The following is a 56192-nucleotide window of genomic DNA, read 5'->3' as shown; positions in this document are numbered from 1 at the left end:
AAATCTTTCTCGGTCTCGCCCGGGAAGCCGACGATGAAGTCCGAACTGATGCAGATGCCCGGCACGGCAGCCCGCAGCTTGCGCAGTTTGGATTTGTACTCCAGCGCCGTGTGGTTACGTTTCATCGCGGCGAGGATGCGGTCCGAGCCCGATTGCACCGGCAAATGCAGGTGTTTGACCAGTTCCGGCACGTCCGCGTGGGCCTGGATCAGGCTGTCGGAGAATTCCAGCGGGTGCGAAGTGGTGTAGCGGATGCGGTCGATGCCATCGACGGCGGCAACCACGCGGATCAGCTCGGCCAGGTCGGCCAGGCGCCCGTCATGAGTGGTCCCGCGATAGCCGTTGACGTTTTGCCCCAGCAGCGTCACTTCGCGCACGCCGTTTTCGGCCAGGTGAATGATCTCGGCAAGTACGTCGTCGAACGGCCGGCTGACTTCTTCGCCACGGGTGTAGGGCACTACACAGAAGGTGCAGTACTTGCTGCAGCCTTCCATCACCGACACGTACGCACTCGGACCGTCGATACGTGGCTCGGGCAAATGGTCGAATTTTTCGATTTCCGGGAACGAGACGTCCACTTGCGGCAGCTTGGTGATGCGCGCGGCGTCGATCATTTCCGGCAACCGATGCAGGGTCTGCGGGCCGAAAACCACGTCCACATAGGGGGCGCGATCGCGGATGGCGGCGCCTTCCTGACTGGCCACGCAACCGCCGACGGCGATCACCATGTCCGGGTTGGCCAGTTTCAGCTCACGCCAGCGACCGAGCTGGGAATACACGCGATCTTGTGCGCGCTCGCGGATCGAGCAGGTGTTGAGCAGGATCACGTCGGCGTCTTCAGCGCGGGCGGTGACTTCCAGGGCCTGATGTTCGCCCAGCAGATCGACCATGCGCGAGCTGTCGTACTCGTTCATCTGGCAACCGTGGGTTTCGATGTAAAGCTTCTTGGCCATGGAATAGAGTCATCACGTGATTCAAAGAACCGCGCATTATAGGGAACATGTCCCCAGGTTCCTACCGCTGCGCGTCCAATGGCTATGCTATAGTTCGCGCCCTCATTTTTATCCCCCGATGTGTTGCCCGCCGCCCATGACCAAACGTGAAGCCCCAATCTACAAGGTGATTTTCCTCAACCAGGGCCAGGTGTTCGAAATGTACGCCAAGCAGATCTATCAAAGTGATCTGTGGGGCTTTCTGGAAGTGGAAGAGTTCGTCTTTGGCGAGCGCACGCAAGTGGTCGTCGACCCGAGCGAAGAAAAGCTCAAGGCTCAGTTCGAAGGCGTGGTGCGCAGTTTTGTGCCGATGCATTCGATCGTGCGCATCGACGAAGTCGAGCGCATGGGCACACCGAAAATCAGCGAAGCGCGCGGTGCGGTCGGCAACGTGATGCCGTTTCCGATGCCGATGCCTGAGAAGTAAGCCATTGCCTGATGGCTGATGGCTGATGGCTGATGGCTGAAGGCGCTTGTTGTGGCGAGGGAGCTTGCTCCCGTTGGGCTGCATAGCGGCCCTGAAACCTGTCACCGCTTTTTTCAGATAAACCGCATTGCTGAATTTACGACTGCTTCGCAGCCGAGCGGGAGCAAGCTCCCTCGCCACAACAAGCCACCTCGCAGTCAGCAGTGCTCAGGGCAGTGGCGAAAACGGCGAGCGCCCGTCAGCGCTCTGCAATTCCATCAAATATTTACGGAATATTTGCCCGAGCACCTGGGTGGCGACTTCGAGTTCTTCGCGGGGCATCTTTTCAGTGACTTCGTCGGCAGTATCCAATGCTTCTTCGGCGCCATTGACGGCCGCCATTTTCAGCAGGATGTACGCCTGGATGTTATTGGCCGGTACGCCTTCGCCATGGAAGAACATGCTGCCGAGTTTGAATTGCGCCTGGGCATGGCCTTGCAGCGAGGCTTTTTCGAAATAGCTCAGGGCTTGATCGAGGTCGCGTGGCGTGTTTTTGCCATCGTAGTAGAACTCACCCAACTCGTATTGCGCTTGGGCATCCCCATCTTCCGACGCTTTCTGGCAGGCGGCGAGGGCCTGTGCCAGGTCTTGCGGCTGAGTATTGAGGGTGCAGCGACCCATCGCTGGGATTAACAACGAGTTGCCGCCTGCTTGTGCGAGCGCGAGCAGGGGCTGAAGGAGCAACAGGCAGCCCAGTGAAAGGGCGCGGCCGGTGCGGTTCATGGGAATCGACTTACCTCTGAAGGGCGCGCGGACCCATCGAGGGATCCAATAAGCGCGCATTATGAAATAAGCAGGACCAACCTTACAAAGTCTTTACTCGTTTTTCTGCTACGCGGGAATTATTTCACCCGCTTTGCGGCAGATTATTAGCAGATGAGCAGGACAAAGTGCAGGAATGTCGGTGAAAGCTGACGCTGGTAATGACCAGCGTCAGTGATTCAGCCTTACTTCAGTGCAGCAAACGCGCGTTCGGCGGCATCCAGGGTCAGTTTCAATTCGGCTTCGCCATGGGCGATCGAGGTGAAACCGGCTTCGAATGCGCTCGGTGCCAGGTACACGCCACCTTCCAGCATCAGGTGGAAGAAGCGCCCGAACAGAGCGGCGTCGCTGGACATCACGTCTTCGAAGGTGACGATATCGTCAGCGCCGCTGAAATACAGACCGAACATGCCGCCGGCCTGGGTCGTCACGAACGGAATGCCGGCCGCATCGGCACGCTGTTGCAGGCCGTCGAGCAGACGGGTGGTGTAGTCGGTCAGCTCGGCGTGGAAGCCCGGGCGGCTGATCAGACGCAGGGTGGTGAGGCCCGCGGCCATCGCCAGCGGGTTACCCGACAACGTACCGGCCTGGTAGACCGGGCCCAGCGGGGCGATACGCTGCATGATTTCGCGCTTGCCACCGAAGCAGCCGACCGGCATGCCGCCACCGATGATCTTGCCGAAGGTGGTCAGGTCCGGCGTTACGCCGTAGTGAGCCTGAGCACCGCCGAGGGCAACACGGAAACCGGTCATCACTTCGTCGAAAATCAATACCACACCGTGCTTGTCGCACAGGGTCCGCAGGCCTTCGAGAAAGCCCGGTGCAGGTGGTACGCAGTTCATGTTGCCGGCCACGGGCTCGACAATGATGCAGGCTACTTCCTGGCCCACTTCGGCGAGCATGGCTTCAACGGCATCGATGTCGTTGAACGGCAGGGTCAGGGTGTGTTTGGCAAACGCCGCCGGCACACCGGCAGAGCTCGGCACGCCTTGGGTCAGGGCGCCGGAACCGGCCTTGACCAGCAAGCTGTCGGAGTGACCGTGATAGCAGCCTTCAAACTTGATGATGCTGTCGCGACCGGTGAAACCACGGGCCAGGCGAATGGCACTCATGGTCGCTTCGGTGCCGGAGCTGACCATGCGCACCATTTCCATCGACGGCACGAGGGAGCAAACCAGATCGGCCATCTGGGTTTCCATCTCGGTCGGGGCGCCGTAGGACAGGCCGTGTTCCAGTTGTTTGCGCACCGCGTCCAGCACGTCCGGATGGCTGTGGCCGAGGATCATCGGGCCCCATGAACCGACGTAATCCACATAGCGCTTGTCGTCTTCGTCGGTGACGTAGGCGCCTTCGGCGTGCTTGAAGAACAGCGGCGTGCCGCCGACGCTCTTGAACGCGCGAACCGGCGAGTTCACGCCACCGGGAATGTGTTTCTGGGCATTGGCAAACAGGGTTTCGGAACGAGACATGATCGGGCTCTCAAATCAGATTTAAAGCTTAAATAGAAAACAATTCGTTGAAGGCGCGGGCGCGGCGGGTCACTTCAGCCGTGCTCTCGGCGCCGAACAGGCCATGCACCACCGCCAGCAGATCGACGCCATGGGCCACCAGTGGGGCGGCGTTATCCAGGGTGATGCCGCCGATCGCGCAGATCGGCAGGTGCAGCTGCTTGCGGGCCTGGTCGAGCAGGTCGAGGCTGCAGGTCGGTGCACCGGGCTTGGTGTTCGAATTGAAGAAGCGGCCGAAGGCGACATAGCTGGCGCCTTCCTTGGCAGCTTGTTCGGCCAGTTCAAGTTGCGCGTGGCAGGTCGAGCCGATGATGGCCCTGGAACCGAGTAATGCCCGGGCCGGGGTCAGCGGGCCATCGGTCTGGCCCAGGTGCACGCCCACGTTCAGGCGCGCCGCCAACTCGGCGTCGTCGTTGATGATCAACTGCGTCTTGTAGCGTTCGCACAGCCCGCGCAAGGCTTCGGCCTCACGCAGACGGCGGGCCTCGTCGCTGCTCTTGTCGCGGTATTGCAGCAAGGTGACGCCGCCTTCCAGCGCCGCCTCCACGTACTTGAGCAACTTACCGTCCAGCAGATGGCTGTCGGTAATGGCGTACAGGCCACGTAGTTTCATCGGACAAGCCTCACCGCATACAAATAGAAGTTACGAACAGAAATCCAGTGGCAAGCGACGCGGCACGAACTGGCCTTTGCCCAACTGCTCGGCGTCACGCAGGGTGCGCCACGTGTAGTTAAGCGCGGTCTGTACGGCACTGGCGAGGTTTTCGCCTTGCGCCAGACGACCGGCCAGTGCGCTGGCCAGGGTGCAACCGGAACCGTGATAGCTGCCGGGCAGACGCTGGCAGGTAAAGGTTTCGCGCAGGCCATCGCGGCTGTACAGGCGATTGTGGATTTCGGTTTCATCGCCATGACCGCCGGTGATCAGCAGGTGTTTGACGAACGGCAGGAGTTTTTCAGCGCACTCGTCCGCGGTGCCTTCGGGCAGCTCGGCGAGGATGCGGGCTTCAGGAAGGTTAGGCGTCGCAATGATCGACAGGGGCAGCAGGCGTTCGCGCATGGCGTAGCCGACTTCGTCCTTGCCCAGGCGCCCGCCGCCACCGGCGCGCAGCACCGGGTCGCAGACCACCGGCAGATGCGGGTGCGCTGAAAGCAGTTCGACGACAGTGTCGACCATCTCCAGCGAACCGAGCATGCCCAGTTTGACGGCGGCGACTTCGGAGTCGTTGAGTACGGCATTGGCCTGGGCCAGTACCCACTCACGGTCGAGGACGCGGAAGTCAGTGACATTGACGGTGTCTTGCACGGTCAGGGCGGTGACGGCCGGAGCCGCATGGCAACCCTGAGCGAGCAGGGCTTCGATATCTGCCTGCAAGCCGGCGCCACCACTTGGGTCGTGGCCGGAGAGACAGAGGACAACGGGGCGAGAGCTGTAGATATTCATGGTGCGCGAGCTTACCACCAAACATTCTTTTTCGGGTGCAGCGACATCCCATTGTGGCGAGGGAGCTTGCTCCCGTTGGGCAGGGAAGTGGCCCCTGTTCTTTTTAAAGCCATACCGCGTAACCGGCCTTTACGACTGCTTCGCCGCCGAGCGAGAGCAAGCTCCCTCGCCACAGAGGTCGTCGTGTCACTGCTGGCACTGCTGTAAAGCCCGTTCTAGAGCCTTTTCTTTAAATATTTCAATGGTGTTTAAAGGCCACCAACGGCTATGCTAGAGTGGATCCAAACCAATAACAGGTGATACCGGTTTTACGTCTGCTCAAAAGGAATGGGGGGGCTTCCTGACAGGACCGGACAGGCCACGCTGGGGCTTAAATGCGCTATTTGCTGATGTTGCTTTTTTGTTTGCCCCTTTTGGCAAACGCCGTCGAGTTCGACGAGTTCACCCAGAGCCTTCCCTTGGGCCGAACCCTGCAAGTGTTTGAAGACGCGGCAGGTCAGGCGTCCATCGCGGATATTCGCGCGCAAGCGGCGGCGGGCAACTTCAAACCGCACAATAAAGACACGCTCAATGCCGGGTATTCACGTTCGGTGTTCTGGCTGAAAATCGACCTGCATTACCGTCCGTCCAACCCGACGGCACAGCGCACCTGGCTGCTGGAACTGGCCTATCCGCCCCTCGATCACCTTGATCTCTATTTGCCTGATGCCGACGGCAACTACCAATTGGCCCGGCAGACCGGCGACGCCTTGCCGTTCGCCAGCCGCGAAATTCGCCAGAACAACTATCTGTTCGATCTGACGTTCAAGCCTGAACAGGCGCAAACCCTTTACCTGCGCTTGCAGAGTGAAGGTTCGATCCAGGCGCCGGTGACGTTGTGGTCGAGCACGACCTACCTCGAAGAGCAACCTGTTCGGCTGTACGTGCTGGGGCTGATTTACGGCGTGTTGCTGGGGATGCTGGTCTACAACCTGTTCATCTACCTCAGCGTTCGCGACACCAGTTACCTTTATTACATTTTCTACATCGCTTCGTTCGGCTTGTATCAGCTGTCGGTGAACGGGGCTGCGGTGCAATATTTCTGGCCAGACAATCCTTGGTGGGCCAACGCCGCGACACCATTTTTCATTGGCTGCGCAGGGCTGTTCGGCAGTCAGTTTGCCCGCAGCTTTTTGCAGATGGCCACGCACAGCCGCTGGTTCGACCGTTCGCTGTTGGCGTTGGTGGCTTTCAGTGCATTGGTGGTCGGGCTGTCATTGATGACCAGTTACGCCTTGGCCTTGCGTCTGGCGACGGCGCTGGCGCTGACCTTCACCGTGGTGATTTTTGCCGCCGGGATATTTGCCTGGCTGCGCGGCTTGCGGGTGGCGCGGTACTTCATCATTGCCTGGTCGGCGTTTCTGCTGGGCGGCATCGTTAACACGCTGATGGTGCTGGGTTACCTGCCGAATGTGTTCCTGACCATGTATTCCAGCCAGATCGGTTCGGCGATCGAAGTGGCGTTGCTGTCGCTGGCGCTGGCTGACCGAATCAACGCCATGCGCGAGCAACAGGCGCAAACCCTGTTCGATGCCAGTCAAAAACTCGAAGTGCTGAACCAGCAACTGGCGCACAGTAACAAGCTCAAGGACGAATTCCTCGCCACCCTGACCCATGAATTGCGTACGCCGATGAACGGCGTGATCGGTTCGCTGGAACTGATGCAAACCGTCGAGATGGACCCGGAGCTGGAGCAGTATCAGCAAACGGCCGCAGGCTCGGCGCGGGACATGATGCGCATGGTCAACGGCATCCTCACCCTGACCGAATTGCAGGCCGGCAAGCTCAAGGCCTCGGCGAGTACCTTCAGTTTGCGCGCAATGGTCGAAGCGTTGCGTGTGCAGTTCGAAGGCAATGCGTCGGCCAAGTCTCTGGACTTCAAGGTCGACGTTGCGACGGGTTTGCCGGATCGTATGCAGGGGGACAGCGTCAAGATTGCGCAATGCCTGGAATGCCTGTTGGACAACGCCATCAAGTTCACCCGTGTCGGTGGCCTGGCGTTGCGGGTGACCGGCAAGGCGGCCGAGTTCGATCGTCTGGCGCTGAGCTTTGCCGTGATTGATACGGGCATCGGCTTCACCGATCTGGGAGAGGCGACGATGTACCAACGGTTCTTCCAGCTCGACGGCTCGATGACCCGTGAATACGGTGGCCTGGGGGTTGGCCTGGCGATCTGCCGACAACTGGTGGAATTGCTCGGCGGGCGCCTGACTCACCGCTCCGAGCCCGGTCACGGCAGCCGTTTCCAGCTCGATATTGTAGTTGAACTGCCGATGGCGCAACGGCCGGCGATGCCTTTGATGCCTCGGGATTTGCCACCGTTGCGCCTGCCCCAGGATTGCACCGTGCTGCTGGTGGACGACAACAGCATCACTCAACTGGTGATGCGCGGCATGTTGCTCAAGCTTGGTTTTCGTGTGCGAACGGCTGACAGCGACGCCATGGCGCTCGAACATTTGCAGCAGGAACGTTTCGATGCGGTGTTGATCGATTACCTGCAGCGCTCGCAGGAAGAGGTGTCACTCTGCTGCCAGATTCGCGACATGTCGGGTTATGCCGAAGTGCCGCTGTTCATGATCGCCCTCGGCATGGACCGGGAACGTTGCCCGACCGGTGCTTTGATCGATTACCTGAGCAAACCGGTGAAATTCGAAGACTTGCAGGCAGCGCTCTATCGCCGGGTCCTCTGTATTCAACAGGGTGAAAGTGCCGACAGTTAGGCGGATATGACACTTTTTTCGGTCATGGGGCGGTGCTTAACTGAAGTCCCTTGGCCGACCAAAGGAGCCCTGTCATGAACCTGCATCAGTTCGCCGAAACCCACGAAGTCACCAATCAGCCGCCGTCACTGGATGGTGCCAACCTGTACCGCATCGACTTGCCGTTGCAGGAGTGGTCGCGGCGGTTCGGTGCCGGCTGGGCCGAATCGCGGATCGACGCCTACGGCGCACTGGCCGGCGGGCCGTTGATGGAAGCGGGGTTCCTGGCCAACCAGAACAAGCCGGTGTTCAGCAGCCATGACCGGTTTGGTCACCGCATCGATTTGGTGGAATTTCATCCGGCCTATCACGAACTGATGCGCACGGCGATCGAGCACGGCTTGACCTCACTGCCCTGGGCGCAGCCGCAGGACGGCGCCCATGTCGCCCGCGCCGCCATGACGTATCTGCACAGCCAGGCCGAAGCTGGCAGTGGCTGCCCGCTGACCATGACCTTCGCCAGTGTCCCGGCGCTGCGTCTGCAACCGAATCTGGCGAAACAATGGCTGCCGAAAATCCTCGCCACTGAATATGACCCGCGCAACGTTGGTATGGCCCACAAGGCTGGCGTCACCATCGGCATGGCGATGACCGAGAAGCAGGGCGGCACCGATGTGCGTGCCAACACCACCAAGGCGTATCCGGTTGGCGCCAGCGGTCCCGGTCAGGCTTACGAGCTGCTAGGGCACAAATGGTTCTGTTCGGCGCCGATGTGCGATGCCTTCCTGACCCTGGCGCAGACAGACAAAGGCCTGACCTGCTTCCTGCTGCCGCGCCATCGCCCGGACGACACGCGCAATCAGTTCTACATTCAGCGCCTCAAAAACAAACTCGGCAATTGCTCCAACGCTTCCAGCGAAGTGGAGTTCCGGGGGGCGCTGGCATGGATGGTCGGTGAAGAAGGGCGCGGCGTTCCGACGATCATCGAGATGGTCGCCATGACCCGCTTCGATTGCATGGTCGGTTCCAGTTCACTGATGCGCCAGGCGCTGACCCAGGCCAGCCACCACTGCGCTCATCGTTCGGTGGGCGGCAAGTTGCTCAGCGAACAACCCTTGATGCAAAACGTGCTGGCGGATTTGGCGCTGGAAAGTGAAGCGGCTCTGGCGTTGAGCCTGCGCATGGGCAAGGCGCTGGATCATCTGGATGACAGCCATGAAGCCAAATTTGCGCGACTGGTCACGGCAGTGGGCAAGTATTGGATCTGCAAACGCGCACCGGCGATGATCAACGAGGCTGCCGAATGCATGGGGGGCGCCGGTTACGTCGAAGACAGCATCCTGCCGCGTCTTTATCGCGAGGCGCCGGTGAACTCGACGTGGGAAGGCTCCGGCAACGTGCAGTGCCTTGATGTGCTGCGTGCTCTGTCCAAAGAACCGGGCGTTCTCGATGTGCTGTTCAGCGAATTGGGCGATGGCCATGGCGATAAACGGCTGGCGGCGCACATTCATCAATTGCAGGCGGCGTTCAAAGACACCGGTGACATTCAGTACCGGGCGCGACAACTGACCGAAGACATTGCGTTGGGGTTGCAGGCCAAGCTGTTGCTGGAGGCGGGGAATGCGGTGGTCAGTGATGCGTTTATTGCCAGTCGCCTTGGTTCGAACGGTCGGGTTTACGGCGCCTTGCCACGCGGCCTGGATGTGGAGGCGATTGTCGCCCGCTCGACCCCGCAAGGATTCTGAACACTTTAAAAACCTGTGGGAGCCAGCCTGCTGGCGATAACGGTGCCACAGCCAACAGACAGGGTGAATGTAATTGCGCTATCGCCAGCAGGCTGGCTCCCACAGGGGTTTTGCATTCACCGCAATTCTTCTGCATTGCCAATACGCCACTGTTCCCGTGAAGCGACGATGCAGGCAAGATGAAGGTCTGCAAGTCAGAACACAGGATGCTGATCGTGACCGAAGCTTTTATTGTCGTTCAAACCGCCGAGCAAGCCGTGGACCGGCTTGCTCACTTGCACAATCGTGCAACCGTCGCGCTGAGCCAGGCGCTCAAGCGTTACCTCAAGGATCGTGTCGAGCCCGATGCCGAGCAGCGCTCGATGTTCCGCTATCCCGAATTACGCCTGACCTACCTCTGCCAGGGGGAAGTCCCGCAGACCACCCGCGCTTACGCCAAGGTGCAGTTGCCGGGCACTTACAGCGTCACCGTCACCCATCCCGCCGCATTCCGTAAATACCTGTTGGAACAACTCGTGCCGTTGATGCACGACTTCACCGTGACGGTCGAAGTCGGCGTCAGCCAGCAGAACATTCCTTACCCGTACGTGGTTGAGCAGGGCGATGAGCTGGCTGGCTCCGGTGTGACTGCTGCGGTGCTGGCGCGGGTGTTCCCGAGCACGGACCTGTCGGCTGCGACCGACGGTATTGCCGACGGCTTGTACGATTGGGAAAACACCGATCCGCTGCCGCTGGCCTTGTTCGATGCCGCACGGGTGGATTTCTCACTGCGCCGACTGGTGCATTACACCGGCAGCGACTGGCGTCATGTGCAGCCGTGGATTTTGCTGACCAACTATCACCGCTACGTCGACCAGTTCATCGTCCATGGCCTGGAACAATTGCGCAGCGACCCGCGTTTTGTGCGCATGGTCCTGCCGGGCAACGTGATCATCGAAAAGAGCATGGATCACGGCGAAGCGTCGGCGATTGCCGCGGGCGTGGTCTGGCACCGCTACCAGATGCCGGCCTATCACCTGATCGCGAGCGACGGTCATGGCGTCACCCTGGTCAACATCGGCGTTGGCCCGTCCAACGCCAAGAACATCACCGATCACCTGGCCGTGCTGCGTCCGCACTGCTGGCTGATGATCGGCCACTGCGGTGGCTTGCGTCAGTCGCAGACCATTGGCGACTACGTGCTGGCGCACGCTTACATGCGTCGTGACGGGATTCTCGACCGGGTCGTGCCGCCAAACATTCCGATTCCGGCCCTGGCCGAAGTGCAGATGGCGCTTCAGCAGGCGGCAGCCAATGTCACCGGGGAGAAGGGTGATGAACTGAAGAAACGCCTGCGCACCGGCACCGTGCTGACTTACGACGACCGCAACTGGGAGCTGCGCTGGGCCCAGGAACGTCCGCTGATCAACTTGTCCCGCGCCGTGGCCGTGGACATGGAAAGCGGGACCATTGCTGCTCAGGGATATCGTCTGCGGGTGCCGTACGGCACGTTGTTGTGCGTGTCGGACAAGCCGTTGCACAGCGAGATCAAGCTGCCGGGCTCGGCCAACGCGTTCTATGAGCGTGCGGTCAGCCAGCACCTGAAGATCGGCATCGCCGCCGTGGATTTGCTGCGCACCGAGCTCAACTCGTTGCACTCGCGCAAACTGCGCAGCTTCGACGAGCCGCCGTTCCGCTGATTCGCGATGGTCATTTAGCGGTCGGGGCACTAGCATTGTCAGCCCTGATCGCTAGATGTTCTCTTCGCCATGTCCCGTCCTCAACGCCCCGTTTCCCGCCGCCCTGGCGCGAAGCCTTCTGCTGCAGCCCCGCGCCGTGTCGCCAAGGCTCCGCCAGCCGAGCCGAAACTGATCCTGTTCAACAAACCGTTCGATGTGCTGACGCAATTCAGCGACGGCGAAGGGCGGGCGACGCTCAAGGACTTTATCGACATTCCCGGGATCTACCCGGCAGGGCGTCTGGACCGCGACAGCGAAGGCTTGTTGTTGCTGACCAACGACGGCCAGCTTCAGGCGCGCATCGCTGATCCGAAACACAAGCTCGCCAAGACCTATTGGGTTCAGGTCGAAGGCGAGCCGAGCACTGAGCAATTGCAGCGCTTGCGTGACGGGGTCGAATTGAATGACGGCATGACGTTACCTGCCGAAGCGCGACAACTGGATGAGCCTGAATTGTGGCCCCGCAACCCGCCGGTACGGTTCCGCAAAAGCGTGCCGACCAGTTGGCTGGAACTGGTGATTCGCGAAGGGCGTAACCGGCAGGTGCGGCGCATGACGGCGGCGGTCGGGTTGCCGACGTTGCGCCTGGTGCGGGTCAGGATCGGCGACTGGACGATCGAAGGGCTCGATCAGGGCCAGTGGAAGGAAGTACCGGCGCGCTTATAACGTGCCGGATTCGATCAGGCCGATCACCACGCTCTTGATGATGAACGCTGCCACGCCCAGGCCCAGCACGAAGAACAGAATGAACGAGCCAAAGCGCCCGGCCTTGGACTTCTTCGCCAGATCCCAGACGATGAAACCCATGAAAATGATCAGGATGCTGACCAGTCCGGTCATCATCCACTCTTCGAATACTGCAGGATCCATCGAACATCTCCAGCGCGCACGCGGCTAAAAAGGGCGCGGGGAGTATACGCCCGGCAGGCAGCGTGCAGTATTGACCTGCGTCGGTGTGTCGCAGTCATTCGTCGCCTGTGCCGGCCCCATCGCCGGCAAGCCAGCTCCTACAAGGTCTAGCGCCGGTCACAACATTGTGACCGACTCAAAACCTGTAGGAGCTGGCTTGCCAGCGATAGCGTCCTCAACTGCGCAGATGAGTCAACGGCAGTTCGGTGCTGTTCAATACCTGATTGAGCACAAAACTCGAGCGCACACTGGTCACGCCTTCAATCCGGGTCAGGTGTCCCAGCAGCAGCTTCTGATAGTGATCCATGTCCGGCACCACGACCTTGAGCTGATAGTCGGCGTCCATCCCGGTCACCAGGCTGCATTCGAGCACTTGCGGCAAGGTGCGAATGGCCGCTTCGAAGTTCTCGAAACGCTCCGGCGTGTGACGGTCCATGCCGATCAGCACGTAGGCGGTCAGGCTCAGACCGAGCATTTTGCGGTCGAGCAGGGCGACCTGGCGGGAAATGTAGCCGTCGTCCTCCAGTTGCTTGACCCGTCGCGAGCACGGCGAAGGCGACAGGCCGATGCGCTCGGCCAGCTCCTGGTTGGAGATGCGCGCGTCGCGCTGCAATTCCGCCAAAATACTCAGGTCATAACGGTCGAGCTTGCTCATCAATCAGTCCTTTGTCGTAACTATTGCGGTGGATTATCTATCCAGGGTTAAAAATTGCGCAAGTGATGTTTAATTCAGCAATCTTCGCAATCCTCTGCCGGCGCTCCAGGCCTATTCTTATCACCAGAATCACTGCTCGGACAAACAGTCCACTGCAACTCGCCGAATCAGGCCAGATGCGGCCGCCACCCCCCACCGGGGATGTGCTGGCCCCCGAGCTACACACTGTCCAGAAGACGGCGTGAGGTGAGCCAACGTCAAAAGCGTTGAGCCAGGACGAAGTTCTCAAGGGGAGGCCGACGGGTCTCCCCTTTTTCTTTGCGCAAATAAGCCACCCCGTCCACCGCTGGCCGGTAAGGCTTGGCTTGCCAGCGATTTTTTGATTTTCACTTCCTCGGTCAGTACGACATTCATCAAGTTTTTCACTCATGGAATTGCATCTAGAAATCGTCGCCCTCTTTTCCCTCGAATCGGCTTATTAGTCGAAAGTTCAGAGCCTGATTTTGCGGGATGATCTGGTCATGGGGGGGGCTGCGGGATGTGTTTGAGTTGTCGGTGCGTCGGGGAGATGTCGAAACGCCCCAGTAAATGAGTGCATGGGTTTGGCGCGGACGCCGTCGGTGGTGTGGACAAGCCGTTGGGGCGGGAGCCGGTGGGATTGGCTGCTGAGTCCAGCAATCAAAAAATGGAGCTGCTTGATGCCCCGCTAATCTCGCTCACCTCGGTAGAAAACGGGTACCCCCTCCCCGGCCATGACGGGGGAGGGTGGATGCGGTCACCCTTTACGTTTGGACGGCTTGAGGGATCACAATGGCAGTTTTTCACCCGAGGCAAATCGATCAGCGCGCACCTCACCAGACTGCTCTGTGTAGATGTAAGCGTATGCGCGAGGGAGAGAAGTGAAGACTCGAGCGACACCATTCTCCCAGAAGATCGCAGCGCCATTGTCACAAGCAACGGCCCTTTCTCCGGAGGAGCCAACAAGATTCAGCAGAGGTTCATGTCTCTGCTCTTTATCGAGGTGAGGGCAGAAAACGCCCGGCAGAAAACCCAGCCCTTCAAGCCGCTTCAGGCTCCAGCTTGAACCTTCTACGGCTGAGAACCGATCCGAGTCGCTAAGCCCTGCTTCATACCAGCAGATCGCTCCAGCACTCAGGCCAGACAGGACGGTGCCATTTTGTCCTGCTTGGCGAAGGGCCAGATCGATTCCGTAGTCTCGCCAGATTTTGAGCATCTTTTGCGTATTTCCGCCGCCCACATACACAAGGTCAGCAGTTAGAATTTTTTGTATCGCATCTTGTTGAGAGAAGTTTGATTTTGTAGTCAGGAGAAAATCAACTTTGCACCCAAGCTGCTTGCCATAGATATGCTGAAAAGTTTTACAGTATCCCTCTGCGTCGCCACTTGCGGTTGGGATAAAGAGGGCTTTCGGCTCGCGTTTGTCTGTCTGGCTGCAGATAAAAGAATCCAGTTCTAAAGTTTCGAGCTGTGAAATTTCACCGCCCCCAATTGTTATAATTTTCACGCTCGCCCCTAGTTCAAAGGAGAGACCGGCGATTGCCGGTCTCGAGTGGAGTAAACTTAGTTGCAAGCAAGCGGGTGCGGCTTCATGAACAGCTTGCAAGTAGTCACAGCAACCATATGCCCTGCTTGTTGCTGGGCTAAGGGAGCTGTTTTGGAGGTAGGGTTGGTAACCAAGACTTGCGACAGATCCTTTACAAGATCTTTGTCAAACGAAGCCTGATTTTCTGTCATGGCAGCAGCGTGGGCTGAAAGAAGGAGGGTTGCAGCGAAAGTTACCGATTTAACATGCATCTTCTATCTCCTGATAGCGCGTATTTCGTGTCAATGACACGTCATCAGCGAGGCAACCTTGCCTCATTGCGAATGATATCGAGATTCGTTCCCGCATACAGCGGTTTGTCACTAACGTGCGACGTGATGGCGTATCCGGCCAACGGCCAGTCGCCGGAGCAGGTCAATCGGGACGGTTACGAGTGCTACCAATGCGCGGTGCAGCAGAGCGGATTTGCCCGCAGACGGCGACCTATCGGCCAGACTCTTGCGTGGTGCAAGGCTACCAGCAGGCCCAAGGCAAGTGCCTGAGCAGTCGCGGTTATCAGGTGAACTAGCCAGCCCTGGCGGCGTTCACCACTTCCTTCGGATCGGCGTGCACCAGCACTTCGGCTCGCGGGTAGGCGTTGTGAATGGCTGCCGCGGCCTGGTCGCTGATACCGTGGGCGACTGACAACGTCAGCTCTCCCGGCAACTCCAGATGCAATTGCACAAACCACTGGTTGCCGGAGATTCGGGTGCGCAGATCATGCGCACCCAAGACGCCCGGCACGCTGCAAGCCAGTTCCAGCATGTGCTGGCTGACATCCGGCGGCAGTTCTTCATCCATCAATACCGCAAAACTCTCCCGGGCGATCTGCACCGCGCTCCATAGAATGTAGGCGGCGATTCCCAGGCCGAACCAGGGGTCTACCTGATGCAGGCCAAACCCGGCCAGCACCAACGCGATCAGAATGCTGCCGTTGAGCAGCAGGTCCGAGCGGTAGTGCAGGGAGTCGGCGCGCACCGCGTTGGAGCCGGTGGCCTTGACCACCCGATGTTGAAACATCAACAACACCACGGTCAGCACGAGCGAGAACACAATCACCGCGATGCTGATCCACGGCGCGCCCACGGGTTCGGGGTGTTTCAACCGCTCGTAGGCCTGTAACGCGATCAGCACCGCACTGCCACCAATGAACAGCGCCTGGGCCATGCCCGCCAACGACTCGGCCTTGCCGTGCCCGTAGCGATGATCATTGTCGGCGGGGCGCAAGGCGTAATGCACCGCCAGCAGGTTGAGCAAGGACGTGACGCCGTCGAGCGTCGAGTCGGTGAGGCCGGCGAGCATGCTCACCGAACCGCTCAGCCACCAGGCGATGGCTTTGGCGACGATCAGGGTGCACGCCACCGCCACCGAGGCGCGGGTGGCCAGCCGCAGCAGGCGGGCGTGTTCGGCGCTGGAGGTCATAGGGGGAGCATTTCCTTAAAGTGATCCTTCACACGTACGGGTTACGCGGACGGTTGCAGGCCGAGCATCGCCAGCTGCTGGGCGCTGCCCTTGCTCTGGATCAGACGCGGATCGTCCAGCGGGAAGCTGCGGCCCAGTTCACGTTCCAGAAAAGTCTGCAATTTGTGGTTATCGACTTTGCCGTCGGCGCCGATGGCTTCCTTGAGTTTTTCCGGGGCAACTTGTGCGGTCTCTCCCGGCGCGTAGTAAATCGCCCCGGTGGCGAAGTCCACGGCAAATGCGATCAAACCGGGAATGATATAGAACAGCAGACCCACGGCATCGAGCGCGGCAATGGCCGGGTCGATCTTGCCGTCGATCTGGCCACGTCGGTCCGGGTAGAAGATCGAACCGCAAGCGGTCACTTGAGTCAGCAAGGTTGCGACCAGAACACCGCCGATCAGGCGAAAGGGAGCACGCATATGAAATCTCCTGGGTAATCTCAAAACGAAACGTCGTCTGTAAGAGTTAAGACCCTGACGAACGCCTTGCAGTTCGCCGTTATACTCGCGCCTCTGTTTGGGAGCCAGCATGATTTCTTTGCCGATTGATGAAGTTTTACCCGCCCTGCGTGAAGCCCTCGCTTCACGCCACGAAGCCGTGCTCGAAGCACCGCCCGGCGCTGGTAAAACCACCCGCGTGCCGTTGGCCTTGCTGGACGAGCCTTGGCTGGCCGGGCAGACCATCCTGATGCTCGAACCGCGTCGCCTGGCTGCGCGCGCCGCGGCCGAACGGCTGGCCAGCGAGTTGGGCGAGAAGGTCGGCGAAACCGTGGGTTATCGCATTCGACTCGACAGCAAGGTCGGCCCGAACACGCGCATCGAAGTGGTCACCGAAGGCATCCTTACCCGGCGCCTGCAGGATGACCCGGCGCTGGATGGCGTGGGCTTGCTGATCTTCGACGAGTTCCACGAGCGCAGCCTCGACGCTGATCTGGCGCTGGCCCTGAGCCTCAATGGCCGGGAATTGTTCCGTGATGACCAGCCGCTGAAAATCCTCTTGATGTCCGCCACGCTCGAAGGCGAGCGCCTCGCCGGGTTGCTCGACGACGCGCCTATCCTGCGCAGTGAAGGGCGCATGTACCCGGTGGCGATGCGTTGGGGGCGGCCGTTCCAGTCCGGTGAATTCATCGAGCCGCGTCTGGTGCAGACCATCCTCGAAGCCTTGAACGACGAAACCGGCAGCGTGCTGGTGTTCCTGCCGGGGCAGGCGGAAATCCGGCGCGTGCATCAACAACTGGCCGATGCGTTGGGCGAAAACACTCAGGTTTTACTCTGCCCGTTGCACGGTGAACTGGACCTGGCTGCGCAGCGTGCGGCGATCGATCCGGCACCCGCGGGCAAACGCAAAGTGGTGCTGGCCACCAACATCGCCGAAACCAGTTTGACCATCAACGGCGTGCGCGTGGTGATCGATGCCGGGCTGGCGCGGGTGCCGCGTTTTGATCCGGGCAGCGGCATGACCCGCCTCGACACGCAGCGCATTTCCAAGGCCAGTGCCATCCAGCGTGCAGGCCGGGCCGGGCGACTGGAGCCGGGTGTGTGTTATCGCTTGTGGTCGCAGGATCAGCACGAGCAACTGGCCGCTTACGGCAGTGCAGAGATTCTTTCGGCGGACCTCGCGGGGCTGGCCTTGCAACTGGGACGTTGGGGCGTGACACCGGGGCAATTGGTGTGGCTCGACGTGCCGCCTGCGGCCGCTTATGCACAGGCTCAGGATTTGCTGCAGCGCCTCGGTGCGTTGGAGGGGGAAACGCTGACCCGTCACGGTCAGTCCATGGCCGAGCTGCCGGCGCATCCGCGCATCGCCCATTTGCTGTTGCGTGGTCAGGCGCTGGGGTTGGCGGACATGGCTTGCGATGTCGCGGCGCTGCTCGGCGAACGCGATATTTTGCGTGGCGCCGGGGCGGATCTGCACAGTCGATTGACCCTGTTGTCTGGCGAAGAACGTGCCGCTCGCGGCGCGCAGGGTGGGGTACAACGAGCCCGGCAACTGGCGCGGCAATATCGCGGTTATCTGCGTGGTAAAGCTTCGGAGCCGGTCAGCGATCCGGATCATCCGCGCTGGCTCGGCGCATTGCTGGCGCTGGCCTATCCAGACCGCGTGGCCCAACAGCGCCGGGCCGGTGGCGCGGAGTATCGCCTGGCCAACGGTCGCGCCGCGTTGTTCGCTGAAGCCGACAGTTTGATGAAGCAACCGTGGCTGGTGATTGCCGATCTGGGCAGTCGTCAGGGGCAGCGTGAAGAACGGATTTATCTGGCGACGGATTTCGATCCGGCGCTGTTCGATTCAGTGCTGGCCGAACAGGTTCGCTGCGTCGATCAACTGGATTGGGACGAACGCGAGGGCGTGCTGCGCGCCGAACGTCAGCGCAAGGTTGGCGAACTGATCCTCAGCCGCGAACCGCTGACCGGCCTCGACGAAAGCGCCCGCAGCCAGGCGCTGGTCAATCTGGTGCGACGCAAAGGTCTGGAGCTGTTGCCGTGGACGCCGGAGCTGCGTCAGTGGCAGGCGCGGGTCGCGATGTTGCGGCAACTGGATCTGGCCGCCAAGGGCGAAAGCGAATGGCCGGATGTCAGTGATGCCGCGTTGCTGAAGAGTCTCGAAAACTGGTTGATGCCGTATCTGGGCAAAGTCTCGCGGCTCAGTCATTTTGCCAATCTCGACCTGTCGAGCATCGTGCGCAACCTGCTGCCGTGGCCGCTGCCGCAACGCCTCGACGAATTGGCGCCGCACCATTTAAACGTGCCGTCGGGCTCGTCGATCCGACTGGACTACAGCGAGCAGCCGCCGATTCTGGCGGTGCGTTTTCAGGAGTTGTTCGGCCTGGCCGAAACCCCGCGCATTGCCGGTGGCCGGCAAGTGGTGAAACTGCACCTGTTGTCCCCGGCACGGCGACCGGTGCAGGTGACGCAGGACCTGGCGAACTTCTGGCGCAGCACCTACTCCGAGGTGAAGAAGGATTTGAAGGGGCGTTATCCGAAGCATTATTGGCCGGATGATCCACTGGTGGCCGAGGCGACTGCGCGGATCAAACCGCGTAAATAATTCAAACGCCGATAGCACGCTGCGCGCATACCTTGTAGGAGCCGGCTTGCCGGCGAAGAGGCCCTTGAGACTTGCTTCGGCCTGGATGACGCCATCGCTGGCAAGCCAGCTCCTACAGGGGAGGGTGTGAGCTTTCGGATTTGGCGGTGAGTTGTTCGCGGCAGTAATCTGCAAACAACTGCGCCGGCTTGGTCAGTTGCCCGCGCTTGAGCCATGCCGCCACCAGCCCTGAACCGGTGACCTCTTCTGCAATGTTCACGCACACCACTTTCTTCCCGTCGTAGGTGCACTCCGAGTGTGGCTTGGTGACCAGGATCGAGAAGCCGAATCCCTGGCCGACCATGCCGCGCACCATCTCAATGGAAGGCGAGCTAAAGGCGATGCGTGGGGTCAGGCCCAGCTCATCGAACAGGCTGACGAAGTAGGTCCGGCTCGGTTGCACGTCCAGCAGAATCATCGGTTCCAGGCACAAATCCCGCAGCGACACCTGCGCCTGCTGGGCAAAGCGGTGATCGGCCGGTAGCAGCGCGTAAGGCCGTTGTGCCGGCATCAATGGTTCGGTCTCGATGGTGCCGTCGAGATCGTGCTCATACAGGATCGCCAGATCGAACGCGCCGGACGTCAGGCCTTGCACCAGCTCTTGCTGCTCGCCATCGCGGATGCGGATTTCCACCCCCGGGTACAACGCCGAAAACCCGGCAATCAATTGCGGCAGGTACAGCGGTGCGACCGTTTCGAAGCAGCCGATATCGATTTGTCCGGACACCACATCGTTGTCGGCCAAAGCGTTCTGTTCGAACTCCTTGGCCATGCGCAGCAGTTCCTGGGCCTTGCGGTAGAAGCGTGCACCACTGGGGGTCAATGACACGCCCTGTGCATGGTGACGAATCAGCAGTTGCACGCCGAAGCTGTCTTCCAGCCCTTTGATGGCCGTGGAGATCGATGGCTGGGCGATGTACAGCTTGCGCGAGGCCTCGGCGACGCTGCCGCACTCGACGGTGGTGATGAAGTACTTCAATTGACGCAGATTGTAGGCAGCCACAGCAAACCTCGGGGAAGGGCGGATCAGTCATCCTGGCAATTTGCGCGCCACCCCGATCCGCTCGGGTGACGATTTGTTGTGTTTGAACAATAACCACATGCTGCGCCAGTGGGGAGATTGGCTAAGCAGTTTTTTGTTGGCCTGCGAACACATATTTACTGGTTTTCCACCGCTTGGGCCTGAGCGACTATCCAATACACAAGAATGTCCACCGGAGCATCTGAACGTGTTCGAGCTTGAGTATTGGCAACGCAAGGCCGCTACGCTGCGGTTTCCCGACCTGGCGGTGATCGACGGTCAGCACCTCCCGGCGCAGTCGGGGCAGACGTTTGCCGCGATCAATCCTGCCACCGGGCAATGCCTGGCCAACGTTGCCGCGTGCGGCGAAGAAGATGTGCATGTGGCAGTGCGCAATGCGCGGCAAGTCTTCGAGGCAGGCACCTGGGCTGCACGGTCACCGAGCGAGCGCAAGCAAGTGCTGTTGCGCCTGGCCGACTTGATCCTGGAAAACCGTGAAGAACTGGCGCTGCTCGATTCGCTGAACATGGGCAAACCGGTCACGGACGCCTACAACATCGACGTGCCGGGTGCCGCCGGGGTGTTCCGCTGGTACGCCGAAAGCCTCGACAAACTCTACGATCAGGTCGCGCCGAGTGCGCAGAACGTGCTGGCAACCATCACCCGCGAAGCCCTTGGCGTAGTGGCTGCCGTGGTGCCGTGGAATTTTCCACTGGACATGGCCGCCTGGAAACTTGCCCCGGCCCTGGCCGCTGGCAACTCCGTCATTCTCAAACCTGCCGAGCAGTCGCCGTTTTCCGCTCTGCGCCTGGCTGAGCTGGCGCTAGAGGCGGGGATTCCAGCAGGAGTGTTCAACGTGCTGCCGGGTCTCGGCGAACAAACCGGCAAGGCCCTCGGTCTGCACCCGGACGTCGACTGCCTGGTGTTCACCGGCTCCACTGAAGTCGGCAAATATTTCATGCAGTACTCGGCGCAATCGAACCTCAAGCAGGTGTGGCTGGAGTGCGGCGGCAAGAGCGCGAACCTGGTGTTCGCCGATTGCCAGGACCTCGATCTGGCCGCCGAAAAAGCCGCGTTCGGCATCTTCTTCAATCAGGGCGAAGTGTGCTCGGCGAATTCGCGGTTGCTGGTGCAGCGTTCGATTCATGACGAGTTTGTCGAGCGCCTCAAGGCCCAGGCCGAACGCTGGCTGCCGGGCGACCCGCTGGACCCGTCGAGCGCCGCCGGGGCCATCGTCGACAATCGTCAGACCGCGCGCATCATGAAGTTCATCCAGCAGGCCGAACAGCAAGGCGCGACCAAAGTCTGTGGCGGTCGGCAGTCAATTTTCAACGGCTCCGACAACTTCATTCAGCCGACGATTTTCACCGGCGTGACGCCGGACATGCCGTTGTTTCGCGATGAAGTGTTTGGCCCGGTATTGGCGATCACGCCATTCGACGACGAGGCCCACGCGTTGCAACTGGCCAACGACAGCGTCTACGGTCTGGCGGCTTCGCTGTGGACCGACGACCTCAATCGCGCCCACCGGGTGGCGCGACAATTGCGAGCAGGCACGGTGTCGGTCAACAGCGTCGATGCGCTGGACGTGACCGTACCTTTTGGCGGCGGCAAGCAGTCCGGTTTCGGTCGCGACCTGTCGCTGCACTCATTCGATAAATACACCCAGTTGAAGACCACCTGGTTTCAATTGCGCTGATAACAAAACGGAGAACCGGCGATGACCACACCACGTGAAACCCGCGACTACCAGGCCGCCGACGCTGCGCACCACATCCATGCGTTCGTCGATCAGAAAGCCCTCAACGACGAGGGGCCACGGGTGATGGTCCGTGGCGAACGCCTGCACCTGTGGGACAACGACGGTCGGCGTTACCTCGACGGCATGTCCGGGCTGTGGTGCACCAACCTCGGTTACGGGCGCAAGGACCTGGCCCTCGCGGCGAGCCAGCAACTGGAGCAGTTGCCGTACTACAACATGTTTTTCCACACCACCCACCCGCAGGTCATAGAGCTGTCCGAGTTGCTGTTCAGCCTGCTGCCGGCTCACTACAGTCACGCGATCTACACCAACTCCGGCTCCGAAGCCAACGAGGTGTTGATCCGTACGGTGCGTCGTTATTGGCAGGTGCTCGGCAAGCCCGAGAAGAAAGTCATGATCGGCCGCTGGAACGGTTACCACGGTTCGACCCTGGCCGCGACGGCGCTGGGCGGCATGAAGTTCATGCACGAAATGGGCGGCATGATTCCGGATATCGAGCACATCGACGAGCCGTACTTCTTCGCCCACGAAGGCAACCTGACGCCGGCCGAATTTGGCCTTCGCGCAGCACAGCAACTGGAAGCGAAGATTCTTGAACTGGGCGCAGACAAGGTCGCTGGCTTCATCGCCGAGCCGTTTCAGGGCGCTGGCGGGATGATCTTCCCGCCGGAAAGCTACTGGCCGGAAATCCAACGCATCTGCCGCAAGTACGACGTGCTGCTGTGTGCCGATGAAGTGATCGGCGGTTTCGGTCGTACCGGCGAATGGTTCGCCCATGAGTATTTCGGTTTCGAGCCGGACACCCTGTCCATCGCCAAGGGTTTGACCTCGGGCTACATCCCGATGGGTGGCTTGATCCTGTCGAAAAAAATGGCCTCGGTACTGGTGGAGCAGGGCGGTGTGTTTGCCCATGGCCTGACCTATTCCGGACACCCAGTGGCGGCGGCGGTGGCGATTGCCAACCTCAAGGCCTTGCGTGATGAAGGCGTGGTGACGCGGGTCAAGGACGACATCGGCCCCTACCTGCAACAGTGCCTGCGCGAAGTGTTCGGCAAGCACCCGTTGGTGGGTGATATTCAGGGCACGGGCCTGGTCGCGGCACTGCAACTGGCCGAAGACAAAGACAGCCGCAAACGCTTTGCCAACGAGAACGACATTGCGTGGCGCTGCCGCACGATTGGTTTCGAGGAGGGGGTGATCATTCGTTCGACGTTGGGGCGGATGATCATGGCGCCGGCGTTGATTGCCAGCCGTGAAGAGATTGACGAACTGATCAGCAAGACCCTGAAAGCGATGGATCGCACGGCGCAGGAATACGGCCGGCTCTGATATCGCCTGAAGGTCCTTCGGACCTTGATCGCCGGCAAGCCAGCTCCTACAGGTTTTGCGTCGCCCCTGTTTTTTGGGTGCGACAAAGAACCGTAGGAGCTGGCTTGCCGGCGATCGCTATTGCACATTCAACACATTCTCCAGGTTCTGCACCCACCTCGGGCATCCCCGCCCGCAGCGCTCTCTTCCGGTGCGCGCTAAGCAGTTTTTTCATCGTCCACATCCACATATTTCCTCATTTTCCTAAGCCCTCCCATGGGCCACCATCGTTCTCGCCAGCCCGCCGAATGCTGCCCGCCGAAGGGTCCCTTAGAGACCCCAGGTCGCAGCCGATTCAGGGCTCGCCGTACTGCCCATGACAAAACTAAATCAACAGCTTTGGGAGTGCTCCATGACCAAGTCCTTGCTCACGCGCATCACTTATCCACTGGCGGTCACCGCCATCGCCGCGACGGTCGCCACCAGCGTCCAGGCCGGCACCTTGTCTATCGGTCATACCACCTGGGTCGGCTACGGCACCTTGTACCTGGCCCGGGACCTGGGCTACTTCAAGGAAAACGGTTTGACCGTCGAATTGCCGGTGGTCGAGGAAGCGGCGATGTACATGGCCGCACAAGCGTCCGGCGAGTTGTCGGGCTCGGCGTCGACCATCGACGAGGTGCTCAAGTACCGTCCGCAATTCTGCTTCAAGGCCGTGGCCGCGCTGGATGACAGCCATGGTGGCGACGGCGTGCTGGTGGGCAAGGACGTCAAGAGCCTGCAGGAACTCAAGGGCAAGTCCGTTGCGGTGAACGAAGGTTCGACCTCGCAATTCTGGCTGTCCTATCTGCTGAAGAAACACGGCATGAGCATGAGCGACATCACCGTGCAGAACATGACAGCCGACGATGCCGCCACCGCATTCATCGCCGGTCGTGTACCCGCCGCTGTGACCTGGGAACCGCACCTGTCGATGGTGCGCGACAAGCAGCAAGGCAAGGTGCTGATCGACAGCAGCAGCACGCCGGGCGTGATCATCGATGTAGTGGCGCTGAACTGCTCGGTCATCGAAAAACAGCCGGAAGACGTCAAGGCCCTGGTGGCCGGTTTGTACAAAGCCGTGCAGTACACCAAGGACCATCCGCAGGAAGCCTACAAAATCATGGCCAAAGGTGTCGGCGGTTACCTGTCCGATCCGAAAGAGCTGGAAGCCGCCGCCCAAGGCGTACGTTTCTACGATCAGGCGATGAGCGAAAAACTGCTGGGCTCGCCGGGCAAGCCGGGTGACAGCGCACCGCTGATCAAATTGGCCAACGAGACCGCCAGCGAACTGCAAGGCAAACCGTACAACGTCAGCAATGACGACCTGATCGACAACCGTTTCGTCACCCCGCTCTAGGAGGCTGCATGTTCAAGCGCAATTCATGGCTGAGCCGCTGCATCACGCCCAAGACCGGTTTGCCGGTCTCGGTGATCTGGAGCGCGAGCGGCCTGGCCTGGGTGTTGTTGGTCGGCCTGTGGGCCGGGTTGTCCTACGGCGGCGTGGTGCCGGGCATGTTCCTGCCGACACCGGGCGCGGTGGTCGAAGCCGCCGTGCGGTTAGGCCGCGACGGCACCCTTGGCCAGCATGTGTGGGCCAGTGTCGAAGTGGTGATGGTCGGCTTCATTGTGTCGTCTCTGGTGGCGGTGCCGTTGGGCTTGCTGATGGGCAGCTTTCGCATCGTCCAGGCCTTCCTTGAACCGCTGGTGAATTTCATTCGCTACCTGCCGGTGACCTCGTTCGTGCCGCTGTTCATCCTGTGGATCGGTATCGGTCTGGAGCAGCGGGTGTCGGTGATTATTTTCGGTGTGTTCTTCCAGCAACTGGTGATGATCGCGGACGTGTCCAAAGGTATCTCCAAGGACTTGATCAACGCTTCCTACACCCTCGGTTCGAACCGTCGTGACGCGGTGCTGCACGTGATTGCCCCGGCTTCCCTGCCAGGTGTGCTCGACACCCTGCGTGTGACCATGGGCTGGGCCTGGACTTACCTGGTGGTGGCTGAACTGGTCGCCGCTTCCAGTGGCCTGGGTTACCTGAGCCTCAAGGCCATGCGTGGTTTTCAGGTGGATGTGATTTTCCTCGCCATCGCGATCATCGGCCTGCTGGGTCTGTTCACCGATCAACTGTTCCGTTTCCTTCGCCTGAGGATCACCGCATGGGCTCAGTAACCGCCGCCACTCATCGTTTTGTCGCCCCTCAGGCTTTCCCGGTGAACGCGCCCCGGCTGCAAGTGGACAAGGTCAGCCTGCGTTACAACAAACCCGATGGCGGCACTTTTACCGCGTTGGAGGAAGTGTCGTTCGAGGTGCCGGACCAGCAATTCGCCGTGCTCGTCGGGCCCTCTGGCTGCGGCAAGTCGAGCCTGCTGTACCTCACCGCTGGCCTGGCCGAACCGACATCAGGCGAGATCTACGTTGGCGGTCAGCAGGTCGAAGGCCCCGGCGCGGATCGCGGCATGGTGTTCCAGAGCTACACGCTGTTCCCATGGTTGACCGTGCGGCAGAACGTCGAGTTCGGCCTAAAACGTCGCGGCATGCCGGCGGCGCAACGCAAGGACATCGTCGATTACTACGTCAACGAGGTGGGTTTGAGCGGCTTTGCCGACAACTACGCCAAGCAGCTTTCCGGCGGCATGATGCAGCGCGTGGCGATAGCCCGGGCGTTGGCGAACGACCCGCAGATCCTGCTGATGGACGAACCCTTCGGCGCCCTCGACAGCCAGACCCGCCTGCAAATGCAGCAGCTGTTGTTGCGGGTCTGGGGCAACAGCAAGAAGACGGTTTTGTTCGTGACCCACGACATCGACGAGGCAATTCTGCTGGGTGACCGGGTCTACGTCATGGGCGCCAGACCTGGGCGGATCAAGCAGATTCTGGACGTGCCGATCGAGCGTCCGCGCAATCTGGACATGGTCATGGAGCGCTCATTCATCGAGATGAAGCGCGAGATTTTCGGCCTGCTGCATGATGATCTGGAGGAGGTGCATTAAGCCGCCAACGCACATCCCCTGTAGGAGCTGGCTTGCCAGCGATGGCGATTGATCATTCAACAATGATGTCGATTGACACTACGTCATCGCTGGCAAGCCAGCTCATACAGGTTATGCGTTAAGGCGCAGCCGGTAGAAGGAACCGTGCAATCACCGGCAGGTGATCGGAGATGCGCAACGTATCGTCCTGCCGGACCTGTGCTTCGACCCGTTTGATTCGCGGACTGTAGAACAGGTAGTCGGCGGTCCGGTCCGGGCCGTTCAGTCTCGGATCATTCGGGTAGTGGGTCAGCCAGCGTTCGCGGTCGACGCCACCGGCCTCGTTGTTGTTCGGGATCATCGGGTATTTGTCCCACAGCACATGCAAGGCGCTGTCGGCGGAGTAGGGCGTGCGTTGCGTGTCGGGCAGGCGTCGGTATTGGCCCAGCGGCAACAGATTGAAGTCACCGCCAATCAGCCACGGTGTGCCACGGCTTTCGAGCTTGTCGAGCACCTTGGCCACGGCGCTCACCTGGGTTTGCAGCGTATCGTCGGCCTGGGCCGAGCGCTCCAGATGGGTGTTCAGAACCGCTATCTGCCCGCCGTCACTCAACGGCAAGTAAGCCACCAGCAAGGCGTCTTTCGGTTGGAACTGGCGGCTGACCGGGTTGGTCGAGGCGACCGGCAATTGCAGCCGTTCAGCATGTTCGATCTGGAAGCGGCTCAGGGTTGCCAACTGCCGGCCAACGCTGCCGAAGATGTGCGTATTGGGGACGAAATCGGCCTTCCAGTCGAAGGCGCTGGTGCTGCACGGATACAAGTCGGCGACCCGTTCCTGTAACAGTTTCAGCTGGTTCTGGTAACCGCTGGCCTTGGCGCCGTTGTCGAGTTCCTGCAACAGCACTATGTCCGGTTGCTCGTCTCGAATCACCCGCGCCACTTCGTCGAGGCTGAAGGCCATGTCTTCCGGCGTAGGGCTGTCGTCGGTGCCAGCGGCCAAGTCATTCCAGAACACATACCGCTTGCCGGCCAGGTACTGAACGTTCCAGGTCATCACCTTCAGCGCCTGGCCGGGCGCCAACGTCGGTGCCTGGGCGCTGCAATTGACCGCCAGCACTTCCTTGGCCTCGGGGCGCCAGGTCAGGCTGTAGATCGACAGTGCGATCAGACCGATCAACATCGTCAGGCCCAGCAGGGTGTAGCGCAGTAGACGGGTCATGGCTCGGCTTATTAGCGTTACAAAATTGTTCCCGAGCATACCCGAGAGTGATGACTGCGCCCAAGGTCAGAGCGGTGCGTCATTGTTCTCGGGCAGTGGGCTGATCAGCATGAACAGTCGGAACAGCACCACGCTGGTGAACAGCTGCAGGAAACTGTGGGCGCTGTCGATCAGTATGGAAACCACCGGGTTTTGAGGTTCCGGGTACGCCGCCAGCGTCAGGCCTTTGAGCAGCCACAGCGGCCCCATCACACACAGGATGCACAGCAGGATGCGCATGAAGTGACCTTTAGTCATGCGCAGGCTTTCTTTCATCGCCACCAGTGGCGCCAGGCCCCGCAGGACCAGCAGGTATTCGCCGAACGCCAAGGTCACCATCAGGTAGATGCCCGGCAGGAAATACAGCGACAGGCCCAGCAGAATCAACACGGTGTTGAGGGCCGTCAGCAGGGCAAAGCGTGGCCACAGATAGGCGGACCGCGACAGCAGCTCGCGGTTGCTCGGCGATTCGCCCCGGCTGCGGGCATCGAGAAACAGGATCAGTGCGGCGGTGTACAACGGGTACACCAGCAGGCCGACGATCACGCTGATGCCGGGGAAACTGTCCGGCTCGGTGGAATGATCAACCACCTGTTGCAGCAACGCTTCAAGGATCACCAGCGGCAGGCACAGCTGCACGATCTGACCCAGATTGCGCTTGAAGAAATACAGGGAGTCACGCAGTACATCTAACGGATTCATCAGTCGGTATCGCTGGTTGTAATCAGGTGCACACTGTAACCGATGATGTGCAGGCGTAAGCAAACGTAAACGTTCGGTAAAGGACATTGAAACATCTTGTTTCAGCCTCCATTAAGGTCGAGCAGCTTATCCTCAATGGATGAAGGCAACGATTTTCCCGGCAATCTACGAGGTCGCCATGAACAGCGAAGAACAAACCCTGATCGATGGACTGTTTTCCCGGCTGCAACAGGCCGAAACGGACGCAGCCCCGCGCGACGCCCAGGCCGAGGCGCGGATCAAGGAACACCTGACGCGCCAGCCGGCGGCAGGTTATTTCATGACCCAGGCGATTCTGGTGCAAGAGGCGGCGATCAAGAGTCTCGATGAACAGAACAAGCAACTGACCCAGCAGGTCCAGCAATTGCAGGCTGAGCTGCAACAGGCCAGGACACAGTCGGCCCCGGCTTCAGCACCGAGCAGCGGTGGCTTTTTGTCGAGCATCTTCGGCGGCGCTTCCCGCGATCCACAGCCCGCGCCAACCCAGAGTGCGCCACCTTCGAACGCGGGCTGGCGTGAACCGGGGCGTTCGTCGTTCGGCTCACAGCAGAACTTCGGAGCAGCGCAGCAGAATTACGCCCCTCAGGCGCCAGCAGCGGCCGGGAGCAGTTTTCTCGGCGGGGCACTGAAAACGGCTGCGGGCGTGGCGGGTGGTGTGATGCTGGCACAAGGCATCAGCAGCCTGTTCCAGCACAATCAGCAACCGCAGGAAGTCGTCGAAGTCATCAAGGAAGAGCCGGCCCAGGTCAACGACCAGAGCAACAACACCTGGGGCGATGACCAGCGCATGGCGGGCAACGATCAGGGCGGCTTCGACGACGCCGATTACAGCGATGAATCATTCTTCAGCGGCGACGACGATTCCTTCGTCTGACACACCTGTGGCGAGGGAGCAAGCTCCCTCGCCACATAGCCGATTATTCGCGGAATATTCCTCGACGCTGGCATACTGGGCGCCTTTCGGGCCTGGAGCCTGATTTCAGCCTTGAGGAAAGCCGGTGAAAAAAATCGCAGTGTTCGCCGATGTCCAAAACCTCTACTACACCGTGCGTCAGGCCTATGGTTGTCATTTCAACTACGCTGCGCTGTGGGCTGACATCAGCAAACAGGGTGAAATCGTTGAAGCCTATGCCTACGCCATCGATCGTGGCGACAGCAAGCAGCAGCAGTTCCAGCAGATCCTGCGCAACCTCGGTTTCACCGTGAAGCTCAAACCCTATATCCAACGCAGCGACGGCTCGGCCAAGGGCGACTGGGACGTGGGTATCACCCTCGACATCATGGACGCCGCCGACCATGTCGACGAAATCGTCCTGGCCTCCGGCGACGGTGATTTCGACATGCTGCTCGAACGCATCATCAACAAGCACGGCGTGCAAGCGGTGGCCTACGGGGTGCCGGGTCTGACCGCCAACTCGCTGATCCGCGCCGCCAGCCGCTACGTGCCGATTGAAGGCGCTTTGCTGCTCAAGAATTGATTTTTACGGAGTTGAAACAGGTTTGGAACGCATCGCAGTCATCGACTTTGAAACCACCGGGATCTCCCCAAGCAGCAGCTGCCGGGCCACGGAAATTGCCGTGGTGATCCTTGAACAGGGGCGCATCGTCGAGCGTTACCAGAGCCTGATGAACGCCGGCGTGCGCGTCCCGGCGTTCATCGAGCAACTCACCGGCATCAGCAACGCCATGCTGCGCACCGCGCCATCGGCGGAGCAGGTGATGAACGAGGTCAACGAGTTCGTCGGCACCACGCCGTTGCTGGCGCACAACGCCGCGTTCGACCAGAAGTTCTGGGACTTCGAGCTGGGGCGGATCAAGCGCACGCGGTTGCAGAACTTCGCTTGCTCGTTGCTGTTGGCCCGACGCCTGATGCCTGCGGCGCCGAACCACAAGCTCGGCACCCTCACCACGTTTGCCAACCTGCCCAATACCGGCAAGGCCCACCGGGCGATGGCCGATGCCGAGATGGCGGCCAACCTGACCACGCACCTCGCCGAAGAGTTGTTGCAGAAGCATGGCTTGCGCGAGCTGTCCCATGATTTGCTGTGCAAGTTGCAGAAAGTACCGGCCGCGAAAGTAACCGAGCATCTCCAGCGCTATCGCTGACCCCGAGTACACCGCACATCCCCTGTAGGAGTCGGCTTGCTGGCGAAAGCGGTGGATCAGCCAGCATCGGGTTTGAATTTGAATCCGTCATCGCTGGCAAGCCAGCGCCTACATGTAACTATTTGCCATTGCCTTCGATATGCCCCAACGGCACGCGCTTCTCTATCGCACTCGACAACACAATCGACGTCTTGCTGAACCCGAACGTGGCAATCCGGTTGATCAGCTCTTCCAGCTCCGGCATCGAGCCCACCGCCGCTTGCATGATCACGCATGGGTCACCTGTCACCCGGTGGCATTCGGTCAATTGCGGGATTTTGATCAGGTCGTCGTAGGCCTTCTGGTTGCCGTGCTGGTTCAGGCGCAGTTCGATCACGCACTGGATCGGCAGGCCTAGCTTGGCCATGTCGACTTTCGCCTGGTACCCGGTGATCACGCCGCTGGCTTCGAGTTTGGCCACGCGCTCGGCCACGGCCGGGGCGCTCAGGTTGACCTTGCGCGCCAAGTCCGCGTAGGACGCGCGACCGTTTTCCAGCAGGGCGCTGAGCAGCATGCGGTCGTATTTGTCCATGGTGGCGACTCCTGAAAATGACTGACTTTCGAAAGCACGGTTTATCGCAATAATCTCCGTGATTTTAAAAGTGTACCGGCGCGATAAACACGTTTTGTAACTTATTTTCCACCGTTGGCCTTTCTAGAATAGCCATTCACTTGTCTTGCCTGCGAGCTGCTCCCCATGCCTGGCCTCCGTCGCTTTCCCTTACCGTTGATCGCTGCCTTTTTCGCGTTGTACGTGATTTGGGGTTCGACGTATCTGGTGATTCGCATCGGCGTGGAGTACTGGCCGCCGTTGCTGCTGGCGGGCGTTCGTTTCGTGATTGCCGGGACGCTGATGTACGCCTATCTGCGTTGGCGCGGGGCACCGGCGCCGACCTGGGCGCAATGGAAAGCCGCGGGCATCATCGGGATCTTGTTGCTGGCGTGTGGCAATGGCGCGGTCACTGTGGCGGAACACACCGGCGTTGCTTCCGGCGTTGCAGCGCTGGCGGTGGCGACGGTGCCGCTGTTTACCTTGCTCTGCGGATATTTCTGGGGTGCACGTAATACCCGTCTCGAATGGGCCGGGATTGTGCTCGGGATCATCGGCATCGCGATGCTCAACCTGGGGTCCAACCTGCAATCGAGTCCATTGGGGGCGGCGTTGCTGATTTTTGCAGCGGCGACCTGGGCCTTTGGCTCTGTTTGGAGCAAACACCTGCCGTTGCCTCAGGGCGCGATGGCCAGCGCGGTGGAAATGCTGGTGGGCGGCGTCGTGTTGTTGATTGCCAGCGCAGTGAGCGGGGAACACCTGGAAAAAATGCCGCCGATTGAAGGCTGGGCCGCGTTGGCGTACCTGACCGTGTTCGGTTCGATCATCGCTTTCAACGCTTACATGTACTTGTTGAAGCACGTGCGCCCGGCGGCAGCGACCAGCTATGCCTACGTCAACCCGGCGGTGGCGGTGTTGCTGGGCATCGTGTTTGTCGGTGAAACCATCGGCATCGAAGAAGCGCTGGCCATGCTGGTGATCATCAGTGCGGTGGTGTTGATCGGCCTGCCGCAGTGGCGTCGTGCACCGCAACGGCCAGTGGTGACGGCTGTGCCGACAGAATCCCGCGTGAATTAGGGTAAACTGCGCGGCATTGCACACCCGCGCTGATTTTTCCTACGGTACTCCCATGACTTTCGCCACCCTTGGCCTGATCGAACCCTTGCTGCGCTCCCTCGAGACGCTCGGCTACCAGACTCCGACGCCGGTTCAGGCGCAAGCCATTCCGGCGGTGCTGGCCGGTCGCGACCTGATGGCCGCCGCCCAGACCGGCACCGGCAAGACGGCCGGTTTCGCCTTGCCGCTGCTGCAACTGCTGGCCATGGAAGGGCCGAAAGTCACGGCCAACTCGGTGCGTGCGCTGATCCTGGTGCCAACCCGCGAACTGGCGGAACAGGTTCACGAAGCCGTGCGCCAGTACGCCGAAAACCTGCCATTGCGCACTTACGCGGTGTACGGCGGCGTCAGCATCAACCCGCAAATGATGAAGCTGCGCAGCGGCGTTGATCTGCTGGTGGCAACCCCGGGGCGTTTGCTCGACCTGTTCCGCCAGAACGCGCTGAAGTTCAACCAGTTGCAAACCCTGGTGCTGGACGAAGCCGATCGCATGCTCGACCTGGGCTTTTCCGAGGAGCTGGCGAACATTTACCGTGCGCTGCCGAAGAAACGTCAGACGTTGTTGTTCTCCGCGACCTTCTCCGACGACATCCGCCTGCTGGCCGGGCAGATGCTCAACGACCCGCTGACCGTTGAAGTGAGCCCGCGCAACGTCGCGGCCAACACCGTCAAGCAATGGATTGTGACGGTGGACAAGAAGCGCAAGCCGGAACTGTTCGTGCACCTGATGCGCAAGGGCAAGTGGAAGCAAGTGCTGGTGTTCGCCAAGACCCGCAACGGCGTGGACGCGCTGGTGGAAAAACTCCAGGGCCTGGGCATCAACGCCGACGGCATCCACGGTGACAAACCGCAAGCGACCCGTCAGCGTGCACTGGACCGTTTCAAGGCGAGTGAAGTGCAGATACTGGTCGCTACCGACGTGGCCGCCCGTGGCCTGGATATCGAAGACTTGCCGCTGGTGGTCAACTTCGACTTGCCGATCGTGGCGGAGGACTACATCCATCGCATCGGTCGTACCGGCCGCGCGGGTGCGACTGGCGAGGCGATTTCGCTGGTGTGTGCTGATGAAGTGAATTTGCTGTCGGCCATCGAAATGCTGACGCGCCAGACCTTGACGCGTCAGGGCGAGCCTGATTTTGAACCCGAGCACCGCGTGCCGGACACCGATGCCAGCGGTCAGGTGGTCAAGAAGCCGAAGAAACCGAAGAAGCCAAAGGCTTCGGGTGGCGGCGGTGGTAAACGCAATCTGGGTAAATGGGTCGATAGCGGGGAAGCGGCGCCAGTGGAACCTTCGATCAAGCCTGTGCGCAAAGTGCCGGTGTTCAACACTGGGCCGCGTAAGCGTAAGCCTTAATTTCGCACTACGTCCGTTAGGTCGTCATCGCCAGCAGGCTGGCTCCCACAGGTTTTTGTGAACGACACAAATCCCCTGTGGGAGCCAGCCTGCTGGCGATGGGCGCTGCGCGGTCTTCAGCCCTTGCGCTGCAACCACTGCACCATTCCCAATCCGGCCGCTCGCCCACTGGCGAAACACGCGGTCAGCAAATAGCCGCCCGTCGGCGCTTCCCAATCGAGCATTTCCCCGGCGCAGAACACGCCAGGCATTTGCTTGAGCATCAATCGCTCATCCATTGCTTCGAACAACACTCCGCCCGCGCTGCTGATGGCCTCATCGAGTGGACGGGTTTTCACCAGCGTCAGGGGCAATGCCTTGATCGCGTTGGCCAGCAGGGCCGGGTCAGTGAATGTTTCGGCAGGGGTCAGTTCCCGCAGTAGCGCCGCTTTCACGCCATCGATGCCCAACTGACTGTGCAAGTGCTTGGCCATGGAGCGTGAGCCCCGGGGTTTGCTCAATGCCGCCGTCACTTTATCCACAGGCCGGCCCGGTAACAGGTCCAGATGAATCGTTGCCGAACCGTGCTGGTTGATTGCCTCGCGAATCGGTGCCGACAGGGCGTAGATCAAACTGCCTTCGATGCCGGTGGCGGTGATCACGCATTCACCCAGCCGTGGCACGTCGTCATTGAGACCGATAGCGATGTTTTTCAGCGGGGCGCCAGCGAATTTGCTGACCATCAAATCGCTCCAGGCCTGCACCTCGAAGCCGCAATTACTTGGCTGCAAGGGCGCGAGTCCTACACCGCGTTGCTCCAATGGCAACATCCACGCACCGTCCGAGCCCAGGCGCGACCAGCTGCCGCCGCCGAGGGCGAGGAGGGTGGCGTCGGCTTGCACGGTTTTTTCGCCTTCCGGGCTGTCGATGCGCAAGTCACCTTGGTCATTCCAGCCCAGCCAACGGTGACGGGTGTGGATAACGACGCCGCTGTCCCGCAGGCGCTTGAGCCAGGCGCGCAGCAAGGGCGCGGCTTTCATGTCGGTCGGAAACACCCGGCCGGAACTGCCGACGAAGGTTTCGATGCCCAGATCATGAATCCATTGGCATAACGCATCGGCACTGAAACCTCTCAGCAACGGCGCGATCTGCGGGGCGCGTTCGGCGTAGCGTGAGAGAAATGCCGGATAGGCTTCGGAATGGGTGATGTTCATGCCGCCGACACCGGCCAGCAGGAATTTTCGACCGACTGAAGGCATGCCGTCGTACAGGTCGACCTTGATCCCGGCCTGGCTCAACACTTCAGCCGCCATCAAACCGGCGGGGCCACCGCCGATGATGGCGACCGTAGAAGGGGAGGTATTTGAAGGCTGGGTCATGGAATGCGCTGCGGTCTGGCTGGATAAGCCGCGCATTCTACCAGCCCGATACCCTGTAGGAGCGAGCGTGCTCGCGATAGCGGTCTGTCAGAAGGTTATGCCTTGAATGTGCCTACGCCATCGCGAGCACGCTCTCTCCTACAGGGGGAGCGGTGTTTTCTAATGCTGGTTAAAAAACAACCACTGTTCTGTAGCCTTTAAGTAACAAGGCCTGTAGGCCCTTTCACTCAGGTTATCCACAGGCAGTTCCACAGGCATTGTGGGTAAAGCATCCACACGTCAGTGACAACCTGATGACGCCCAGACCCGTTGCGCGCTGTGATGGAGGATGCCGTGCCGGCGAGCCAGGGCCTGACGGTCCTTGCTGTAGCCGCCACCAATCACCCCGACCACCGGGATGTCGCGGCCCAGGCAATGACGCATGACGCTTTCATCCCGGGCGGCGACGCCTTCGTCTGTCAGCTTCAGATAACCCAGGGCGTCGTCTTTGTGTACATCGACGCCTGCGTCGTACAGCACCAGGTCCGGTTGGTAGAGCGGCAACAGATAATTGAGCGCGTCATCCACCACTTTCAGGTAATCCGCATCGCCCATGCCCTTGGGCAGTGGAATGTCCCAGTCACTTTCGGCCTTGCGTGCGGGAAAGTTCTTCTCGCAGTGCAGGGAAACGGTCACCGCTTCGGGGGTGTTGTGCAGAATTCGTGCAGTCCCGTCGCCTTGGTGCACATCGCAATCGAAGATCAGCACCCGGTTCACACGACCGCTTTGCAGCAGGTAATGGCTGATCACCGCCAGGTCATTGAAGATGCAGAACCCGGCCGGGTAGTCGTAGTGAGCATGGTGGGTGCCGCCCGCCAGGTGACAGGCCAGGCCATGTTCCAGCGCCTGTTCGGCCGCCAGTATCGAACCGCCGACCGCCCGCACCGTTCGCCGCGCCAGCGCTTCGCTCCACGGCAGGCCGAGGCGGCGCTGATCTTCGCGGGACAAATCGCCACTCATGTAGCGTTCGATATACGAAGGGTCATGGGCGAGGGCGAGAATCTCTGCCGGGCACAGCGGCGGGCGCAGCAAATCGGCGTCGCGGGTCAGACCACTGTCTATCAGGTGATCGCGCAGCAGGCGAAATTTGTCCATGGGAAAGCGGTGATCCGCCGGGAATTCAGGACTGTAGTCTTCGTGATAAATCAGCGGCAGCGGCATGATGATTTCGTGCGGGAATGAGAGACGGATCCTACCAGCGTTGTAGACTTGCAGCATGCAAACGGAGGGGCGGGGAACGATGGAGCCAATACTGGAACTCGAAAGCGCTCGGCTGCTGTTACGCCAGTGGCGAGACGAGGATTTGCCGGAATTTGCGGCGATGTGTGCCGATCCGCAGGTGATGCGTTACTTTCCGGAGCCTCTGAGCCGACTGGAAAGTGCATCATTGATCGGGCGAATCCGTGGTCATTTTGCCGAGCATGGTTTCGGTCTCTGGGCCCTGGAACGCAAGGACACGGGCCAGTTCATCGGTTTTACCGGGCTGGGCGTGGTCGGTTTCGACGCACCGTTTACCCCAGCGACCGAAATCGGCTGGCGCCTGGCCCGCGAACATTGGGGGCTGGGTTATGCCAGTGAAGCGGCATGGACCGCTCTGCGCTGCGGGTTTGATCGCTTGTGCGTGAATGAAGTCGTGTCGTTCACCGCTGACAACAACCTGCCCTCGCAGAAAGTCATGCAGGCGATCGGCATGCATCATGATCCGGCCGATGACTTCAACCACCCGAAACTCTCCGCGGATCATCCCTTGCGTCACCACGTGCTGTACCGCATCAGCCGTGAACAATGGCTGCAAACCTTGCATGGCTAAGCCGGCACGGACGTTTACAATGGCCACCATGGCCCGGTCCGGAAACTGTATCGACCGCCGCAGCCAAGACTGCGCGGCAATGTGTTGTGTGAGGAGAGTCTGAATGAGCCAAGTGTTGGAAGATCTGGTCGACCTGTTGACCCTGGAACCGATCGAAGAAAACCTGTTCCGTGGTCGCAGCCAGGACCTGGGTTTTCGCCAGTTGTTCGGCGGCCAGGTGCTCGGCCAGTCGCTGTCGGCGGCCAGTCAGACCGTTGAAGAGGCGCGCCACGTGCATTCGATGCATGGCTACTTCCTGCGCCCGGGCGACGCCGGTTTGCCGGTGGTGTATCAGGTTGACCGCGTGCGCGATGGCGGCAGTTTCAGCACGCGCCGGGTGACGGCGATCCAGAAAGGCCACCCGATCTTTACGTGCAGCGCGTCGTTCCAGTACGACGAAGAAGGCTTCCAGCACCAGACTGAAATGCCGAAAGTGGTCGGCCCGGAAAACTTGCCATCGGAGCTGGAAATCACTCAGCAGCGCGCCCATCTGATCACCGAGACGATGCGTGAAAAGCTGCTGTGCCCCAAGCCGATCGAGTTCCGCCCGGTGACCGAAAAAGATCCCTACAACCCGCTGCCGTCCGACCCGGTCAAGTACGTCTGGTTTCGCGCCGACGGCGCCTTGGCCGACTCCGCGGCACTGCACAAATATCTACTGGCCTATGCCTCGGACTTCGGCCTGCTGGTGACTTCCATGCAACCTCACGGCAAAACGGTCTGGCACAAGGATATGCAGGTCGCCAGCCTCGACCACGCGCTGTGGTTCCACCAGGATTTGCGCGCGGACGACTGGTTGCTCTACGCGATGGACAGCCCTTGGGCCGGCAACTCGCGGGGTTTCAACCGTGGCAGCGTGTTTAACCGTGCCGGGCAACTGGTGGCGTCGGTGACCCAGGAAGGGCTGATCCGTCATCGCAAGGATTGGGCATGAGCCTGGCCGACGTGCGTCATTGGGTGTTCGACATGGACGGCACCCTGACCGTGGCGGTGCATGACTTCGCGGCGATTCGTGTGGCGTTGGCGATTCCGGCCGAGGACGACATCCTGACCCATCTCGCCGCGTTGCCGGCGGATGAAGCGGCGGCCAAACACGCCTGGCTGCTGGAGCACGAACGAGACCTGGCGCTGGGTTCGAAACCTGCGCCGGGTGCCGTGGAACTGGTGCGTGAACTGGCGGGTCGCGGTTATCGCCTGGGCATCCTCACGCGCAACGCCCGCGAGCTGGCGCACGTCACGCTGGAAGCTATCGGTCTGGCCGACTGCTTTGCGGTGGACGATGTACTGGGTCGCGATGAAGCGCCACCGAAGCCACATCCCGGCGGTTTGCTGAAACTGGCCGACGCGTGGAACGTGCCGACGAGCGAGATGGTGATGGTCGGTGACTACCGGTTTGACCTGGATTGCGGCCGCGCAGCGGGTACGCGGACGGTGCTGGTGAATCTGCCGGACAATCCGTGGCCGGAACTGACCGATTGGCATGCGGCGGATTGTGTCGAGTTGCGGCAGATGCTTTGCGCTTGATTTCTCTGCATCAAAAGATCGCAGCCTTCGGCAGCGCCTACTGAAGGCTGCGATTTTTTACTCAAACAACGCCTTCTGCCCCTGTGGCGATGTAAACATCCCGTCGCCGTCATGCCCGACCCCGGGCACTTCTATCAGTTGCTGATGCAGTCCTTTGGGTTGCAACCGCTTCAGATAATCAAAATAGAACCGCCCCCGCGCCAACCGATACGGCCCTTGAGCCTTGGCTTCACAGCTTTTATCCAGCGCCGGATGATTCGGGTCGGTGTCCTGCTGGCCCAACAGGTAAACGATGTCACGCTTGAGGTACTTTTCCTGCAACTGCGCGGGCGATTGTCCTTCGCCGTACGCGGGTAAATCAGCCAATCCATATTTCCAGCGATTGAACTGCGGGCAACCGGCGTGGCTGAACGCAACCGGCCGACGCTCATCGAAATAGGCGTAAGACGACGGGTTGGCAATCACATATCGCACCTTCACACCCGCCGCTTCGAGGGCTGGCTGAGCGTGGCCGAGCAGTGCATAGCGCTGAACCACCTGCGCGCCGCCGGAATGTCCGGCAACCACAATCTGCTTCACATCGGCAAACTGCTGGCGGTCACCCAGGCGGGCGATGATGTCGTCCAGCGCCTGGTAGGCGCTCATGCGAAACGGCGCCGTGGATTCGCCGCCGGCCATCCACTCGTTGCCTTGCCAGCGTAAAACGGTGTCCGCCACCGGTTGCAGCGCGACGTCGGTTTCGTTGAGAAACTGCGGGGCGATCACCAGGGTCGTTGCGCTTTGCCCGGCCAGCTCGACCGCGCGCTCACCCGTCTGCAGATAGGTTTGCGCGTTGCGCGAGCGACCGTGGAGGATGATCAGCACCCGCTCGATTTTTTCCGGTGCGGGGCTGATACCCACCGCTATTTCGCCGGACCTCAAGAGCAGGCGACCGGGACTGACTTCCTTGACCCCCAGCTCGGTGGCCTGGGACGTTGTGCAAGTGAACAGCAAAAACAACAACCACTTCTTCATTTACAGATTTTTCGCCGCAAAGGTATCGCACTGGCCCACCTGGCCCTGGGCGAAACCGGTTTTGAACCAGCGCATTCGTTGCGCCGACGTACCGTGGGTGAACGAGTCCGGCACCACACGGCCCTGACCTTGTTGCTGCAAACGATCGTCACCAATGGCGTTCGCTGCATTCAGTGCTTCTTCGATATCGCCCGGTTCCAGCCAGTTCAGGCGTTTTTGTGCGTTGTTGGCCCAGACCCCGGCCAGGCAATCGGCTTGCAGCTCCTGGCGGACCAGCAAGCCGCCGTCACCTTCCATCTGCCGACCCTGTTGACGCGCTGCCTGAATTTTCGCGGAGACGCCGAGCAAGGTCTGCACATGGTGTCCGACTTCGTGAGCGATCACGTAGGCCTGGGCGAAATCGCCAGCGGCAGAAAATCGTCGGGACATCTCCTCAAAGAACGCCATGTCCAGGTAAACCTTCTGGTCCGCAGGGCAGTAGAACGGGCCGGTTGCGGAGGTGGCCAGGCCACAGGCCGAATTGACGCGGTTGCTGAACAGCACCAGCGTCGGCTCCTTATATTGACGACCGGCCTGCTGGAAGATCTGGCCCCAGGTGTCTTCGGTATCGCCGAGGATCGAGCGTACGAACTCAGCCCCTTGATCGTTGGCCGGTGGTGCCTGACGACTCGGGTTGGTCGCCGGTGCCGATTGCTGATCCATTTGCCCGGTCAACTGCCCGAGGATTTGCAGCGGGTCCTGGCCGGTGATCCAGCCGATGCCGACGATCAGGAGGATCGCCGTCAGGCTCAAACCCTTGCCGCCACCAAAACGCATGCCGCCACCGCCACCGCCGACATCATCACCGCGGGCATCGACCACGTTGTCGCTGCGTCGGCCTTTTTTCCATAGCATGTAGAAATCCTCTGGTTGTCCGTGCGATGAGTGTTGCTGTTGAGTAGGACCGGCGCCAGTCCGGTCGTCAGACTGCTCGTTGTGCTTCTGGTTCCAGATTTCGCTTCATTGGTCTTATCTTCTAGAATCAGCAAAATTTCGTTTTGGAACGTCCCATGGCTGGCAGTCAGATCGAGCGTGTCTTCAGCGTGTTGGAAAGTCTCACGGGGGAGCCTCAGGGGCTGCCGATGCAGACGTTGGCCGAGCAACTGGATATCCCCAAAAGTGCGACTCATCGTCTGCTCGCCGAGCTGATCCGTTTGGGCTACGTACGGCAAAATCCGGAAAACCTGCGCTATCACCTGTCGACCAGACTGGTCGCCATGGGGTTTCGTTATTTGTCGGTCAGCGGCGCGGATATCGTTCAGCCGGTGCTCGATCGTTTGGCCCGGGAAACCGGTGAACTGGTTCGACTGGGCGTCATCCAGGGCGAGCGACAAGTCTGGATCGCCAAATCCCAAGGCGCCCGCTCGGGCCTGCGTTACGACCCGGACATGGGACGCGACGCGCCGTTGTTCTACACCGCTTCCGGGCACGCGTGGCTGGCCAGCATGAGTGATGCCGAGGCATTGTCGCGGGTGGAGCAGCAAGCACAGGAATTGCCTTACGACATCGGGCCGAATGCGCCACGCTCGAACATTGAATTGCTGGAACGTTTGCGTCTGGCTCGGGAGCAGGGTTATGCCTGGGTCGAAGAAAGTTCGGCAGTGGGCACATCGGCGATTGCGGCGGTGATACGCCACCCGCTGGATAACCGTGTGATCGGCGTGCTCAGTGTGGCGGGGCCGAGTGCACGATTGCCTGGTGCGCTATTGCATGAACTGGCACCCACGTTGCTGAAATACACTGAGGAGTTGTCGGAGGCGAGCCAGGCGTCTGAGTTGTTTAGTTGAGCGCGTGTCATCTGCTTCACTATGAAGCGTGCGGTGTTCGCCCGTTATTTCGCTTTCCCTGTGTGAAAAAGTGGAACCAGGTTCTAGATTGTTCGAATCGCGCATCAACTTTAAAAGGACTTCGTCTTGACGTCGCTTAACAGCACCCCGCTTTCCGGCGTCAATCAGCCCTTCAAAGGGATCCTGTTGATCGTTGTCGCCACCTTCCTGTTTTCCACTCACGACGCTTTTTCCAAATACCTCTCTGGGTTCTATCCAATCGTCATGGTGGTGTGGGCGCGTTACGTGGTGCACACATTGCTGATGGCCGGGATTTTCCTGCCGCAATCCGGGCTGCGGGTGCTGCGCACCAAACGGCCGTGGCTTCAGCTGATTCGCGCATTGTGCCTGTTGGGCACCAGCCTGTTTTTTACCACGGGGTTGATGTACATACCGCTGGCCGAAGCCACCTCGGTCAACTTTCTTGCGCCGGTGCTCGTTACCGCGTTGTCGGTGCCGCTGCTGGGCGAACGGGTGACGCGAGGGCAGTGGCTGGCGGTGATTTTCGGGTTTGGCGGGGTGCTGATCATTGTGCACCCGGGGGGGGATTTGTTTACCCCGGCTGTGTTGCTGCCATTCTGCTCGGCGTTGTTTTTCTGCTTCTATCAACTGCTGACGCGCAAGCTCAGCGAGATCGACAGCCCGACCACCAGCAACTTCTTTGCAGGCTTGTGCAACACGCTGGTGATGAGTGCGCTGGTGCCGTTCTTCTGGCAGACGCCGAACCTGGAGCATGGCGCGATGATGCTGGCGCTGGGCGCCTGCGGGATGACGGCCCATCTGTTTTTGACCCAGGCGTTCCGTCTTGCGGCACCGGCGCTGCTGGCGCCGTTCAGCTATTGCCAGATCATCTTTGCCGGTCTGCTGGGCTGGCTGCTGTTTTCCCACACGCCGACATTGACCACCGTGATCGGTATCGCCGTGATTTGCTGTAGTGGGTTGGCGGCGGCGTGGCAGCAAAGCCGCCGGTAAAAGCCCAAAAAGAAACGACCTGTAGGAGCGAGCCTGCTCGCGATGTTCGTTAACGATGACGCGGGTTGTCTGGATACCCGCATCGCGCTCGGTTTTTCGCGAGCATGCTCGCTCCTACAGGGGGTAATGCGCCGAACGTCAGTCGGTGATGGTCGGAATCTTGCGCGGCGCCATGAAGTACATCCAGGTCAGCGCAATGAAGTACATCGCCGGAATCATGGTGAACAGCACGGTGTAGTTATTATTGGTGACGGTCAGGATATGGCCGACCAACTGAGTCATGAACATCCCGCCAATCGCCGCACACATCCCGCCGAAACCGAACACCGTACTCATCATGTGCTTGGGCGTGTAATCCATGACCAGGCTCCAGATGTTCGCGGTCCAGGCTTGATGCGCACCGATGGCCAGGGAGATGGCGGCTACCGCGACCCACAGGTTGCTGGAACCGGCCGCCATGATCACGCCGATGATGCAGCAGGCGAACAGGAACATCGACATCAGCCGCGCCTTGATCGGGTTGACTCCGCGCCCGATCAGGAACGAGGAAAGGATGCCGCCGCCGACACTGCCGAAGTCGGCAGTGAGGTAAATGATGATCAGCGGGATACCCATCTGGGTCACGTTGATGCCCAGGTTGTATTGCTGATTGAGGAACGGTGGCAGCCAGTACAGGTAGAACCAGAAAACCGGCGCGGTCATCGAGTAGGCGAGGGCGAAGGCCCAGGTGCCGCGCATGCGCAGGATTTTCGAGAACGGTACGCGGGTTTGTTCCGGTTCGACTTCGTTCTGGATGTAGTCGAGCTCAGATTGTTTCACGCTCGGATGATCTTCCGGGTTGAAGTATTTCAGGCCCCAGAACAGCAACCAGATCCCGCCCAGTGCCGACATGCACATGAACGCGGCTTGCCAGCCCCACACATGCAGGATCAGCGGCAACAGCATGGGGGTGAACATTGCCCCGACGTTGGTGCCGGCGTTGAAGATACCGGTCGCTACGGCGCGCTCGCCGGCCGGGAACCACAGGCGCGTGGTCTTCACGCAGGCCGGGTAGTTCGCCGCTTCCGTCAGGCCGAGGATAAAACGGCAAACCATGAAGCCGACCGCCGAAGTGGCGAGGCCGTGTGCGCCGGTCGCCAGGCTCCAGAGCAGCACGGCGCAGAAGAACACGCGCTTGACGCCGACCCGGTCGATCAAGCGCCCTTGCAGCACGAAACCGATCGCATAACCGACCTGGAACCAGAAGTTGATGTTGGCGTAGTCCATCGCCGTCCAGCTCATTTCCTTGGCCAGGATCGGCTGCATCACGCCCAGGGCGGCGCGGTCTATGTAGTTCAGGGTGGTGGCGAAAAACACCAGCGCCAGCATGCCCCAACGGGTTTTGCCGACCGCCATGGCGCCGCGGATTTTGTCGCCGATACCGCCGGCAGTGACGCTCATGGCCGGAGCCATGCGTGAGCTTTGGGAAGGAATCATGTGTGCCACCCGTTTTTGAATTTGTTATGTGGTGTTCTGAAGCATCGAACTCGTTGTTATTCACCGCGACCGGTATGGCCTCAATGTGGAGTCGATGTTGGGCAGTGGACGAAAAACCGTCAATTCGCCTACGGCCATTTTGTTCGATAATCGCACACAAAACTAACTGGATAGTACACTTTGAATTGCTGTGTCAGCCTGTCAGCTCAATAATTCTCGCAAGCCAAACGCTACCCTCTACTCAAAGCGTGCAACGCCCTTAACAAGATTGCCTCCACCGGGAGCCGAACCATGCAGCGTTCCATTGCCACCGTGTCCTTGAGCGGTACCCTGCCGGAAAAACTCGAAGCCATTGCCGCCGCCGGTTTCGACGGCGTCGAGATTTTCGAGAACGACCTTCTCTACTACGACGGCAGCCCGCGGGAAATTAAACAGATGTGCGCCGATCTCGGGATCGCCATCACCCTGTTTCAACCGTTTCGCGATTTCGAGGGCTGCCGCCGCGATCGCTTGGCACGCAACCTGGAACGGGCCGAGCGCAAGTTCGACCTGATGCAAGAACTGGGCACTGACCTGGTGTTGGTGTGCAGCAACGCCTCGGCCGACTCCGTTGGTGATGAACAAATTTTAGTCGATGATTTGCGCCTGCTGGCGGAACACGCCGGTGCGCGTGGTTTGCGCATCGGCTACGAAGCGCTGGCCTGGGGCCGGCACGTGAACACGTATCAACAGGTCTGGAACATTGTCCGTCAGGCGGATCATCCGAGCCTCGGCGTGTTGCTCGACAGCTTCCACACGTTGTCGCTCAAGGGCGATCCGAGTGCCATCGCCGAGATTCCGGGCGACAAGATCTTCTTCGTGCAAATGGCTGACGCGCCGATCCTGGCCATGGACGTGCTGGAGTGGAGCCGGCATTTCCGTTGCTTCCCCGGCCAGGGCGAATTCGATCTGCCGGGGTTCCTCGCGCCGATCATCAAGAGTGGCTACACCGGGCCGTTGTCGCTGGAAATCTTCAACGACGGCTTCCGCGCCGCACCACCGAGGGCCAATGCCGCCGATGGACTGCGTTCGCTGCTGTATCTGGAAGAGAAAACCCGTGAGCGTCTGGCCATGGAAACCCAGCCAGCGAGCAACACCGAGATCCTGTTCGAGACGCCCAAGGCCAGTGAATACAACGGCATCGAATTTCTCGAATTCGCCGTGGACGAAAGCCTCGGCGCCAAGCTCTCCCATTGGTTAGAGCGGTTGGGTTTTACCAAGGCCGGGCAACATCGCTCCAAGAGCGTCAGCCTGTTTCGCCAGGGCGATATCAACCTGATCCTCAACTCCGAGCCGTACTCGTTTGCGCACAGTTTTTTCGAGGCCCACGGTCCTTCATTGTGTGCCACCGCCGTACGGGTCAAGGACAGCAGCAGTGCGCTGGCCCGCGCCGTGGCTTACAAAGGTCAGCCGTATCGCGGACTGGTCGGCCCCAATGAGCTGGAGCTCGCCGCTGTGCGCGCACCGGATGGCAGCCTGATCTACCTGGTGGACCAGCACGCCGATGTGTACGGCACCGACTTCAATCTGTTGGCGGATGCAGTGGCTGGTGGCGGACTCAAGCGCATCGATCACATGGCCATGGCATTGCCGGCCGACAGCCTCGACAGCTGGGTATTGTTCTACAAAAGCTTGCTGGATTTCGAAGCGGACGATGAAGTGGTGTTGCCCGACCCGTATGGTCTGGTGAAGAGCCGGGCCCTGCGCAGTCGGGACAGTTCGATCCGTCTGCCGCTGAACATTTCCGAGAACCGCAACACCGCGATCTCACACGCGCTGTCGAGTTATCGCGGCTCCGGGGTGCATCACATCGCGTTTGATTGCGACGATATCTTCGCCCAGGTCAGCCGAGCGAAAGAGGCGGGCGTGCCGCTGCTGGACATCCCGCTCAATTACTACGATGACCTGGCGGCACGCTTCGATTTCGACGATGAGTTCCTCAGCGAACTGGCGTATTACAACGTGCTGTACGACCGCGATGCCCACGGCGGCGAGCTGTTTCATGTGTACACCGAGCCGTTCGAAGGGCGGTTTTTCTTCGAGATCATCCAGCGCAAGAACGGTTACGCCGGTTACGGTGCGGCTAACGTAGCGGTGCGGTTGGCGGCGATGGCAAAATCCAGAAGCGGCGCCGTACGTCAGACAAAGTTGTAGGGAAATCGTAATCACGGCGACAAAAGCGCTACCGCGCGGCTTCCTTCACTGTGCCGCGCGGCCCATAATCGCCAGCCTGTGCAGTGATGGCCGTGAGCCCGCGATGACAACTATTTCAGAACCCTCCCCAGTGCCCGACCAGACCGTTGCCGAGCCGCGCAAGAGTCGTAAGAACAACCCGGAAAAGACCCGCGAAAACATCCTGCAGGAGGCGATCGTCGAGTTCGTCCAGCAGGGGCTGTCCGGTGCCCGCGTCGACGCAATCGCCGAGCGCATCCACACCTCAAAGCGCATGATCTATTACTACTTCGGCAGTAAGGAACAGCTCTACGTCGAGGTGCTGGAGAAGCTCTACGGCGATATTCGCAACACCGAAAGCCGCTTGCACCTGACAGAGTTGGCGCCGGTAGAAGCGATTCGACGTCTGGTTGAATTCACCTTTGATCACCACGACCGTAACGTTGATTTCGTGCGGATTGTCAGCATCGAAAACATTCACAACGCCGAGTTTGTGAAGCGTTCCGATGCGATCAGGGCGATGAACAACACCGTGCTTGATTCCCTCGGAGTGATTCTGCGTCGGGGTGTCGAGGAAGGTGTTTTCCGCGCAGGCCTGGTGCCGCTGGATGTGCATCTGCTGATCAGCTCGTTCTGCTTCTATCGGGTTTCGAACCGCCATACCGTGGGTGAGATTTTTCAGATCGACCTGCCGGCCGAGGCGGTCAAACAACGTCATCGCGAGATGATTTGTGAGTCGGTGTTGCGTTACTTGCAGGCTTGATTGTCTTGGTTCTCAACCAATCGCATTCACGCAACACCCTGTAGGAGCTGGCTTGCCAGCGAAGGCGGCTGACCTGATTCACCGCATCGCCTGCTTCGCCAGCAAGCCGGCTCCTACGAAACATCCAGGGTTGGCGCTTCAGTCATTCATGCTCTGGAAATGCTCAAGCATGCGCTGGGCATCCGGCACCACGCCGCTGAACAACTCGAACGCCTTCACCGCCTGAAACACCGCCATGTTGCCGCCATCCAGCGTCCGGCAACCGAGGGCGCGGGCGTTGCGCAGCAGTTCGGTTTCCAGCGGGAAGTAGACGATCTCCGCGACCCACAGTTCGGCGCGCAGCAGCTCCACCGGCACCGGCATGCCCGGCAGTTTTTTCATGCCCATCGGCGTGGTGTTCACCAGACCATCAGCCTGGGCCAGCGTCAGCGCCAAATCATGCCCGGCCACCGCACGACCATTGCCGAAATGCTGGTTCAGATTGTCGGCGAGGCTTTGGGCGCGGCTGATATCCACGTCGAAAATACTCAGCTGTTGTACGCCTTCGCTCAACAATGCGTGGGCCACCGCCGCACCTGCTCCGCCGGCGCCCATCTGGACGACACGCTCAACGGCAACGCCTTTCAGGCCCCGGCGAAATCCCTCGGCAAATCCAAGACAATCGGTGTTGTGGCCGATGCGTTTGCCGTCCTTGAGCACCACCGTGTTGACCGCACCGATGCCGCGCGCCTCCGGCGACAGTTCGTCGAGGAGCGGGATGATCGCCTGCTTGCACGGAAAGGTAATGTTCAGCCCGGTGTAGTTCATGCGCTCGGCCGCCATCAACAGGTCGGGCAGGGCATTGCTGTCGAGCTTCAACTGATCAAGGTCAATCAAGCGATAGAGATAACGCAGACCTTGGGCATCGCCTTCATGCTCATGCAGCGCAGGCGTGCGGGAGGCCTGAATGCCGGCGCCGATCAGCCCGGCCAGGATCACGGAGTTCTGAGTCACGGTGGTCACCCCTTCAAACGCTGACTGAAATACTCCAGCGCCAGGCGATAGCCATGGCTGCCGAAACCGGCCATCACGGCCGTCGCGATGGCGGATACAAACGAGTGGTGGCGGAAGGGTTCACGGGCGTGGACGTTGGACAAGTGGACTTCGATCACCGGCAGTTCGCTGGCAACCAACGCGTCGCGGATGGCGACGGAAGTGTGCGTCCACGCCGCCGGGTTGATCACGATCCCGGCGCAGCGACCACGGGCGGCGTGAATCCAGTCGAGCAATTCGCCTTCATGATTGGTCTGGCGAAACTCCACCGTCAGGCCGAACTCCTCGCCCGCGCGTCCGCACAGGGCCGAAATATCGGCCAGGGTTTCATGGCCGTAGGTTGCCGGTTCGCGGGTGCCGAGCAGGTTCAGGTTCGGGCCGTTGAGCACCAGAACGATAGGGGACATCGCAATCTCTCCACTTATTATTTTTGGAATCGGCCGAAGATTTCAGCCTGTGGAGATAAATTGTACTAACTGGTTAATTCGGTCAATTGACGTGAATGCTCGCGGGCTGTTTCTGGGCGGTGATCGGACACTTTCAGCGTTTAACGCGGCAAACGCTCGACGAGGAAATCGATGAACGCCCTCAAGCGCAGCGGCACATGGCGACTTTGCGGGTACAGCAGAGTAAACGGCCGCGAGCGCCCGCCATAAGGCTTGAGCACTTAATACAAAAAAACCGTCACGAGGACGGTTTTTTTGTAGGTTGCAGATGCAATCAACGCCGGGTCAACAACACTCCGGATTCCATGTGGTGAGTCCACGGGAACTGGTCGAACATCGCGCATTGGGTGATGCGATGCGTGTCGTGCAGTTGGGCGATGTTGGCTGCCAGGGTCTCCGGGTTGCAGGAGATGTACAGGATGTTGTCGAAGCGTCGGGTCAGCTCGCACGTGTCCGGGTCCATGCCGGCGCGCGGCGGGTCGACGAAGACGCTGCCGAACTCGTAGCTCTTGAGGTCGATGCCGTGCAGGCGACGGAACGGGCGCACTTCGTTCAGGGCTTCGGTCAGCTCTTCGGCGGATAAACGCACCAGAGTGACGTTATCCACAGCGTTTTCGCTGAGGTTGCTCAAGGCTGCGTTGACCGAGGTCTTGCTGATTTCAGTGGCCAGCACTTTGCGCACGCGGGTGGCGAGGGGCAGGGTGAAGTTGCCGTTGCCGCAATACAGCTCTAGCAAATCATCGGAGCGATCGCCAAGCGCATCGTATGCCCAGTTGAGCATTTTCTGGTTCACCGTGCCGTTGGGCTGGGTGAACGCGCCTTCTGGCTGGCGGTAGCTGAAGGTGCGGCCGCCGACTTCCAGCTTCTCGACGACGTAATCGAGACCGATGACTTCGCGCTTGCCCTTGGAACGGCCGATGATGCTGACGTTCAGGTCGGCTGCCAGTTTTGTGGCCGCCGCGTGCCAGTGCTCGTCCAGCGGACGGTGATAGCACAAAGTGATCATCGCATCGCCGGCCAGGGTGGTCAGGAACTCCACCTGGAACAGCTTGTTGCTCAGGGGCGCACTGGCTTGCCACGCGGCCTTGAGCTTGGGCATCAGTTCATTGATGCGCAGGCTGGCAATCGGGAACGCTTCGATCAGGATCGGCGTGCGTTTGTCTTCCTGGGAAAACATCGCGTAATGACGATCGCCGGCTTCACGCCACAGGCGAAATTCGGCGCGCAGGCGGAAGTTCTGCAGCGGTGAGTCGAACACGGTCGGCTCGGGCGCATCGAACGGGGCCAGCAGGTCACGCAAGCGCGTGACCTTGTCTTCGAGCTGTGCGGCGTAGGCCTGGGAATCAAAAGTCATGCGTTGAACCAACCGAGCTTGATCACGAACAGAATCGACAGGATCACCAGCGCCGGGTTCAGCTCACGGCCGCGACCGGACATCAACTTGATGGCGGTCCAGGCAATGAAGCCAAAGGCGATGCCGTTGGCGATGGAATAAGTGAACGGCATGGCCAGCGCGGTGATGACCACCGGCGCGGCGACGGTGATGTCGTCCCAGTCTATTTCGGCCAGGCCGGAAGTCATCAGCACGGCGACGAACAGCAGCGCTGGCGCAGTGGCGAAGGCGGGAACGCTGGCGGCCAGTGGCGAGAAGAACAACGCCAGCAGGAACAGGATCGCCACGACGATGGCGGTCAGGCCGGTGCGGCCCCCGGCACTCACGCCCGCAGCAGATTCGATGTAACTGGTGGTGGTCGAGGTGCCCAGCAGGGAACCGGCCATCGCGGCTGTACTGTCAGCGATCAGCGCACGGCCCATTTTCGGCATATGGCCGTCCTTGCCCATCAAGCCGGCGCGCTTGGCGACGCCGATCAGGGTGCCGGAGTTGTCGAACAGGTCGACGAACAGGAAGGCGAAAATCACGCTGACCAGACCGATGTCCAGTGCGCCTTTGATATCCAGTTGCAGGAACGTCGGCGCCAGCGATGGCGGCATCGACATCACGCCGCCGAACGGGGTGAAGCCCATGACGATGGCAATAATGGTCACCACCAGAATGCCGATCAGCACCGCACCGCGCACGGCGAGGGCTTCAAGGGCGACGATCAGGGCGAAACCGAGGGTGGCGAGGATCGGTGCCGGTTGTTTCAGGTCACCGAGGCCAACCATGGTCGCCGGGTTGCTGACCACGATGCCGGCGTTGTGCAGGGCGATCAGCGCCAGGAACAGGCCGATACCGGCGGCAATCGCCGAGCGCAGCGGCAGCGGGATGCTGTTGATGATCCATTCGCGGATGCGGAAGATCGACAGCAGGAAGAAGCACACCGCCGAGATGAACACCGCACCCAGCGCCACTTGCCAGGTATGGCCCATGTGCAGGACCACGGTATAAGTGAAGAAGGCGTTGAGGCCCATGCCCGGTGCGAGCGCGATCGGGTAGTTGGCGATCAGGCCCATGACTGCGGAGCCGATGGCAGCTGCCAGACAGGTGGCGACGAACACCGCGCCCTTGTCCATGCCGGTCTCACCGAGGATGCTCGGGTTGACGAACAGAATGTAGGCCATGGCCAAGAAGGTCGTGACGCCCGCCAGAATCTCGGTCCGCACGTTGGTGTTGTGTGCCTTGAGTTGAAACAGCCTTTCCAGCATGTCTGCTCCCCGTGGCGCGCCCGGCGCCGTGAATGTATCGACCTCAACAGCAAAGCACAGACCGCAGAACGCGCCTGAAAAATACTGTGGACCGGAAAAAGCCGCGCATCATACCAGCAGCGTGGGGTTATGGCTGCTTATGGCTGTGATCGTCGTCGATGTTTTGCGAGAAAGCCAAGTGCGCCATACTGCGCGCTGTTTTTTGAGGTGGACAGGTCCTGCATGAAAAAGCGTCTGGCTGGCGTATTTGGCGTATTGATGGCGTTGTTTTTCGGGACCCAAGCGACCGAGGCCGCATCGGCCCCGCCCTTGAGTGAAGTGAAGGTGCTCAAGGTCGCTTCGCCTTCCTGCGGGGTCGAAAGCATCGACGAGGGCCAAAAACAGACGCGTTGTGACCACAGCGGCTCGAACATTCTTGTTTACGTGCTGGAAGTCGGTTACGGCCGTGAGCCCCGTGTCGCGCTGGACGGCTTCGAAGTGAATGGCACCCGCACGCCGGTCTGTGCTTTCAGGAATGGCAACCTGACCACCTGCACCCCCGGGGAAAAAACCGTCGGCTATTTATATGCCTTCGATCTCGCGGGCAAACAGGAAGGCACTTTCAGCTTCAGCAACACCTCGCTCAACGCGCCGGGCAATACGCTGTCGACGCAGCTTCACATCAAGTAACGACCAGTCCCGAACAGGGGCGGGAAAGCTGACTACGCTTTAAGAATCATTCTTTGGATCGTAGCCCATGACCTTTCGTGCCTTGATTGCCCTCGCCGAGGGCACCGATGATTTGCAAACAGTTATGCTGATCGATGTGCTGCGCCGCGCTCAGGTCGAAGTCGTGGTGGCGAGCATCGAGGGCCGACGGATGTTGACCTGCGCCCGCGGTACCCGCCTGACCTGCGATGCGATGTTGGTGGATTTGCTCGCTCAACCCTTCGACCTGATCGCCTTGCCGGGTGGTGCGATCGGGGTACAGCACTTGGCGGGCCATCAACCCTTGCAACAATTGATCAAGGACCAGGCCGCAACCGGTCGCCTGTTCGCCGGTATCGCCGAAGCGCCTGCGGTGGCGCTGCAAGCCTTCGGTGTATTGCGGCAACGGCGCATGACCTGCCTGCCTTCGGCCAGCCATCAGCTGTCGGGTTGCAACTTCGTCGATCAGCCGGTGGTGGTCGACGGCAATTGCATCACCGCCCAAGGCTCGGGCGCGGCATTGGTGTTTGCCCTGGCCCTGGTCGAGCAACTCTGCGGCAAAGCCACGCGTTCGGCAGTGGCGGGGGAGTTGTTGGTCAAGTGAGGGTCAGGCCTTCACTTCTTCCTTGGGCACATGCATCCGGTCGCGATTGGCCAGGCTCGGGAACAGCTTGATCCAGGTGCCGGTCACCACCAGCGTACCGATGCCACCCATGACCACGGCCGGTACGGTGCCGAACCAGTGGGCGGTCAACCCCGATTCAAATTCGCCCAGCTGGTTGGAAGCACCGATGAACAAGCCGTTCACGGCGCTGACCCGGCCGCGCATTTCGTCCGGGGTTTCGAGTTGTACGAACGACGCGCGGATCACCATGCTGATCATGTCGGCGGCGCCCAGCACCACCAGCACGGCGAGCGAGAACCAGAACGAGGTCGACAGGCCGAAGGCGATGGTCGCCACGCCGAACACACCCACGGCCGTAAACATCACGCGGCCGACGTTGCGTTCCACGGCAAATCGCGCCAGGAACAGTGACATCAGCAAGGCACCCACTGCCGGTGCCGAGCGCAACAGGCCGAGCCCCCACGGTCCGGTCAGCAAAATGTCCTTGGCGAATACCGGCAGCAGCGCCGTTGCACCCCCCAGCAGCACGGCAAACAAATCCAGCGAGATAGCCCCGAGAATGTCCGGTCGGCTGCGAATGAAGCGAATACCTGCCAGCAGCGAATCCAGCGTGGCCTTGCCTTTGTTCAGCGGCGTTTGCCGTGCGGGCAGGTTGAGCATCAAGGAACAGGCGATCACGTAAAGGAGCACGGTGGGGCCATACACCCAGACACTGCCGAAGGCATAGAGCAAACCGCCGAGGGCTGGCGCGACGATGGTTGCCGATTGCTGGGCTGACTGCGCGGCAGCAACAGCCCGGGGAAACAACGCGCTGGGCACGATGCTCGGCAGCAGGGCCTGAGTGGTCGGCATTTCGAAGGAGCGGGCCGCACCGAGCAGAAAGGCGAGGATGAAGATCAATTCCCGAGTGACATGATCGGTCGCACTGCCAATGGCCAGCGACAGGGCGATCAGCGCTTGCAACGACTGGCAGATCGCCGCGACCTTGCGCCGGTCATAGCGATCCGCGACGTGCCCGGTGTGCAGCATGAACAACACGCGTGGGGCGAACTCCACCAGGCCGACCAGCCCGAGGTCGAGTACGTTGCCCGTCAGTTGGTACAGGTTCCAGCCGATGGCCACCGTGAGCATCTGAAAACCGCTGGCGGTGAAAACCCGGGCCAGCCAGAACGCTAGGAACGGACGATGGTGACGTAACAGCAAGGGCTCTTGGCTGGGCATCTGCGGCAAATCTGGGGGAGGGGAATGGCGAGGTTATCATCAACCTGTAACAGGAAGTTGCAGTGACGGAAAATTTAGTTAGCCAGACATCGATTGTCCACTCAATGGAAAATCATGTGGCGAGGGAGCAGGCTCCCTCGCCACACCAAGAATGTTTCAGGCCATTTCGCCAACCCTGAGGCAACTTGTCACGCGGCAAAAGACCACGCGAGTCATCCCCGGAATTGGGACTACTCTTTCAACGTTGATTGATCCAGATCAAAACCCTCAAACGGAATTGATCCGGTGGCCGGTTGGCCAGACCCTGCGTTGTGATGCGTATAAAAAAAGAACAAACAGAGATTCGCCACAGTCCATACCCGTGGGGGCCGTGGGTGCAGGCTTTCAGCCCGCAGCCGTACTACCTGACAGAGGAAGACTTATGTTCGGTTTAGAGGCACTTGATCTCGCCCGAATTCAGTTCGCGTTCACCATCTCGTTCCATATCCTGTTTCCGGCCATCACCATCGGTCTGGCGAGTTACCTGGCGGTACTCGAAGGCCTGTGGCTGAAAACCCATAACGACATCTACCGTGACCTCTACCACTTCTGGTCGAAGATCTTTGCCGTCAACTTCGGCATGGGGGTGGTCTCGGGCCTGGTCATGGCCTATCAGTTCGGCACCAACTGGAGCCGCTTCTCGGACTTCGCCGGGTCCGTGACCGGTCCGCTATTGACCTATGAAGTGTTGACCGCATTTTTCCTCGAGGCCGGGTTCCTCGGGGTCATGCTGTTCGGCTGGAACAAAGTCGGACGCGGCCTGCACTTCTTTGCCACGGTCATGGTGGCCATCGGCACACTCATCTCGACCTTCTGGATTCTCGCGTCCAATAGCTGGATGCAGACCCCGCAAGGTTTTGAAATTATCAACGGCCAGGTGATTCCGACCGACTGGCTGGCGGTGATCTTCAACCCGTCGTTCCCGTACCGCCTGATGCACATGGCAACGGCGGCGTTCGTTGCGACAGCGTTCTTCGTCGGCTCCTCGGCGGCCTGGCATTTGCTGCGCGGCAAGGACAACCCGGCGATCCGTAAAATGCTCTCGATGGCGATGTGGATGGCCCTGATTGTCGCGCCGATCCAGGCCGTCATCGGTGACTTCCACGGCCTTAACACGCTCAAGCATCAGCCAGCGAAAATCGCCGCGATCGAGGGACACTGGGAAAACAAAGGTGACGAGGCGACGCCGTTGATCCTGTTCGGCTGGCCGGACATGAAAGAAGAGCGAACCAAATTCGCCGTCGAAATTCCGTACCTCGGCAGCCTGATCCTCACGCACTCGCTGGACAAACAGGTGCCGGCGCTCAAGGAGTTCCCGCCTGAAGACCGGCCGAATTCGACCATCGTGTTCTGGTCGTTCCGGATCATGGTCGGCCTGGGTTTCCTGATGATCTTCACCGGGTTGTGGAGCTTGTGGCTGCGCAAGCGCGACAAGCTCTACACCTCGCGACCGTTCCTGTACCTGGCGTTATGGATGGGACCGTCCGGCCTGATCGCGATTCTCGCTGGCTGGTTCACCACGGAAATCGGCCGTCAGCCATGGGTGGTGTATGGCTTGATGCGCACGGCGGACGCGTCCTCCAACCATAGCTTCATGCAGATGAGCATCACCCTGATCCTGTTCGTCGTGGTGTATTTCGCGCTGTTCGGCGCCGGTCTTGGCTACATGATGCGCCTGGTGCGCAAAGGGCCGAAGATCGACGAAGGCAAGGAAACCAACGACGGTGGCCCCGGCCAGAAACGCACGCCCGCCCGTCCGCTGTCCGCCGCCGACGACGATCACGCTGATGCCGGCCACACCGTGACCAAGGAGATTTGAATCATGGGTATTGATCTTCCGCTGATCTGGGCCGTGATCATCATCTTCGGCATCATGATGTACGTGGTCATGGACGGTTTCGATCTGGGCATCGGGATTCTCTTCCCGTTCATTCCGGGCAAAACCGACCGTGACGTGATGATGAACACCGTCGCCCCTGTGTGGGACGGCAACGAAACCTGGCTGGTACTGGGTGGTGCAGCGCTGTTCGGCGCCTTCCCGCTGGCTTATTCGGTGGTGCTTTCGGCGTTGTATCTGCCGCTGATTTTCATGCTGATCGGGCTGATTTTCCGTGGTGTGGCCTTCGAGTTCCGCTTCAAGGCCAGGGACGACAAGCGCCACCTGTGGGACAAGGCGTTCATCGGTGGCTCGGTCACTGCAACATTCTTCCAGGGCGTTGCGCTCGGGGCTTTCATCGATGGGCTGCCAGTGGTCAATCGGCAGTTTGCCGGCGGCTCACTGGACTGGCTGACCCCGTTCACGATGTTCTGCGGTGCGGCGCTGGTGGTTGCTTATGCGCTGCTCGGTTGTACATGGCTGATCATGAAGACCGAAGGCAAGTTGCAGGAACAGATGCACGACCTGGCGCGACCCTTGGCGTTCGTGTTGTTGGCGGTGATCGGCATCGTCAGCATCTGGACCCCGCTGGCCCACGCCGAGATTGCGGCGCGTTGGTTCACCTTGCCAAACCTGTTCTGGTTCCTGCCGGTACCGATTCTGGTGTTGGTCACGATGTACGGCCTGATCCGCGCCGTCGCACGCAACGCGCATTACACGCCGTTCCTGCTGACGCTGGTGCTGATCTTCCTCGGCTACAGTGGGCTGGGTATCAGCCTCTGGCCGAATATCGTGCCGCCGTCGATCTCGATCTGGGACGCCGCCGCGCCGCCGCAGAGCCAAGGCTTCATGCTGGTAGGCACGCTGTTCATCATCCCGTTCATCCTGGGTTACACCTTCTGGAGCTACTACGTGTTCCGCGGCAAGGTGACCCACGAGGATGGTTACCACTAAAGGAGGTCTAAACAATGAGCGGCAAACACACCTTGCACGACATTGAAGAAGCCGAAAAAAAGCCGCTGTGGCAGCGGCTTGGCTGGTTGGCCATGATCTGGGCGGGCAGCGTCGGTGCATTGTTCATCGTCGCCAGCCTGATGCGCATGTTCATGAACGCCGCTGGCCTGACCACCCACTGAACCACCAGACATCCCATCCCGTCGCCATCAGGCGCGGATTTACAACCCTCCGGCTGGAGGGT

General features: G+C 60.3%; 53 protein-coding genes and 2 pseudogenes (1 of these 55 running past the window's edge). 29 read left to right on the top strand and 26 right to left on the bottom strand.

Annotated elements, in window-relative coordinates; genetic code table 11:
- Positions 1 to 953 carry the 5' portion of a tRNA (N6-isopentenyl adenosine(37)-C2)-methylthiotransferase MiaB gene (gene miaB, locus QYH43_RS16230; protein WP_095057239.1) on the bottom strand. It extends 376 nt beyond the left edge of the window, so the window shows 953 of its 1329 coding nt (coding positions 1-953); its start codon is at positions 951 to 953; the stop codon falls past the left edge of the window.
- Between the two features lie 136 nt (positions 954 to 1089).
- Between miaB and QYH43_RS16225 the strand changes: the two genes are divergently transcribed.
- A complete protein-coding gene (locus QYH43_RS16225; RefSeq protein WP_008052403.1) occupies positions 1090 to 1419 on the top strand; it encodes a DUF1820 family protein in 330 nt (109 codons plus the stop codon).
- Positions 1420 to 1626: 207 nt separating this feature from the next.
- Here QYH43_RS16225 and QYH43_RS16220 read toward each other — a convergent pair whose 3' ends face one another.
- The 4 genes from QYH43_RS16220 to QYH43_RS16205 form a co-directional block, all read right to left on the bottom strand.
- Entirely contained in the window at positions 1627 to 2181 is a 555-nt protein-coding gene (locus tag QYH43_RS16220) for a tetratricopeptide repeat protein (protein WP_095057238.1), read from the bottom strand.
- Positions 2182 to 2405: 224 nt separating this feature from the next.
- Positions 2406 to 3689, bottom strand: coding sequence for a glutamate-1-semialdehyde 2,1-aminomutase (gene hemL / locus QYH43_RS16215; RefSeq protein ID WP_301157422.1), 1284 nt, complete (start codon positions 3687 to 3689; stop codon positions 2406 to 2408).
- A gap of 28 nt (positions 3690 to 3717) precedes the next feature.
- Positions 3718 to 4341 (bottom strand): thiamine phosphate synthase, encoded by a 624-nt coding sequence (gene thiE, locus QYH43_RS16210; protein ID WP_301157420.1) that lies wholly within the window; start codon positions 4339 to 4341, stop codon positions 3718 to 3720.
- Positions 4342 to 4371: 30 nt separating this feature from the next.
- The gene (locus QYH43_RS16205; protein WP_057713171.1) at positions 4372 to 5169 is read right to left on the bottom strand and encodes a hydroxymethylpyrimidine/phosphomethylpyrimidine kinase; all 798 of its coding nucleotides are present in this window, start codon (positions 5167 to 5169) and stop codon (positions 4372 to 4374) included.
- A 374-nt stretch (positions 5170 to 5543) separates the two neighbouring features.
- Here QYH43_RS16205 and QYH43_RS16200 point away from each other — a divergent pair, with 374 nt between their 5' ends.
- The 4 genes from QYH43_RS16200 (at position 5544) to QYH43_RS16185 (ending at position 12036) form a co-directional block, all read left to right on the top strand.
- Complete coding sequence (locus QYH43_RS16200) at positions 5544 to 7928, top strand: hybrid sensor histidine kinase/response regulator (protein ID WP_301157418.1); 2385 nt, start codon at positions 5544 to 5546, stop codon at positions 7926 to 7928.
- 74 nt (positions 7929 to 8002) lie between these two features.
- Positions 8003 to 9652, top strand: coding sequence for an acyl-CoA dehydrogenase family protein (locus QYH43_RS16195; protein WP_301157417.1), 1650 nt, complete (start codon positions 8003 to 8005; stop codon positions 9650 to 9652).
- A gap of 179 nt (positions 9653 to 9831) precedes the next feature.
- Positions 9832 to 11331, top strand: coding sequence for an AMP nucleosidase (gene amn / locus QYH43_RS16190; protein WP_177408784.1), 1500 nt, complete (start codon positions 9832 to 9834; stop codon positions 11329 to 11331).
- Positions 11332 to 11400: 69 nt separating this feature from the next.
- Entirely contained in the window at positions 11401 to 12036 is a 636-nt protein-coding gene (locus tag QYH43_RS16185; protein ID WP_095057233.1) for a pseudouridine synthase, read from the top strand.
- Here QYH43_RS16185 and QYH43_RS16180 read toward each other — a convergent pair.
- The 4 genes from QYH43_RS16180 to QYH43_RS16165 form a co-directional block, all read right to left on the bottom strand.
- Positions 12031 to 12240: a DUF2788 domain-containing protein gene (locus QYH43_RS16180; protein ID WP_039594082.1), complete on the bottom strand. Its 210-nt coding sequence runs from the start codon at positions 12238 to 12240 to the stop codon at positions 12031 to 12033. The genes QYH43_RS16185 and QYH43_RS16180 overlap by 6 nt on opposite strands.
- 214 nt (positions 12241 to 12454) lie before the next feature.
- Positions 12455 to 12934, bottom strand: coding sequence for an Lrp/AsnC family transcriptional regulator (locus QYH43_RS16175; RefSeq protein ID WP_007937367.1), 480 nt, complete (start codon positions 12932 to 12934; stop codon positions 12455 to 12457).
- An 805-nt stretch (positions 12935 to 13739) separates the two neighbouring features.
- Complete coding sequence (locus tag QYH43_RS16170; RefSeq protein ID WP_159953404.1) at positions 13740 to 14459, bottom strand: peptidase E; 720 nt, start codon at positions 14457 to 14459, stop codon at positions 13740 to 13742.
- A gap of 56 nt (positions 14460 to 14515) precedes the next feature.
- Entirely contained in the window at positions 14516 to 14749 is a 234-nt protein-coding gene (locus QYH43_RS16165; protein WP_301157415.1) for a hypothetical protein, read from the bottom strand.
- A 120-nt stretch (positions 14750 to 14869) separates the two neighbouring features.
- On the opposite strand from QYH43_RS16165, the pseudogene QYH43_RS16160 reads away from it, so the two are divergent.
- Positions 14870 to 15066 (top strand): annotated as a pseudogene (locus QYH43_RS16160) (glycine zipper family protein); the annotation flags it as partial.
- On the opposite strand, the gene QYH43_RS16155 reads toward QYH43_RS16160, so the two are convergent.
- Together QYH43_RS16155 and QYH43_RS16150 are read right to left on the bottom strand one after the other, a co-directional pair.
- On the bottom strand, positions 15063 to 15959 hold the full coding sequence (locus tag QYH43_RS16155) for a cation diffusion facilitator family transporter (protein WP_301157414.1): 897 nt from the start codon (positions 15957 to 15959) through the stop codon (positions 15063 to 15065). The pseudogene QYH43_RS16160 and the gene QYH43_RS16155 overlap by 4 nt on opposite strands.
- Before the next feature lie 41 nt (positions 15960 to 16000).
- Positions 16001 to 16420 (bottom strand): polyribonucleotide nucleotidyltransferase, encoded by a 420-nt coding sequence (locus QYH43_RS16150; protein ID WP_301157413.1) that lies wholly within the window; start codon positions 16418 to 16420, stop codon positions 16001 to 16003.
- A 109-nt stretch (positions 16421 to 16529) separates the two neighbouring features.
- Between QYH43_RS16150 and hrpB the strand changes: the two genes are divergently transcribed.
- The gene (gene hrpB, locus QYH43_RS16145; RefSeq protein ID WP_301157412.1) at positions 16530 to 19046 is read left to right on the top strand and encodes an ATP-dependent helicase HrpB; all 2517 of its coding nucleotides are present in this window, start codon (positions 16530 to 16532) and stop codon (positions 19044 to 19046) included.
- A gap of 112 nt (positions 19047 to 19158) precedes the next feature.
- Here the strand turns inward: hrpB and QYH43_RS16140 are convergent, their stop codons facing one another.
- Positions 19159 to 20088, bottom strand: a complete 930-nt coding sequence (locus QYH43_RS16140) for a LysR family transcriptional regulator (protein ID WP_095057229.1) — start codon at positions 20086 to 20088, stop codon at positions 19159 to 19161.
- Positions 20089 to 20314: 226 nt separating this feature from the next.
- Here QYH43_RS16140 and QYH43_RS16135 point away from each other — a divergent pair, with 226 nt between their 5' ends.
- From QYH43_RS16135 to QYH43_RS16115, 5 genes are all read left to right on the top strand, one after another.
- The gene (locus tag QYH43_RS16135; RefSeq protein WP_301157410.1) at positions 20315 to 21805 is read left to right on the top strand and encodes an aldehyde dehydrogenase; all 1491 of its coding nucleotides are present in this window, start codon (positions 20315 to 20317) and stop codon (positions 21803 to 21805) included.
- A gap of 21 nt (positions 21806 to 21826) precedes the next feature.
- Positions 21827 to 23197: an aspartate aminotransferase family protein gene (locus QYH43_RS16130; protein WP_301157409.1), complete on the top strand. Its 1371-nt coding sequence runs from the start codon at positions 21827 to 21829 to the stop codon at positions 23195 to 23197.
- Positions 23198 to 23588: 391 nt separating this feature from the next.
- On the top strand, positions 23589 to 24575 hold the full coding sequence (locus QYH43_RS16125; protein ID WP_301157408.1) for an ABC transporter substrate-binding protein: 987 nt from the start codon (positions 23589 to 23591) through the stop codon (positions 24573 to 24575).
- A gap of 8 nt (positions 24576 to 24583) precedes the next feature.
- Positions 24584 to 25387 carry an ABC transporter permease gene (locus tag QYH43_RS16120; protein WP_053162649.1) on the top strand — a complete coding sequence of 268 codons (804 nt, stop codon included), beginning with the start codon at positions 24584 to 24586 and terminating at the stop codon, positions 25385 to 25387.
- Positions 25375 to 26208 (top strand): ABC transporter ATP-binding protein, encoded by an 834-nt coding sequence (locus QYH43_RS16115; RefSeq protein WP_301157406.1) that lies wholly within the window; start codon positions 25375 to 25377, stop codon positions 26206 to 26208. Before QYH43_RS16120 ends, QYH43_RS16115 begins: the two co-directional genes overlap by 13 nt.
- Before the next feature lie 118 nt (positions 26209 to 26326).
- Here QYH43_RS16115 and QYH43_RS16110 read toward each other — a convergent pair whose 3' ends face one another.
- Together QYH43_RS16110 and QYH43_RS16105 are read right to left on the bottom strand one after the other, a co-directional pair.
- Complete coding sequence (locus tag QYH43_RS16110; protein WP_301157405.1) at positions 26327 to 27406, bottom strand: endonuclease/exonuclease/phosphatase family protein; 1080 nt, start codon at positions 27404 to 27406, stop codon at positions 26327 to 26329.
- Positions 27407 to 27472: 66 nt separating this feature from the next.
- Positions 27473 to 28147: a YciC family protein gene (locus QYH43_RS16105; protein ID WP_301157403.1), complete on the bottom strand. Its 675-nt coding sequence runs from the start codon at positions 28145 to 28147 to the stop codon at positions 27473 to 27475.
- Between the two features lie 178 nt (positions 28148 to 28325).
- On the opposite strand from QYH43_RS16105, the gene QYH43_RS16100 reads away from it, so the two are divergent.
- The 3 genes from QYH43_RS16100 to QYH43_RS16090 all read left to right on the top strand — a co-directional run bounded on the left by QYH43_RS16100 (position 28326) and on the right by QYH43_RS16090 (position 30292).
- Positions 28326 to 29060, top strand: a complete 735-nt coding sequence (locus tag QYH43_RS16100; protein ID WP_095057328.1) for a DUF2076 domain-containing protein — start codon at positions 28326 to 28328, stop codon at positions 29058 to 29060.
- A gap of 124 nt (positions 29061 to 29184) precedes the next feature.
- On the top strand, positions 29185 to 29664 hold the full coding sequence (locus QYH43_RS16095) for an NYN domain-containing protein (RefSeq protein WP_301157402.1): 480 nt from the start codon (positions 29185 to 29187) through the stop codon (positions 29662 to 29664).
- Between the two features lie 22 nt (positions 29665 to 29686).
- Positions 29687 to 30292 carry a PolC-type DNA polymerase III gene (locus tag QYH43_RS16090; protein WP_095057221.1) on the top strand — a complete coding sequence of 202 codons (606 nt, stop codon included), beginning with the start codon at positions 29687 to 29689 and terminating at the stop codon, positions 30290 to 30292.
- A gap of 118 nt (positions 30293 to 30410) precedes the next feature.
- Here QYH43_RS16090 and QYH43_RS16085 read toward each other — a convergent pair whose 3' ends face one another.
- Entirely contained in the window at positions 30411 to 30863 is a 453-nt protein-coding gene (locus QYH43_RS16085) for an Lrp/AsnC family transcriptional regulator (RefSeq protein WP_007990688.1), read from the bottom strand.
- Positions 30864 to 31028: 165 nt separating this feature from the next.
- Between QYH43_RS16085 and yedA the strand changes: the two genes are divergently transcribed.
- Positions 31029 to 31958 (top strand): drug/metabolite exporter YedA, encoded by a 930-nt coding sequence (gene yedA / locus QYH43_RS16080; RefSeq protein WP_301157400.1) that lies wholly within the window; start codon positions 31029 to 31031, stop codon positions 31956 to 31958.
- A 52-nt stretch (positions 31959 to 32010) separates the two neighbouring features.
- Entirely contained in the window at positions 32011 to 33351 is a 1341-nt protein-coding gene (locus QYH43_RS16075; RefSeq protein WP_301157398.1) for a DEAD/DEAH box helicase, read from the top strand.
- Positions 33352 to 33467: 116 nt separating this feature from the next.
- On the opposite strand, the gene QYH43_RS16070 is transcribed toward QYH43_RS16075, so the two are convergent.
- Positions 33468 to 34709: a TIGR03862 family flavoprotein gene (locus QYH43_RS16070; protein WP_301157397.1), complete on the bottom strand. Its 1242-nt coding sequence runs from the start codon at positions 34707 to 34709 to the stop codon at positions 33468 to 33470.
- Between the two features lie 279 nt (positions 34710 to 34988).
- Complete coding sequence (locus tag QYH43_RS16065; RefSeq protein ID WP_301157396.1) at positions 34989 to 35909, bottom strand: histone deacetylase; 921 nt, start codon at positions 35907 to 35909, stop codon at positions 34989 to 34991.
- A 79-nt stretch (positions 35910 to 35988) separates the two neighbouring features.
- Here QYH43_RS16065 and QYH43_RS16060 point away from each other — a divergent pair, with 79 nt between their 5' ends.
- From QYH43_RS16060 to QYH43_RS16050, 3 genes are all read left to right on the top strand, one after another.
- The gene (locus QYH43_RS16060) at positions 35989 to 36558 is read left to right on the top strand and encodes a GNAT family N-acetyltransferase (RefSeq protein ID WP_095057217.1); all 570 of its coding nucleotides are present in this window, start codon (positions 35989 to 35991) and stop codon (positions 36556 to 36558) included.
- A gap of 103 nt (positions 36559 to 36661) precedes the next feature.
- Positions 36662 to 37531 (top strand): acyl-CoA thioesterase II, encoded by an 870-nt coding sequence (gene tesB / locus QYH43_RS16055; RefSeq protein ID WP_301157395.1) that lies wholly within the window; start codon positions 36662 to 36664, stop codon positions 37529 to 37531.
- Positions 37528 to 38121, top strand: coding sequence for an HAD family hydrolase (locus tag QYH43_RS16050; protein WP_301157394.1), 594 nt, complete (start codon positions 37528 to 37530; stop codon positions 38119 to 38121). Before tesB ends, QYH43_RS16050 begins: the two co-directional genes overlap by 4 nt.
- A gap of 57 nt (positions 38122 to 38178) precedes the next feature.
- Here the strand turns inward: QYH43_RS16050 and QYH43_RS16045 are convergent, their stop codons facing one another.
- Both QYH43_RS16045 and QYH43_RS16040 read right to left on the bottom strand, forming a co-directional pair.
- The gene (locus tag QYH43_RS16045; protein WP_301157393.1) at positions 38179 to 39135 is read right to left on the bottom strand and encodes an alpha/beta hydrolase; all 957 of its coding nucleotides are present in this window, start codon (positions 39133 to 39135) and stop codon (positions 38179 to 38181) included.
- Positions 39136 to 40029 (bottom strand): neutral zinc metallopeptidase, encoded by an 894-nt coding sequence (locus QYH43_RS16040; protein ID WP_095057213.1) that lies wholly within the window; start codon positions 40027 to 40029, stop codon positions 39136 to 39138.
- Between the two features lie 155 nt (positions 40030 to 40184).
- On the opposite strand from QYH43_RS16040, the gene QYH43_RS16035 reads away from it, so the two are divergent.
- Both QYH43_RS16035 and QYH43_RS16030 read left to right on the top strand, forming a co-directional pair.
- Positions 40185 to 40961 (top strand): IclR family transcriptional regulator, encoded by a 777-nt coding sequence (locus QYH43_RS16035; RefSeq protein WP_301157392.1) that lies wholly within the window; start codon positions 40185 to 40187, stop codon positions 40959 to 40961.
- Between the two features lie 126 nt (positions 40962 to 41087).
- Positions 41088 to 41972, top strand: a complete 885-nt coding sequence (locus QYH43_RS16030) for a DMT family transporter (protein WP_095057211.1) — start codon at positions 41088 to 41090, stop codon at positions 41970 to 41972.
- Between the two features lie 138 nt (positions 41973 to 42110).
- On the opposite strand, the gene QYH43_RS16025 is transcribed toward QYH43_RS16030, so the two are convergent.
- Entirely contained in the window at positions 42111 to 43424 is a 1314-nt protein-coding gene (locus QYH43_RS16025) for an MFS transporter (RefSeq protein ID WP_301157504.1), read from the bottom strand.
- A 315-nt stretch (positions 43425 to 43739) separates the two neighbouring features.
- On the opposite strand from QYH43_RS16025, the gene quiC reads away from it, so the two are divergent.
- Both quiC and QYH43_RS16015 read left to right on the top strand, forming a co-directional pair.
- A complete protein-coding gene (quiC, locus tag QYH43_RS16020) occupies positions 43740 to 45641 on the top strand; it encodes a 3-dehydroshikimate dehydratase QuiC (protein ID WP_301157391.1) in 1902 nt (633 codons plus the stop codon).
- A 103-nt stretch (positions 45642 to 45744) separates the two neighbouring features.
- Entirely contained in the window at positions 45745 to 46422 is a 678-nt protein-coding gene (locus tag QYH43_RS16015; protein ID WP_095057208.1) for a TetR/AcrR family transcriptional regulator, read from the top strand.
- Between the two features lie 138 nt (positions 46423 to 46560).
- Here the strand turns inward: QYH43_RS16015 and QYH43_RS16010 are convergent, their stop codons facing one another.
- The 5 genes and pseudogenes from QYH43_RS16010 to QYH43_RS15990 form a co-directional block, all read right to left on the bottom strand.
- Entirely contained in the window at positions 46561 to 47415 is an 855-nt protein-coding gene (locus QYH43_RS16010) for a shikimate dehydrogenase (RefSeq protein WP_095057326.1), read from the bottom strand.
- A gap of 5 nt (positions 47416 to 47420) precedes the next feature.
- Positions 47421 to 47861: a type II 3-dehydroquinate dehydratase gene (gene aroQ / locus QYH43_RS16005; RefSeq protein ID WP_301157390.1), complete on the bottom strand. Its 441-nt coding sequence runs from the start codon at positions 47859 to 47861 to the stop codon at positions 47421 to 47423.
- 140 nt (positions 47862 to 48001) lie between these two features.
- A pseudogene (locus QYH43_RS16000) lies at positions 48002 to 48121 on the bottom strand (LysR family transcriptional regulator); the annotation flags it as partial.
- Between the two features lie 53 nt (positions 48122 to 48174).
- Positions 48175 to 49254: a tRNA (uridine(54)-C5)-methyltransferase TrmA gene (gene trmA, locus QYH43_RS15995; protein ID WP_095057206.1), complete on the bottom strand. Its 1080-nt coding sequence runs from the start codon at positions 49252 to 49254 to the stop codon at positions 48175 to 48177.
- A complete protein-coding gene (locus QYH43_RS15990; protein ID WP_095057205.1) occupies positions 49251 to 50546 on the bottom strand; it encodes an NCS2 family permease in 1296 nt (431 codons plus the stop codon). Before QYH43_RS15990 ends, trmA begins: the two co-directional genes overlap by 4 nt.
- A gap of 222 nt (positions 50547 to 50768) precedes the next feature.
- Here QYH43_RS15990 and QYH43_RS15985 point away from each other — a divergent pair, with 222 nt between their 5' ends.
- Both QYH43_RS15985 and QYH43_RS15980 read left to right on the top strand, forming a co-directional pair.
- Positions 50769 to 51215 carry a DUF4879 domain-containing protein gene (locus QYH43_RS15985; protein ID WP_301157389.1) on the top strand — a complete coding sequence of 149 codons (447 nt, stop codon included), beginning with the start codon at positions 50769 to 50771 and terminating at the stop codon, positions 51213 to 51215.
- 67 nt (positions 51216 to 51282) lie between these two features.
- Positions 51283 to 51837 (top strand): DJ-1 family glyoxalase III, encoded by a 555-nt coding sequence (locus QYH43_RS15980; protein WP_301157387.1) that lies wholly within the window; start codon positions 51283 to 51285, stop codon positions 51835 to 51837.
- A 3-nt stretch (positions 51838 to 51840) separates the two neighbouring features.
- Here QYH43_RS15980 and QYH43_RS15975 read toward each other — a convergent pair whose 3' ends face one another.
- The gene (locus tag QYH43_RS15975; RefSeq protein WP_301157386.1) at positions 51841 to 53079 is read right to left on the bottom strand and encodes an MFS transporter; all 1239 of its coding nucleotides are present in this window, start codon (positions 53077 to 53079) and stop codon (positions 51841 to 51843) included.
- 421 nt (positions 53080 to 53500) lie between these two features.
- Between QYH43_RS15975 and QYH43_RS15970 the strand changes: the two genes are divergently transcribed.
- From QYH43_RS15970 to QYH43_RS15960, 3 genes are read left to right on the top strand one after another with little or no spacing between them, the layout of a single operon-like run.
- Positions 53501 to 54937 (top strand): cytochrome ubiquinol oxidase subunit I, encoded by a 1437-nt coding sequence (locus QYH43_RS15970; protein WP_301157384.1) that lies wholly within the window; start codon positions 53501 to 53503, stop codon positions 54935 to 54937.
- Between the two features lie 3 nt (positions 54938 to 54940).
- Positions 54941 to 55948, top strand: coding sequence for a cytochrome d ubiquinol oxidase subunit II (gene cydB, locus QYH43_RS15965; protein ID WP_095057200.1), 1008 nt, complete (start codon positions 54941 to 54943; stop codon positions 55946 to 55948).
- 14 nt (positions 55949 to 55962) lie between these two features.
- Positions 55963 to 56130 (top strand): DUF2474 domain-containing protein, encoded by a 168-nt coding sequence (locus QYH43_RS15960; protein WP_095057199.1) that lies wholly within the window; start codon positions 55963 to 55965, stop codon positions 56128 to 56130.
- The last annotated feature ends 62 nt before the right edge of the window (positions 56131 to 56192 follow it).

It is taken from the genome of Pseudomonas sp. C32 (assembly GCF_030417915.1).
Lineage (GTDB): Bacteria > Pseudomonadota > Gammaproteobacteria > Pseudomonadales > Pseudomonadaceae > Aquipseudomonas.
The sequence above is the reverse complement of the archived record's forward strand: the minus strand, read 5'-3'. Positions and strand labels throughout refer to the sequence as shown.

Excerpts from the sequence above, each read along its gene's own strand:
- QYH43_RS16225 (WP_008052403.1), top strand. The coding sequence starts at position 1,090 with ATGACCAAACGTGAAGCCCCAATCTACAAGGTGATTTTCCTCAACCAG.
- QYH43_RS16220 (WP_095057238.1), bottom strand. The coding sequence starts at position 2,181 with ATGAACCGCACCGGCCGCGCCCTTTCACTGGGCTGCCTGTTGCTCCTT.
- hemL (WP_301157422.1), bottom strand. The coding sequence starts at position 3,689 with ATGTCTCGTTCCGAAACCCTGTTTGCCAATGCCCAGAAACACATTCCC.
- thiE (WP_301157420.1), bottom strand. The coding sequence starts at position 4,341 with ATGAAACTACGTGGCCTGTACGCCATTACCGACAGCCATCTGCTGGAC.
- QYH43_RS16205 (WP_057713171.1), bottom strand. The coding sequence starts at position 5,169 with ATGAATATCTACAGCTCTCGCCCCGTTGTCCTCTGTCTCTCCGGCCAC.
- QYH43_RS16200 (WP_301157418.1), top strand. The coding sequence starts at position 5,544 with ATGCGCTATTTGCTGATGTTGCTTTTTTGTTTGCCCCTTTTGGCAAAC.
- QYH43_RS16195 (WP_301157417.1), top strand. The coding sequence starts at position 8,003 with ATGAACCTGCATCAGTTCGCCGAAACCCACGAAGTCACCAATCAGCCG.
- amn (WP_177408784.1), top strand. The coding sequence starts at position 9,832 with ATGAAGGTCTGCAAGTCAGAACACAGGATGCTGATCGTGACCGAAGCT.
- QYH43_RS16185 (WP_095057233.1), top strand. The coding sequence starts at position 11,401 with ATGTCCCGTCCTCAACGCCCCGTTTCCCGCCGCCCTGGCGCGAAGCCT.
- QYH43_RS16180 (WP_039594082.1), bottom strand. The coding sequence starts at position 12,240 with ATGGATCCTGCAGTATTCGAAGAGTGGATGATGACCGGACTGGTCAGC.
- QYH43_RS16175 (WP_007937367.1), bottom strand. The coding sequence starts at position 12,934 with ATGAGCAAGCTCGACCGTTATGACCTGAGTATTTTGGCGGAATTGCAG.
- QYH43_RS16165 (WP_301157415.1), bottom strand. The coding sequence starts at position 14,749 with ATGCATGTTAAATCGGTAACTTTCGCTGCAACCCTCCTTCTTTCAGCC.
- QYH43_RS16155 (WP_301157414.1), bottom strand. The coding sequence starts at position 15,959 with ATGACCTCCAGCGCCGAACACGCCCGCCTGCTGCGGCTGGCCACCCGC.
- QYH43_RS16150 (WP_301157413.1), bottom strand. The coding sequence starts at position 16,420 with ATGCGTGCTCCCTTTCGCCTGATCGGCGGTGTTCTGGTCGCAACCTTG.
- hrpB (WP_301157412.1), top strand. The coding sequence starts at position 16,530 with ATGATTTCTTTGCCGATTGATGAAGTTTTACCCGCCCTGCGTGAAGCC.
- QYH43_RS16130 (WP_301157409.1), top strand. The coding sequence starts at position 21,827 with ATGACCACACCACGTGAAACCCGCGACTACCAGGCCGCCGACGCTGCG.
- QYH43_RS16125 (WP_301157408.1), top strand. The coding sequence starts at position 23,589 with ATGACCAAGTCCTTGCTCACGCGCATCACTTATCCACTGGCGGTCACC.
- QYH43_RS16120 (WP_053162649.1), top strand. The coding sequence starts at position 24,584 with ATGTTCAAGCGCAATTCATGGCTGAGCCGCTGCATCACGCCCAAGACC.
- QYH43_RS16115 (WP_301157406.1), top strand. The coding sequence starts at position 25,375 with ATGGGCTCAGTAACCGCCGCCACTCATCGTTTTGTCGCCCCTCAGGCT.
- QYH43_RS16110 (WP_301157405.1), bottom strand. The coding sequence starts at position 27,406 with ATGACCCGTCTACTGCGCTACACCCTGCTGGGCCTGACGATGTTGATC.
- QYH43_RS16105 (WP_301157403.1), bottom strand. The coding sequence starts at position 28,147 with ATGAATCCGTTAGATGTACTGCGTGACTCCCTGTATTTCTTCAAGCGC.
- QYH43_RS16100 (WP_095057328.1), top strand. The coding sequence starts at position 28,326 with ATGAACAGCGAAGAACAAACCCTGATCGATGGACTGTTTTCCCGGCTG.
- QYH43_RS16085 (WP_007990688.1), bottom strand. The coding sequence starts at position 30,863 with ATGGACAAATACGACCGCATGCTGCTCAGCGCCCTGCTGGAAAACGGT.
- yedA (WP_301157400.1), top strand. The coding sequence starts at position 31,029 with ATGCCTGGCCTCCGTCGCTTTCCCTTACCGTTGATCGCTGCCTTTTTC.
- QYH43_RS16075 (WP_301157398.1), top strand. The coding sequence starts at position 32,011 with ATGACTTTCGCCACCCTTGGCCTGATCGAACCCTTGCTGCGCTCCCTC.
- QYH43_RS16070 (WP_301157397.1), bottom strand. The coding sequence starts at position 34,709 with ATGACCCAGCCTTCAAATACCTCCCCTTCTACGGTCGCCATCATCGGC.
- QYH43_RS16065 (WP_301157396.1), bottom strand. The coding sequence starts at position 35,909 with ATGCCGCTGCCGCTGATTTATCACGAAGACTACAGTCCTGAATTCCCG.
- QYH43_RS16060 (WP_095057217.1), top strand. The coding sequence starts at position 35,989 with ATGGAGCCAATACTGGAACTCGAAAGCGCTCGGCTGCTGTTACGCCAG.
- tesB (WP_301157395.1), top strand. The coding sequence starts at position 36,662 with ATGAGCCAAGTGTTGGAAGATCTGGTCGACCTGTTGACCCTGGAACCG.
- QYH43_RS16050 (WP_301157394.1), top strand. The coding sequence starts at position 37,528 with ATGAGCCTGGCCGACGTGCGTCATTGGGTGTTCGACATGGACGGCACC.
- QYH43_RS16045 (WP_301157393.1), bottom strand. The coding sequence starts at position 39,135 with ATGAAGAAGTGGTTGTTGTTTTTGCTGTTCACTTGCACAACGTCCCAG.
- QYH43_RS16040 (WP_095057213.1), bottom strand. The coding sequence starts at position 40,029 with ATGCTATGGAAAAAAGGCCGACGCAGCGACAACGTGGTCGATGCCCGC.
- QYH43_RS16035 (WP_301157392.1), top strand. The coding sequence starts at position 40,185 with ATGGCTGGCAGTCAGATCGAGCGTGTCTTCAGCGTGTTGGAAAGTCTC.
- QYH43_RS16025 (WP_301157504.1), bottom strand. The coding sequence starts at position 43,424 with ATGGCTCCGGCCATGAGCGTCACTGCCGGCGGTATCGGCGACAAAATC.
- quiC (WP_301157391.1), top strand. The coding sequence starts at position 43,740 with ATGCAGCGTTCCATTGCCACCGTGTCCTTGAGCGGTACCCTGCCGGAA.
- QYH43_RS16015 (WP_095057208.1), top strand. The coding sequence starts at position 45,745 with ATGACAACTATTTCAGAACCCTCCCCAGTGCCCGACCAGACCGTTGCC.
- aroQ (WP_301157390.1), bottom strand. The coding sequence starts at position 47,861 with ATGTCCCCTATCGTTCTGGTGCTCAACGGCCCGAACCTGAACCTGCTC.
- trmA (WP_095057206.1), bottom strand. The coding sequence starts at position 49,254 with ATGACTTTTGATTCCCAGGCCTACGCCGCACAGCTCGAAGACAAGGTC.
- QYH43_RS15990 (WP_095057205.1), bottom strand. The coding sequence starts at position 50,546 with ATGCTGGAAAGGCTGTTTCAACTCAAGGCACACAACACCAACGTGCGG.
- QYH43_RS15985 (WP_301157389.1), top strand. The coding sequence starts at position 50,769 with ATGAAAAAGCGTCTGGCTGGCGTATTTGGCGTATTGATGGCGTTGTTT.
- QYH43_RS15980 (WP_301157387.1), top strand. The coding sequence starts at position 51,283 with ATGACCTTTCGTGCCTTGATTGCCCTCGCCGAGGGCACCGATGATTTG.
- QYH43_RS15975 (WP_301157386.1), bottom strand. The coding sequence starts at position 53,079 with ATGCCCAGCCAAGAGCCCTTGCTGTTACGTCACCATCGTCCGTTCCTA.
- QYH43_RS15970 (WP_301157384.1), top strand. The coding sequence starts at position 53,501 with ATGTTCGGTTTAGAGGCACTTGATCTCGCCCGAATTCAGTTCGCGTTC.
- cydB (WP_095057200.1), top strand. The coding sequence starts at position 54,941 with ATGGGTATTGATCTTCCGCTGATCTGGGCCGTGATCATCATCTTCGGC.
- QYH43_RS15960 (WP_095057199.1), top strand. The coding sequence starts at position 55,963 with ATGAGCGGCAAACACACCTTGCACGACATTGAAGAAGCCGAAAAAAAG.